At 53.7% G+C, this 57671-nt stretch carries 48 protein-coding genes (2 of these 48 only partly in view); 38 read left to right on the top strand and 10 right to left on the bottom strand.

All coding sequences use genetic code 11. From position 1 onward, the window contains the following. From araD to M0651_RS12740, 3 genes are all read left to right on the top strand, one after another. Positions 1-584, top strand: the 3' portion of a protein-coding gene (gene araD / locus M0651_RS12730) for an L-ribulose-5-phosphate 4-epimerase (RefSeq protein ID WP_248552110.1). Its footprint begins 112 nt before the window's first position; 584 of the gene's 696 nt are visible here — the last part of the coding sequence; its start codon lies off the left edge, out of view; the stop codon is at positions 582-584. Between the two features lie 21 nt (positions 585-605). After that, entirely contained in the window at positions 606-2276 is a 1671-nt protein-coding gene (locus M0651_RS12735) for a ribulokinase (protein WP_248552180.1), read from the top strand. 160 nt (positions 2277-2436) lie between these two features. Next, on the top strand, positions 2437-3570 hold the full coding sequence (locus tag M0651_RS12740) for a sn-glycerol-1-phosphate dehydrogenase (protein WP_248552111.1): 1134 nt from the start codon (positions 2437-2439) through the stop codon (positions 3568-3570). A 190-nt stretch (positions 3571-3760) separates the two neighbouring features. Here M0651_RS12740 and M0651_RS12745 read toward each other — a convergent pair whose 3' ends face one another. Beyond that, the gene (locus M0651_RS12745) at positions 3761-4615 is read right to left on the bottom strand and encodes a LysR family transcriptional regulator (protein ID WP_248552112.1); all 855 of its coding nucleotides are present in this window, start codon (positions 4613-4615) and stop codon (positions 3761-3763) included. Between the two features lie 227 nt (positions 4616-4842). Here M0651_RS12745 and M0651_RS12750 point away from each other — a divergent pair, with 227 nt between their 5' ends. Then, complete coding sequence (locus tag M0651_RS12750) at positions 4843-5580, top strand: SDR family NAD(P)-dependent oxidoreductase (RefSeq protein ID WP_248552113.1); 738 nt, start codon at positions 4843-4845, stop codon at positions 5578-5580. Positions 5581-5646: 66 nt separating this feature from the next. Here the strand turns inward: M0651_RS12750 and M0651_RS12755 are convergent, their stop codons facing one another. Then, positions 5647-6564: an ArsR/SmtB family transcription factor gene (locus M0651_RS12755; protein WP_248552114.1), complete on the bottom strand. Its 918-nt coding sequence runs from the start codon at positions 6562-6564 to the stop codon at positions 5647-5649. Positions 6565-6941: 377 nt separating this feature from the next. On the opposite strand from M0651_RS12755, the gene arfA reads away from it, so the two are divergent. From arfA to M0651_RS12790, 7 genes are all read left to right on the top strand, one after another. After that, positions 6942-8462, top strand: coding sequence for an arabinosylfuranosidase ArfA (gene arfA, locus M0651_RS12760; RefSeq protein WP_248552115.1), 1521 nt, complete (start codon positions 6942-6944; stop codon positions 8460-8462). Between the two features lie 178 nt (positions 8463-8640). Further along, entirely contained in the window at positions 8641-9972 is a 1332-nt protein-coding gene (locus M0651_RS12765; protein WP_248552116.1) for an ABC transporter substrate-binding protein, read from the top strand. 71 nt (positions 9973-10043) lie between these two features. Then, positions 10044-10943 carry a carbohydrate ABC transporter permease gene (locus M0651_RS12770; RefSeq protein WP_248552117.1) on the top strand — a complete coding sequence of 300 codons (900 nt, stop codon included), beginning with the start codon at positions 10044-10046 and terminating at the stop codon, positions 10941-10943. Next, positions 10940-11782 carry a carbohydrate ABC transporter permease gene (locus tag M0651_RS12775; RefSeq protein WP_248552118.1) on the top strand — a complete coding sequence of 281 codons (843 nt, stop codon included), beginning with the start codon at positions 10940-10942 and terminating at the stop codon, positions 11780-11782. Before M0651_RS12770 ends, M0651_RS12775 begins: the two co-directional genes overlap by 4 nt. Positions 11783-11850: 68 nt before the next feature. After that, the gene (locus tag M0651_RS12780; protein WP_248552119.1) at positions 11851-12837 is read left to right on the top strand and encodes a glycoside hydrolase family 43 protein; all 987 of its coding nucleotides are present in this window, start codon (positions 11851-11853) and stop codon (positions 12835-12837) included. A 222-nt stretch (positions 12838-13059) separates the two neighbouring features. Next, the gene (locus M0651_RS12785) at positions 13060-14604 is read left to right on the top strand and encodes a response regulator transcription factor (RefSeq protein ID WP_248552120.1); all 1545 of its coding nucleotides are present in this window, start codon (positions 13060-13062) and stop codon (positions 14602-14604) included. A gap of 430 nt (positions 14605-15034) precedes the next feature. Further along, complete coding sequence (locus M0651_RS12790) at positions 15035-17902, top strand: glycoside hydrolase family 3 protein (RefSeq protein WP_248552121.1); 2868 nt, start codon at positions 15035-15037, stop codon at positions 17900-17902. Between the two features lie 110 nt (positions 17903-18012). Here M0651_RS12790 and M0651_RS12795 read toward each other — a convergent pair whose 3' ends face one another. After that, positions 18013-18918, bottom strand: coding sequence for a helix-turn-helix transcriptional regulator (locus M0651_RS12795; protein WP_248552122.1), 906 nt, complete (start codon positions 18916-18918; stop codon positions 18013-18015). A 131-nt stretch (positions 18919-19049) separates the two neighbouring features. Between M0651_RS12795 and yicI the strand changes: the two genes are divergently transcribed. The 6 genes from yicI (at position 19050) to M0651_RS12825 (ending at position 29739) form a co-directional block, all read left to right on the top strand. Further along, a complete protein-coding gene (gene yicI, locus M0651_RS12800) occupies positions 19050-21368 on the top strand; it encodes an alpha-xylosidase (RefSeq protein ID WP_248552123.1) in 2319 nt (772 codons plus the stop codon). A 148-nt stretch (positions 21369-21516) separates the two neighbouring features. Beyond that, positions 21517-23292, top strand: a complete 1776-nt coding sequence (locus M0651_RS12805; RefSeq protein ID WP_248552124.1) for a sensor histidine kinase — start codon at positions 21517-21519, stop codon at positions 23290-23292. A 101-nt stretch (positions 23293-23393) separates the two neighbouring features. Beyond that, positions 23394-24374: an ABC transporter permease gene (locus M0651_RS12810; RefSeq protein WP_248552125.1), complete on the top strand. Its 981-nt coding sequence runs from the start codon at positions 23394-23396 to the stop codon at positions 24372-24374. Positions 24375-24390: 16 nt separating this feature from the next. After that, positions 24391-25296, top strand: coding sequence for a carbohydrate ABC transporter permease (locus tag M0651_RS12815; protein WP_248552126.1), 906 nt, complete (start codon positions 24391-24393; stop codon positions 25294-25296). 205 nt (positions 25297-25501) lie between these two features. Continuing rightward, positions 25502-27229, top strand: a complete 1728-nt coding sequence (locus M0651_RS12820) for an ABC transporter substrate-binding protein (RefSeq protein WP_248552127.1) — start codon at positions 25502-25504, stop codon at positions 27227-27229. A gap of 95 nt (positions 27230-27324) precedes the next feature. Continuing rightward, positions 27325-29739: a glycoside hydrolase family 95 protein gene (locus tag M0651_RS12825; RefSeq protein ID WP_248552128.1), complete on the top strand. Its 2415-nt coding sequence runs from the start codon at positions 27325-27327 to the stop codon at positions 29737-29739. Between the two features lie 18 nt (positions 29740-29757). On the opposite strand, the gene M0651_RS12830 is transcribed toward M0651_RS12825, so the two are convergent. Beyond that, complete coding sequence (locus M0651_RS12830) at positions 29758-30591, bottom strand: AraC family transcriptional regulator (protein WP_248552129.1); 834 nt, start codon at positions 30589-30591, stop codon at positions 29758-29760. A gap of 127 nt (positions 30592-30718) precedes the next feature. On the opposite strand from M0651_RS12830, the gene M0651_RS12835 reads away from it, so the two are divergent. Then, on the top strand, positions 30719-32749 hold the full coding sequence (locus M0651_RS12835) for a beta-galactosidase (protein ID WP_248552130.1): 2031 nt from the start codon (positions 30719-30721) through the stop codon (positions 32747-32749). A 274-nt stretch (positions 32750-33023) separates the two neighbouring features. Here M0651_RS12835 and M0651_RS12840 read toward each other — a convergent pair whose 3' ends face one another. Then, the gene (locus tag M0651_RS12840; RefSeq protein ID WP_248552131.1) at positions 33024-34097 is read right to left on the bottom strand and encodes a M42 family metallopeptidase; all 1074 of its coding nucleotides are present in this window, start codon (positions 34095-34097) and stop codon (positions 33024-33026) included. Positions 34098-34511: 414 nt separating this feature from the next. Between M0651_RS12840 and spoVAC the strand changes: the two genes are divergently transcribed. From spoVAC to M0651_RS12920, 16 genes are all read left to right on the top strand, one after another. Beyond that, complete coding sequence (gene spoVAC / locus M0651_RS12845; RefSeq protein ID WP_248552132.1) at positions 34512-35018, top strand: stage V sporulation protein AC; 507 nt, start codon at positions 34512-34514, stop codon at positions 35016-35018. Between the two features lie 3 nt (positions 35019-35021). Beyond that, positions 35022-36044 carry a stage V sporulation protein AD gene (gene spoVAD / locus M0651_RS12850; protein WP_248552133.1) on the top strand — a complete coding sequence of 341 codons (1023 nt, stop codon included), beginning with the start codon at positions 35022-35024 and terminating at the stop codon, positions 36042-36044. After that, positions 36041-36391, top strand: a complete 351-nt coding sequence (gene spoVAE / locus M0651_RS12855; RefSeq protein ID WP_248552134.1) for a stage V sporulation protein AE — start codon at positions 36041-36043, stop codon at positions 36389-36391. Before spoVAD ends, spoVAE begins: the two co-directional genes overlap by 4 nt. Before the next feature lie 105 nt (positions 36392-36496). Further along, complete coding sequence (locus M0651_RS12860) at positions 36497-37453, top strand: AAA family ATPase (protein ID WP_248552135.1); 957 nt, start codon at positions 36497-36499, stop codon at positions 37451-37453. A 3-nt stretch (positions 37454-37456) separates the two neighbouring features. After that, the gene (locus M0651_RS12865; RefSeq protein WP_248552136.1) at positions 37457-38731 is read left to right on the top strand and encodes a DUF58 domain-containing protein; all 1275 of its coding nucleotides are present in this window, start codon (positions 37457-37459) and stop codon (positions 38729-38731) included. Next, a complete protein-coding gene (locus tag M0651_RS12870; RefSeq protein ID WP_248552137.1) occupies positions 38728-40986 on the top strand; it encodes a DUF4129 domain-containing transglutaminase family protein in 2259 nt (752 codons plus the stop codon). Before M0651_RS12865 ends, M0651_RS12870 begins: the two co-directional genes overlap by 4 nt. A 179-nt stretch (positions 40987-41165) precedes the next feature. Continuing rightward, the gene (locus M0651_RS12875) at positions 41166-41693 is read left to right on the top strand and encodes a YqeG family HAD IIIA-type phosphatase (RefSeq protein ID WP_248552138.1); all 528 of its coding nucleotides are present in this window, start codon (positions 41166-41168) and stop codon (positions 41691-41693) included. Continuing rightward, positions 41690-42817, top strand: a complete 1128-nt coding sequence (gene yqeH, locus M0651_RS12880) for a ribosome biogenesis GTPase YqeH (protein WP_248552139.1) — start codon at positions 41690-41692, stop codon at positions 42815-42817. The genes M0651_RS12875 and yqeH overlap by 4 nt, the downstream gene beginning before the upstream one ends. Before the next feature lie 265 nt (positions 42818-43082). Then, positions 43083-43982, top strand: coding sequence for a shikimate dehydrogenase (gene aroE / locus M0651_RS12885; RefSeq protein ID WP_248552140.1), 900 nt, complete (start codon positions 43083-43085; stop codon positions 43980-43982). Between the two features lie 44 nt (positions 43983-44026). After that, positions 44027-44317, top strand: a complete 291-nt coding sequence (yhbY, locus tag M0651_RS12890; protein ID WP_248552141.1) for a ribosome assembly RNA-binding protein YhbY — start codon at positions 44027-44029, stop codon at positions 44315-44317. A gap of 18 nt (positions 44318-44335) precedes the next feature. Next, a complete protein-coding gene (locus tag M0651_RS12895; RefSeq protein ID WP_248552142.1) occupies positions 44336-44938 on the top strand; it encodes a nicotinate-nucleotide adenylyltransferase in 603 nt (200 codons plus the stop codon). Next, entirely contained in the window at positions 44913-45509 is a 597-nt protein-coding gene (gene yqeK, locus M0651_RS12900; protein WP_248552143.1) for a bis(5'-nucleosyl)-tetraphosphatase (symmetrical) YqeK, read from the top strand. Before M0651_RS12895 ends, yqeK begins: the two co-directional genes overlap by 26 nt. Next, positions 45510-45857 carry a ribosome silencing factor gene (gene rsfS, locus M0651_RS12905; RefSeq protein WP_248552145.1) on the top strand — a complete coding sequence of 116 codons (348 nt, stop codon included), beginning with the start codon at positions 45510-45512 and terminating at the stop codon, positions 45855-45857. After that, positions 45854-46771, top strand: a complete 918-nt coding sequence (locus M0651_RS12910; protein ID WP_248552146.1) for a CvfB family protein — start codon at positions 45854-45856, stop codon at positions 46769-46771. Before rsfS ends, M0651_RS12910 begins: the two co-directional genes overlap by 4 nt. Before the next feature lie 43 nt (positions 46772-46814). Beyond that, entirely contained in the window at positions 46815-47588 is a 774-nt protein-coding gene (locus M0651_RS12915) for a class I SAM-dependent DNA methyltransferase (RefSeq protein ID WP_248552147.1), read from the top strand. A 95-nt stretch (positions 47589-47683) separates the two neighbouring features. Then, positions 47684-48334: an SGNH/GDSL hydrolase family protein gene (locus M0651_RS12920; RefSeq protein ID WP_248552148.1), complete on the top strand. Its 651-nt coding sequence runs from the start codon at positions 47684-47686 to the stop codon at positions 48332-48334. Positions 48335-48385: 51 nt separating this feature from the next. Here the strand turns inward: M0651_RS12920 and M0651_RS12925 are convergent, their stop codons facing one another. Continuing rightward, positions 48386-48715, bottom strand: a complete 330-nt coding sequence (locus tag M0651_RS12925; protein WP_248552149.1) for a helix-turn-helix domain-containing protein — start codon at positions 48713-48715, stop codon at positions 48386-48388. A gap of 229 nt (positions 48716-48944) precedes the next feature. Here M0651_RS12925 and M0651_RS12930 point away from each other — a divergent pair, with 229 nt between their 5' ends. The 3 genes from M0651_RS12930 (at position 48945) to M0651_RS12940 (ending at position 53991) form a co-directional block, all read left to right on the top strand. Then, the gene (locus M0651_RS12930; protein ID WP_248552150.1) at positions 48945-50327 is read left to right on the top strand and encodes a helix-turn-helix domain-containing protein; all 1383 of its coding nucleotides are present in this window, start codon (positions 48945-48947) and stop codon (positions 50325-50327) included. A 292-nt stretch (positions 50328-50619) separates the two neighbouring features. After that, entirely contained in the window at positions 50620-52329 is a 1710-nt protein-coding gene (gene rnjA / locus M0651_RS12935) for a ribonuclease J1 (RefSeq protein ID WP_282577888.1), read from the top strand. A gap of 681 nt (positions 52330-53010) precedes the next feature. Further along, the gene (locus tag M0651_RS12940) at positions 53011-53991 is read left to right on the top strand and encodes a sugar kinase (protein WP_248552152.1); all 981 of its coding nucleotides are present in this window, start codon (positions 53011-53013) and stop codon (positions 53989-53991) included. A 130-nt stretch (positions 53992-54121) separates the two neighbouring features. Here M0651_RS12940 and M0651_RS12945 read toward each other — a convergent pair whose 3' ends face one another. Beyond that, complete coding sequence (locus tag M0651_RS12945) at positions 54122-54670, bottom strand: methylated-DNA--[protein]-cysteine S-methyltransferase (protein ID WP_248552154.1); 549 nt, start codon at positions 54668-54670, stop codon at positions 54122-54124. A 54-nt stretch (positions 54671-54724) separates the two neighbouring features. Beyond that, positions 54725-55306, bottom strand: coding sequence for a bifunctional transcriptional activator/DNA repair enzyme AdaA (locus M0651_RS12950; protein WP_248552155.1), 582 nt, complete (start codon positions 55304-55306; stop codon positions 54725-54727). A gap of 220 nt (positions 55307-55526) precedes the next feature. On the opposite strand from M0651_RS12950, the gene M0651_RS12955 reads away from it, so the two are divergent. Then, positions 55527-56405, top strand: coding sequence for a DNA-3-methyladenine glycosylase 2 (locus M0651_RS12955; RefSeq protein WP_308195504.1), 879 nt, complete (start codon positions 55527-55529; stop codon positions 56403-56405). Between the two features lie 68 nt (positions 56406-56473). On the opposite strand, the gene kduD is transcribed toward M0651_RS12955, so the two are convergent. Both kduD and M0651_RS12965 read right to left on the bottom strand, forming a co-directional pair. After that, complete coding sequence (gene kduD / locus M0651_RS12960; protein ID WP_248552156.1) at positions 56474-57226, bottom strand: 2-dehydro-3-deoxy-D-gluconate 5-dehydrogenase KduD; 753 nt, start codon at positions 57224-57226, stop codon at positions 56474-56476. A gap of 31 nt (positions 57227-57257) precedes the next feature. Further along, a protein-coding gene (locus M0651_RS12965; protein WP_248552158.1) for a DeoR/GlpR family DNA-binding transcription regulator crosses the window boundary here: on the bottom strand, positions 57258-57671 show its 3' portion. Its footprint extends 348 nt past the window's final position; 414 of the gene's 762 nt are visible here — the last part of the coding sequence; the start codon falls outside the window, past its right edge; the stop codon is at positions 57258-57260.

A 57671-nucleotide genomic window follows, 5' to 3' on the forward strand; every position in this document is an offset into this window, starting at 1 on the left:
TGTTCGTCATCAAACCAAGCGGCGTGCCGTATGAGGAATTAAAGCCGGAGCATATGGTCGTGGTCGATCTGGAAGGCAATGTAGTGGAGGGGAACCTGCGACCCTCCTCCGATACGCCAACGCATCAGGTACTCTACCGTGAATTCCCCGAAATCGGCGGGGTCGTGCACACGCATTCCCCTTGGGGAACCAGTTGGGCCCAGGCGGGGCGGGCGCTGCCGGCGTACGGAACGACGCATGCCGATTACTTCTACGGAGAGATCCCGGTAACGCGACCGATGACGCGAGAAGAGATTGAAGGCGCTTACGAGCTGGAGACAGGCAATGTCATCCTGGAGCGGTTTGCCGAGCTAGGCCTTGATCCGAACCAGGTGCCTGGGGTGCTCGTTCATTCGCACGCTCCATTTGTATGGGGCAAGGATGCTCATAACGCCGTCCATAACGCGGTGGTGTTGGAAGAGGTGGCGAAGATCGCCGCCCGTATGCTGCAGATCAACCCGGATACGCAGGCGATGGATCAGACACTGTTGGATCGGCATTTTTTGCGGAAGCACGGAGCGAACGCCTATTACGGGCAGAAATAACGGGGAGGGATAACTATGAGCATGGGAAAAAAATACACGATCGGCGTCGACTACGGCACCCAGTCCGGACGCGCGGTGCTGGTCGATTTGTCGGACGGCCTGGAGGTCGCTGACCATGTCACGCCGTATCCGCATCATGTCATCGACGAGCGGCTGCCCGGTTCCGGGATCAAGCTCGAGCATGATTGGGCGTTGCAGCATCCCGGCGACTATATTGAGGTGCTGCGGCGTTCCGTGCCTGCCGTGCTGAAGGAATCGGGAATTGATCCGGCGGATGTGATCGGGATCGGGATCGATTTTACCGCCTGTACGATGCTCCCGGTGGACGCCCAAGGTCAGCCGCTTAGCTTCGATCCGGAGCTGACCGATAACCCACATAGCTGGGTGAAGTTATGGAAGCACCATGCGGCGCAGCCGGAAGCCGACAAGATCAACGCGATTGCCGCTGAGCGGGGAGAGGCGTTTTTGCCGCGGTATGGGGGGAAGATTTCCTCCGAATGGATGATGGCCAAGGTATGGCAAATTCTCGATGAAGCGCCGGAGATTTACGAGAAGACGGATCTGTTTCTGGAAGCGACCGATTGGGTCATTGCGCAAATGACCGGCAACATCGTCCGCAACAGTTGTACGGCGGGTTATAAAGCAATTTGGCATAAGCAGGACGGATACCCGAGCAAGGCATATTTTAAGGCGTTGGATCCTCGGCTGGAGGATTTGACGGATACGAAGCTGCGCGGTGACGTAATTCCGCTGGGGACGAACGCAGGCGGACTTCTGCCGGAGATGGCCGAGATGATGGGACTGACGCCGGGCATCGCGGTAGCGGTGGGCAATGTGGACGCGCATGCGGCCGTGCCGGCTGTCGGCGTTGTTACGCCGGGCAAGCTGGTCATGGCGATGGGAACCTCGATTTGCCACATGCTGCTGGGGACGGAAGAGAAACAGGTGGAAGGCATGTGCGGCGTGGTTGAGGATGGAATCATTCCGGGTTTGTATGGTTATGAAGCCGGGCAGTCGGCCGTGGGCGATATTTTTGAGTGGTACGTCGAAGAAGCGTTGCCGGCGTACGTGAAGGAGGCCGCGGAGAAGGAAGGCCTGAACGTGCACCAGTGGCTGGAGCGGGAAGCCGCCGCGTACCAACCGGGACAAACCGGCTTGCTCGCGTTGGATTGGTGGAACGGTAACCGGTCTGTGCTGGTGGATACGGATTTGACCGGTCTCATTTTGGGAATGACGTTGCTCACCAAGCCGCAAGAGATTTACCGAGCTCTGTTGGAATCAACGGCTTTTGGCACGAGAAAAATTGTGGATGCTTTTGACCAAAACGGCGTGCGGGTTGACGCGTTGTATGCCTGCGGGGGATTGCCGCAGAAAAACCGCCTGTTAATGCAGATCTATGCGGATGTGACGAACCGCGAGATTTTTGTGGCGGATTCCAAGCAGACGCCGGCCCTTGGCGCGGCGATGTTTGCGGCCGTTGCAGCGGGTGCTGAGGCTGGCGGGTACGATTCGATCCTGGACGCGGCAGAGAAGATGGCCCGTGTCAAGGAGGAAACGTTCAAGCCGATCCCGGCGCATGTGGAAGTGTACGAGAAGCTGTATCAGGAGTACAGCCAGCTGCATGACTATTTTGGCCGCGGGGAGAACGATGTGATGAAGCGGCTGAAGCGGATTAAACAGGCGGCGGAGTAGGAGTGGTGGATGGGCGAACCGATGGGCTGGCGGGTAGTTTACTGATGGCTCGAAGGCTTCGCCCGTCGCCCTATTGCGAAAGACTGCGGGAAGTTACAGGAACTAGTAGGTGTTTTCAAATAGCTGCAGGAGTCGATGGATGGCCCAAGGAGGGGATACCATGCTGCAAGATAGGGTATTGGAGCAGTTGAAGGTGATTGAACTAGAACGGGGTGCGATCCAGAAGATCGCTCCTTATTTGCGGGAACAGGGTTATGAGCATGTCTTGCTGGTGGCAGACGATCACACGTATGCGGCGGCGGGGGAGCAACTGAGCGGTTTGCTGGTGGCCGAGGGCATCGAAACGCGCGTCTGCCTGATTCAGCCTGACGCACAGGGCGATGTCGTCGCTGACGAGATCGCGCTTGTCCAACTGCTGCTGGAGATCCGCCCGGAGGAGACGGACGCGCTAATCGCGGTGGGCTCCGGGACGATTCACGACATCGTCCGCTTTGCCGCCCACAAGACCGGCAAGCCGTTCGTGTCGGTGCCGACGGCACCGTCCGTGGACGGCTTCACCTCCGCGGGTGCGCCGCTCATTATTCGCGGGGTCAAGAAGACGGTGCCGGCCGTGCCGCCGGTAGCGATCTTCGCCGACCTCGACGTTCTGATGGCGGCCCCGCAGCGGCTGGTCGCCGCGGGCTTTGGCGATATGCTCGGCAAGTACACCAGCCTGTTCGACTGGAGATTCTCCCGTCTGACGGCGGGGGAACCTTATGACGAACAGGCGGCGGCGATCACCGAGCGCGCGCTCTTGAGCTGCGTGACGCACGCCGATGCGATTGGCGCGCGCACGGAAGAAGGGATCCGCGCCTTGATGACGGCGCTGATCGAATCGGGCATCGCCATGCTGCTGTTCGGGCAGTCGCACCCGGCCTCGGGCGCCGAGCACCATCTCTCCCATTACTGGGAGATGGAATACCTGCGCCTGGGCCGGCGGGCGCTGCTGCACGGCGCCAAAGTCGGCGTTGCCTGCGCCGAGATCGCCCGCGCGTACCACGCCGCGGGCGAAGGGGCCTTCCCGGGCGCCGATCCGGCGGCGCTCCGGGAGCACGGGGAGCAGGTCCGCGCCTGGCTGCGGGTCCTGCCCGGCGAAGCCGAGCTCCGCGGCCTGCTGCGCAAGGCCGGCGGGCCGGCAACCCTCGCCGAGCTGGGCGTCGGCGAGGAGCTGTTCGCGCGCAGCCTGCGCGAAGCCCACTGCGTGCGCGACCGCCGCACGTTGCTGCGGGCGCTGAACGAGGCGGAGCAGGCCTAGCGCGCGAACCGTGACGCGGCCGGGCTGCCGCGGCCGCGGCAAATGAGCCGGCTGGACCTCCCTATTACGGAGGTCCAGCCGGCTTTTGCGCGAAATAGCGGTAATCCATCACCTTATTCCGGTGAAAACGGGCGTTCCGTCGGAAATAAGGCCATTTTTTACCGCTATTCATCTCCTCGGCCGGACGAAGTTATGAAACGCCCAATAAATCAATTAAAGCGCGGAGCGCGCTGGTTGGTTGGGCGTTTTTGCGGTAGATGAGTTCGGTCTGCATGTGACGCATCGCTTCAGGAACCTCATGGATCGCCACGGCGCCGTCCTGCGCCTGCTTCTCGGCGACGATTCGCGGCACCAGCGAGATGCCGAGGCCGGCCGATACGCCGCCAAGGATGGCTTCCAGCGTGCCAAACTCCATTTGTCCTACGTAAGTTCGGCCGCGAGACTGCTGCATCTCCTCCAGCATTTCACGGTAGGTGCAGCCGCGGCTGTAGACCAGACTTGGCTTCGTCAGGGCTTCGTCCAGATTGTCAATGCTCGGCGGAGAGATGACGACCACCTCCTCGTTGAATACGGGAATGGAGGCCAACTCGTCATGGAGGTACCGGAAATTGCCGAAGGCAACGTCCAGATCATATTGCAGCACCTTCTCTGCCAGTCGATTGGAGAGATCGGTCGTCAGCGTCAATTCCACCTTCGGATACATTTCGTAGTACTCACTCAGCAGCTTGGGCAAGCGCACGGCCGCGGTTGTTTGCGTCGAGCCGATTAGCAGCGGGCCGGCAGGCTCGCCGGAGTAGGAGAGCGCCGCCGTTGCTTCGTCCAGCAGGCCGATGATTTTGTCGGCGTAATCTAGCAGCATTTTGCCGCTGGAGGTCAAGGTCATCCCGCGGTTATGTCGGTAAAACAACCCCGTCCCCAGCTCCGATTCGAGCTGTTTAATGCGGGCGGTCACATTGGACTGGACATAACCCAGTCGGTCGGCGGCTTTCGTGATGGAGCCGTCCCGGGCGATGGCTTGAAAAATACGCAAATCTGCGCTTTCCATAGCAGAGGTCCTCCTTTGCTGTAGGTATCATCTGTAGTGATATCAAGTATCTTTACCAATCATTATACATAATCACAAACCTCCCTTACAATACAGACATGAATGACCTCGTGGGAGGAAGAGCTGCATGAGTAATTACAAATATACAGGTTTGCTGCTGTTAAGAACCTTCTTGATGGGGACGGCTTATCCCTCCATGGGGGTCTGATAAAGGAGGAGATGTAAACATGAGTTACCTGAACAAGGTTGTTCTGGTTACCGGAGGAGGCACGGGGATCGGCCGGGCTACGGCCATACTGCTGGCTGAACGCGGGGCCATCGTCGCGGTCAACTATTCCCGTTCGGCGAGGGAGGCCGAGGAGACCGTACAGGCTATTCAGCAATTCGGCGGTCGGGCCGTAGCCATGCAGGCTGATGTCGCCCGAAATACCGAGGTCGTCGCCATGGTCGAGCAAATCGTAAAGCGATTTGGGACGATCGATTTCCTCGTCAATAACGCGAGCATCACCCGATATATCGCCATGGACGATCTGGAGGCGGTCACGGAAGAGGCGTGGGACGATCTGTTCGCAGTCAACGTGAAAGGAATGTTCAACTGCGCGCGAGCGGCCGCGCCATATTTAAAGGCTGGCAAGGGAGCTATCGTCAACGTCGGCAGCATCGCCGGGATTACGGGGAAAGGTTCTTCGCTTCCGTATGCCGTATCGAAGGCTGCCGTCCATGGTTTGACGAAATCGCTGGCCCATGCCTTGGCGCCGGACATTCGCGTCACTGGCGTAGCCCCCGGGGCGGTAGACACGCGTTGGTGGGCTGGTAAAGAGGAGCAGATGCACGCGCTCATTCGTCATCTGCCCTTGGACCGAATCTCCACACCGGAGGAAATTGCCGCACTCATCGCCGCTGTCCTGGAGCAGCCCTCCCTGACCGGGCAAATCCTTACGATCGACAACGGGCAAACGATGTAGAACATGTATCTCATAAAAAAGCAGCTCTTCAAGCCTCCATCCGGCCTGAAAAAGCTGCTTCTTTTGTTATTCCTCTCTCACATCATACAGTACTCGGGCCAGCAGATCCTGGCTGTAGTTGCCGAAGTTCCTACCGAAGATGGTCAACCCTCGTTTGTTAAGCGGCTTGTCGGTGACGGCGATACGGAACGTCAACTCGCTCTTGTAATCAAGGTTGATCTGTTCCAGAGTAACGTCAGAGATCCGGCATCCGTCGATAAAGCTGCCCTCATTGTTGATCCGGATCAGTTTGAGCATCCCGTATTGGTTCAGATGCGGCGGCCACCAATCCGGGTTAAACGTGCCGCGTGCGTCGCCAAAATCTCCCGGACTCGTCCAGTAGCCGATTTCGACGCCGTTCAAATAGAAATAGATGTCGGACGGGTAATTATCGCAATATCCGGGGGCCTCCGAGCCTAGCTCCATCGAAAATTGAATTTCCCGGAACGTCTGATTTGGCTTGAGGTAGTTCGGAATGCGGTATTCCAGGAAGCCCTCGGACAACCAGATGATCTCCGAATCGATCCGCTGCGGATCGGCGAAGTAACGGGGGTCGTCGAAGTCGCCGATGATGCTGTCCTTCGTCGCGAGCCCGCAAGTGGGTGCAACCTGGTAATTACTGTAGTGACCCACCTGGATCTCCACTTCATATAAATTGTCGACATCCTTGCTCCGCAGGTCAACCATCAACTTGTCTTTGTTCAAATAACAAATCTTCTGAATGCCGTGTTTGCCGACCGAGGTATTGATTTCGATCAGGCCGCTTTCCTCCAGCTTCTTGATGTGCATCGTAATAGCCCCGTTGCTTAAGCCCAGCTTGGTGGCCAGGTCGTTCAGGTTTAAGGCTTGGTTCTTGGCCAGCAATTCGAGGATTTGAATCCTGATCTCCGAGCTTAACGCTTTAAAAATGTCGATCCCGCTCATCAAATCCTTAATATAGATCATCGGATAATCGAACCTTCTTCCAATAGAATAATGGATTGTTTTATTTTAGATTATTATAAACTAACTCGGTCGCTTAATAAAGCATCAAATCAAAAAATGTAAATACGGTTCAAAAAATAGTTTAATTTTGTAATAAATGCGCGATTTATTTCAATACAAACTAAACCAAATTTCATAACTTTATTGAAATTTCAGGTCATTTTTCAGCGTTTTCACGGAAACAAGGATCTTTTATTTCATTAATTTTATAAAAACATAAAACAGTTTATATAAATATATTTACAACCTTATTCTCGTATGTTATTTTATACCTGTAAACGGATTCATTCAAGGAAATTCGAAATAGTTTAGCAATTATTAAACGGAAGGTGGTCAACATGTCATCAGCTGCACTGCGAGCTACGATGGTCGTAGACAAAGCTTTTAAGATTGCCGAAGTGGATCGACGGATTTATGGCTCCTTCATTGAACATCTGGGTCGAGCCGTTTACGGGGGGATCTATGAACCCTCGCATCCGGCAGCCGACAAGCTGGGATTCCGAAACGATGTGAAGGAGCTGGTCAAACAGCTGAATGTACCGATCATCCGGTATCCCGGCGGGAATTTCGTATCCGGATACAACTGGGAGGACGGGGTAGGCCCGGTCGAAGCGAGACCCAAACGTCTGGAGCTCGCCTGGAGAACCGTCGAGCCCAACGAGGTTGGGACAAATGAATTTGCCGGCTGGGCTAAGGAAGTTGGTTCGGAAGTGATGATGGCGGTGAACCTCGGCACTCGAGGTGTCGACGCCGCCCGTAATTTGCTGGAATACTGCAACCATCCGGGCGGCAGCTATTGGAGTGATTTGCGCCGCAGTCACGGTTACGACGAGCCGCACAAGATCAAAACCTGGTGTCTGGGCAACGAGATGGACGGTCCTTGGCAGATCGGTCAGAAGACGCCGCAGGAATACGGCCGGCTTGCCTACGAGACGGCAAAAGCGATGCGTTTAGTCGATCCCGATATCGAGCTTGTGTCCTGCGGGAGCTCCAGCTCCTCGATGCCGTCCTTTCCCGAATGGGAATCGGTGACGCTGGATCATACCTATGAGGTTGCCGACTACATATCACTGCACCAATACTACGGTAACCGGGATAACGACTCCGCGAATTTCCTCGCCCGTTCGATGGATATGGACCATTTCATCCGAACGGTGATCGCAACCTGCGATTATGTCAAAGCGAAGAAACGCAGTAAGAAAACGATGTACCTCAGCTTCGACGAGTGGAACGTATGGTATCATTCCAACGACGTTGATGCCCAAATTGAGCCATGGGGAGTAGCTCCTCCGCAGCTTGAGGATGTCTATAACTTCGAGGACGCCTTGCTGGTCGGAAGCATGTTGATCACATTCCTGCGCCATGCCGATCGGGTGAAGATGGCCTGCATGGCACAATTGGTTAATGTCATCGCTCCGATCATGACTGAGAACGGCGGGCGGTCTTGGAAGCAAACGATTTTCTACCCCTATATGCATACCTCAGTCTTCGGACGGGGGGTCTCGCTGCAACCGGTTGTCCACTCTCCGGTATATGATGCCAAGGATTATACTGATGTCCCTTATTTGGACAGCGCTGTCGTGTATAACGAAGCGGATGAGACACTGACGATCTTTGCCGTGAACCGTCATCTGGAGGAAGCCCTTGAACTGGACTGCGATATCCGCGGGTTTGAAGGTTACCGTTTGATCGAGCATCTCGTTCTGGAACACGAGGATTTAAAAGCTGTGAATACGGCGGATCGGGAGGAAGTTAAACCCCATTCCGGAGGAAATGCAGCCTGCGATGGCGGTTATGTTAAAGCTCGATTAGCCAAAGCTTCTTGGAACGTGATCCGCTTAGGTAAGCCGTCAAACTGACGAATCGCTCTCCTAAAGAGAAGCCGATTTATCTCCCAATTGAACGATGACAACATGAGCTATACACAACAGGCGAGCGCTTCTTAGGGTCATCGAGTGACCAACGGGTTGACTAGAAGTGAGAGAAACAGACTGTAGATGGAGTGTGTAGATTTTATTTTGTCAGGGAGGGTCAAGGATGAAGAAAAAAGGATTTATCGTGCTCTTGATTTTAACGATGGCCACATGGTTATGGGGCTGCGGCAAAGCGTCAACGACAGCCGGAGGCGAGACCTCCGTGTTAGACGGCGGAGCTGGGGAAAGTGCGACAGAGCTTTCGTATTGGACCTTCGTAGAACTGCATGGACAGCATTTTGAGAAGATGTTAGAGAAATGGAACGCTGCGAATCCAGATCGGCAAATTAAGCTGAACGTCACCGTGATGCCTTACGACGATATGCACAACAAATTATCGATTGCCGTACAGACGGGCGTTGGCGCGCCGGATATTGCCGATATCGAGCTGGGCAAATTCCCGGACTTCTTAGCAGGGACGCCGCAGCTGGTCGAATTGAACGACGTGATCGATCCGTACCGGGACACGATCGTCAAATCGAGAATTGATCTTTACAGCAAGGACGGCAAAAATTACGGCATACCGACTCACGTCGGCGCATCGGTCGCTTTCTACAACACGGAAATCTTGGAAGCGGCTGGGGTAGACTACAAGACCATCGTAACATGGGATGATTTCAAAAAAGCGGGAATTCAGGTTTATGAAAAAACCGGGAAATACATGGGGACCGCCGATACGAGCGCAACCTGGCAAGCTTCCCAACTGCTGGCGCAGCAAGGGACGGACTTTACGGACGACGCCGGGAATCCGGTTGTCAATTCCGAAGCGATGGTGAAGGCACTCACCCTGCTGAAGGATCTGCAGGACAACAATGTTATCGCCACGATTGCCGGCGGGCAGCCAGATACCGAGGAAGCGTACGGGGAGTTTAACGCGGGGAACTATGCGACCGCTTTCATGCCGCTGTGGCAAATGTCGAGATACACGAACTACATGAAGGACCTGTCCGGTAAGATCGCTATCGCGCCGATCCCGGTTATCGAGAAAGGCATGCCGCGTTCGGTCGGCGGCGGCGGTACCGGGACGGTCGTGACCAAAACGGCGAAAGACATTGAGCTCGCCAAGGATTTCCTGGCTTTTGCCAAATTGTCGGAGGATGCCAACATTGAGATCTGGAACACGCTAGGCTTTGATCCGGTTAACATGGGCGTTTGGGAAATGAAGGATGTCACCCATAACCCGGATAACCAGTTTGTTCAATATTTCGCGAATAACCCCTTTGACGTGTTGGCCGACATCAAGGAAGAAATTCAATTGATCAAATCGACTTCGGCGTCACCGACGATCAATAATGTACTTTGTACGGTCACGCTGAACGAAATTTTTGAAGACGGCAAAAATATTAAGCAAGCCTTGGACGATGCGCAAGCGCAAATCGAGCAGGAATTGAAGTAATCACAAATCTGCAGAAATAAACAGCGAGCTACTCCATCCGGAGTAGCTCGGTTTAAAAAAGGGGTAGGGCGATGGTCAAAAAATTCCTTTACTCACAAAAGGTGGCTCCTTACGTATTTATTTTTCCGTTTGTGCTCGTGTTCCTTATCTTCTGGGTGTATCCGCTGGCCAGCTCCTTCGGGATGAGTTTCCAGAAGGTCACCTTGGGGCAGGAAGCGGCGTGGATCGGAATGGACAATTACGAGAAATTAATGGGCGACGGCATTTTCCTTAAAGCGGTTGTGAACAGCGCCATCTACATGGTCTTAACATTAGTGATCCTGATTCCGTTTCCGATGCTGTTTGCCGTATTGATCAACAACAAGTTCATGTGGGCCAGGGAGTTTTTCAAATCCTCGTTTTTCTTCCCGGCCTTGACCTCGGTCGTGGTGGCGGGGACCATTTTCCGACTGATGTTCGGGGAAATGGAAGGTTCGTTGATCAATAGTTTCCTTGGGTTGTTTGGCGTGGAGCCGATCAAATTCCTGAAGGGTCAAACCACCGGTTTTATTGCCTTATTGGCTTTGGCGACCTGGAGATGGACCGGGGTGAACATGCTTTATTTCTTATCTGGGCTTAAGAATATCCCCGACGAATATTACGAGGCCGCTTCGATTGACGGTGCCTCTCCTTTTCAGCGATTTATGAAGATCACCATGCCGCTGTTGAAGCCAACGACCATTTATGTATTAACGATTAGCATTTATGCCGGCCTGGCGATGTTCATCGAGAGCATGATGCTCTGGAACGGCAACAATTCTCCGAAGAACATCGGGCTGACGATCGTCGGCTATTTGTACCGCCAAGGAATCGAGAAGAACAACTTGGGGTATGCGGCTGCCGTCGGTATCGTGCTTCTCGTCATTACGATGGTCATTAACCTGACACAGCTGGCCCTTACCGGCATGTTTAAGAAGGAGGAGGAAGCATGACGAATTCAACCCGCGGCTTGCCGATCAAAATCGTCCTGTTTGTGTTTTTTGCCTTCTTGTGCGTGCTGATTCTCCTGCCGTTTTACGCCGTGACGCTGGCTTCATTTAAGCCAGGTGAGGATTTAATTCGGTACGGGCTCAATTTACGGTTTGATCTACCTGCTATGAGCTTTGATAACTTTGTTTACCTGTTTACAGGTAATCATTCTTATTTTATGTGGTTTTTTAATTCATTGCTGTTAACTGTCCTGCAAGTGGTATTGACCCTATTGGTCAGCGCTACGGTGGCGTATGGATTTTCGGCTTATGAGTTTAAGGGGAAAAACGTCCTGTTCGTTTGCGTGCTGCTAATCATGATGGTTCCGTTCGAGATCCTGCTGCTGCCGCTGTATACCTTAACGTACGATATCGGGCTGATGAACTCCTATTCGGCCATCATTCTACCGGGGATTGCCAGCGCGGCGACGATCTTCTTCTTCAGACAATATCTGAGGGGAATTCCCCGGGAAATTATCGCCGCCGGCCGCGTTGACGGAGCAAGCGAGTACGGGATCTACGTGCGGATTATCTTGCCGGTGATGAAGCCTTCTTTTGCCGCAATGGCGATCCTCAACGGTATGAATAGCTGGAACAACTTCCTGTGGCCGTTTATGGTCTTGAGCGACGCGAACAAATATACGTTGCCGATCGGTCTCAAAACATTGCTGACCCCTTACGGCAATAACTATGATTTGCTAATCGTGGGTTCGTTTTTCTCCATCATTCCGATCTTCATTTTGTTTATTGGTTTTCAGAAATACTTTATCGACGGGATGACGGCAGGAGCGGTCAAAGGATAGAACGGAAATAACGCCTGAGAAGAAGGCCGGAACAGAACTAAATCACAGAGGGAGAAGGAGAAACCGAGATGAGTCACAAGCAGGAGTACATGAATCCGATCGTGGAGCAGCGGGCAGATCCATGGGTTTACAAGCATCAAGACGGGTATTATTACTTTACCGCTTCGGTTCCCGAATACGACCGGATCGAAGTCCGTCGGTCAAAGACACTGCAAGGATTGGGCGATGCCAAGCCGGCCGTGGCCTGGCGCAAATATGAATCTGGCCCGCTGAGCGCCAACATCTGGGCGCCGGAAATCCATTTTATCGATGGAAAATGGTATATCTATTTTGCCGCAGCGCGGACGACCGAAACGAATGATGGTTTGTTTGATCATCGAATGTACGTACTGGATAACGCTTCTGCCAATCCGCTCGAAGGCGAATGGGAAGAGAAAGGGCAGGTCCGCACGCGCTGGGAGTCGTTCGCGCTGGATGCAACGACGTTCGAGCATCAGGGAGAACGTTATTACGTTTGGGCACAGAAGGACCCGAAGATCGAAGGTAACTCTAATCTCTATATCTCCCGGATGAGTAATCCATGGACTTTAACCGGAGAGCAGGTGATGATCTCCACGCCGGAATACGATTGGGAAACGATCGGCTTCAAAGTAAACGAAGGACCTGCGGTGCTGAAACGAAACGGGCGTATTTTCATCAGCTATTCGGCCAGTGCCACGAACCATCATTATTGTATGGGTTTGCTCTCCGCCGATGCATCTGCGAATTTGCTCGACTCCGGATCCTGGACGAAATCGCCGGTCCCGGTGTTCGCCACCAATGAGTCTGCCGGACAGTTCGGACCGGGTCATAATAGTTTTACCGTCTCGGAAGACGGGCAGGACGTATTGGTCTATCATGCCCGTAATTACAAAGAGATCATCGGCGATCCGCTGTACGACCCGAACCGTCATACGCGGGCACAATTTCTGGAATGGAACGAAGACGGTACGCCGAATTTCGGTGTGCCGGTACCGGACTCATCCCCTGCGGGGAAAATAGGCCGAGACGGTTGAACCCGTGACTAGCCGCGGGTTTGCACGGTTCAGGCAGGCTGCTCTGCACTCATCAAAGGATGGGGTGGGGCAGTTTTTTGTTTCTATGCATCAAAATAGTGCAATAAATCAACAGAATAATGTTTGTGAATTAAGCAAAAATTGAAATATAATAAATTGTAAACGCTTTATTACTCTTACTAGCTGGAAGAACGAAATTTTTTCCGGTCGGAGGAATGCCTAATGATTAAAGTGCTTATTGTTGACGACGAACCCAAGCTCAGAGAAGGCCTACGTACGTTCATCGATTGGGAAGCTTGTGGCTACGAAGTTGTGGATACGGCGGCGAACGGGAACGAAGCACTGGATAAATATCAGCGATACCGTCCTGACCTGGTGGTGGCCGACATTCGTATGCCGGGGATGGACGGGCTGCAATTGATTGAAAAGCTCCGTATGCAGGACCCGCTCCTGCATATTTTGATTCTTAGCGGGTATGCGGATTTTAGTTACGCCAAGAAGGCGATGACTCAGCGGGCGGATGGTTATTTGCTTAAGCCGGTGGATGAGGATGAACTGAAGGATTATCTATGGAAAATCAAGCTGACGATTGATGAGGAGAAGGCTTCCCAGCAGTGGAAGCATGTCACGACGGAGTGGAACCGTGAGTCCCTGATTCAGTCCGTGCTGACCGGTGAAGAAGACGATGATCCTGCCCCGCTATGCGAGCGAGCTGGTGAGGTTGGCATCAGTGGCAAGGTGTTTCAAGTCCTGCTACTTACGGCGAAAATCGAAGGGGACACCGATGCCCAAAGCAATGCGCTCGTCCGTAAAGCGCTGGTTCGTTTGTTTGAGGAACCCGGCCGGGGTTGGGTGTTCGCGATTCATGCGAAGCTGGGAGTTCTGATCAAGGAGCCGCTTCTATCGGTTGAACTCGGAGGCATTTACCGCGAGCTGGCGGCTGAACTGGCCGGCACGGGGATCCGTTTCTCCGTGGCGCTAGGCGAGAAGGTCGGTTGCTTGACGGAGATTCGGGGATCCTATCGGACGGCGTGCGAGCTCGTTCGGCATCATTTTTGTCTGGATCAGGGAACGATCTTGACTCCGGAAGACTTGCGGTCCGGAATGGCTGCGGAGCCAGGGCATTCGACCGAAGAACTGGGTGAACAGCTCTTTTACGCGGTAGACATCGGCAATCGGGATGTCGTGAAGTCTTTACTTCGCCAACTAGGCGAAGCTTATATGTCCGAAGGCGCGATGGAGAATGAAATCAAGAACCGTTACGTAGAGCTGTTGACGACGATCTACAGCAAGGCACTGAAGCAGTCGCCTGAGCTGCAAAGCCGCGGGAAGGAGTTCTCCGACGGTTTCTCCAAGATACAAAAAGCCTATTCAATTATGGAATTAAATGGGCAGGCGGAGGGCCTGCTGCAGCAGATTATGAATCAGCTTGGCGAAGACGGGAAACACCGCGAAGTCAAAATTATGCTAGACCTCATTCATCGGAATTACAGCGATAACCTTAAATTGGAGACGTTGTCCGGCATTTTTAACTATAACAGCGCTTATCTAGGTAAGTTGTTCAAGAATACGACAGGCGAATATTTCAATACGTATCTTGATAAAGTGCGGATTGAGAAAGCGAAAAGTTACCTGGAAGAAGGCTTGAAGGTGTACCAAGTGGCCGAAAAGGTCGGATACACGAACGTGGATTACTTTCATAGCAAATTCCGCAAGTACGTCGGCACATCTCCTTCTGCTTACCGAAAGCAGTCCAACCATGCTTGAATCTTCTCCGGGGGGGTGGGGGGATGTATGCCATCCGCTCTCTTGTGACGATTATCCCGTTGCATCAGGGAGTGGAGAAAGAGAAACTGAAATGCTTCCCTTCTTGTTCGCCTTAGCAGCCCGTATGTTCCAGCAGTTGATTAAGCCGCTGCTGGAATGTACGGGTTTGTTGGCGTGCGGTTAGCTGGCGGTATGTGATCGAACCCTATTCCTGAATGAAAGGGATAATCGCCGAGGGAAGGGGGCGGAGTACCCTGTGGGGTTGCGCCGCCGATGCGATATTTTTATATGAAAACATCGCTAATCTTCCGTGTATCGCAACCAAAAGCGGCGGGCTATGATAAGATTGGCGAACCCACGCAGGAACAAGCAGGACTTAATTATTAAGCGCTTACAACGAAATTATAGAGGATGGAAGCGAGGTAATCGTATGACGAACAAAACGTACCCATATCCCTATCAAAACCCTGAATTGCCGCTGGCGAAGCGGGTGGATGACTTGATCTCCCGATTCACCCTGGAGGAGAAAGTCGAGCTGATGTGCCAGTTTCAAACCGAAGTGCCACGGCTCGGCGTCAAACCATACAAACACGGCACGGAAGGCGCGCATGGCGTAGCTTGGCTGGGAGAAGCGACGTCTTTTCCACAAAATACAGGTCTGGCCTGTACCTGGAATCCTGAGTTAATGCGTCAAATCGGTTCTGTGATCGGGGATGAGGCGCGTGTGTATTTTCAACGGAACCCGGCAGTAAACGGCTTAACGATCTGGGCGCCGACCGTTGATATGGAGCGCGACCCGCGCTGGGGCCGGACGGAGGAGGCCTATGGCGAAGATCCCCACCTCACGGGAGCGTTGACGACCGAGTTGGTGAAAGGGCTGCAAGGGGACCACCCGTTTTATTACAAGGCCGTAGCTACGTTGAAGCATTTCTACGGGAACAACAATGAAGTTGACCGGGGCAGCGATTCGGTGAGCATTGATCCTCGGAATAAGCGAGAGTATTACTTGAAAGCGTTTGAGCGTACATTCCGGGAAGGCCGGGCTGGTTCGATGATGACGGCTTACAACGGGATTAACGGTACGCCATGTAACCTCAACAACGAAGTAAACGACATCGTCAAAGGCGAATGGGAGATGGACGGATTTGTCGTTGGCGATGCCGGCGATGTGATAGGGACGGTGATGGATCACCGCTACGTGGAATCTTACGCAGAAGCGGTGGCTGGAAGCATTAAAGCGGGCATCGACAGTATGACGGATGATCAGCCGATCATGTTCCAGGCGCTGCGGGATGCGCTGGAGCAAGGCTTGCTCGCCGAGTCGGACCTGGACCACGCGCTTCGCAACGCCTTCCGCGTTCGATTCCGTCTAGGCGAATTCGATCCGGAGGAGCGGAACCCGTACAGCCGTGTACCGGAGCACAAATTGTGCGCACCGGAGCATGCGGCTCTATCGTTGACCGCCGCCCGCGAATCGATCGTGCTTCTAAAGAATGAAGGCTTGCTGCCCTTGCCGCATACTTTAGGTTCGTTGGCCGTTGTCGGGCCGCTGGCCGATGAAGCGATTACGGACTGGTACAGCGGCACGCCGCCTTACCGCGTAACTCCGCTGCAGGGCTTGAAGGAGAAAATGGGCGAGCGTCCCGTATTCTTTGGAACGGGTCTGGATCGGATTCGCTTGCGCTCCGCAGCGACCGGCAAATATGTCCGGATCATGTCCGGTGAAGGAGCCGTATCGGCTCTGGCGGCAACCGGCGAAAACGCGGCCGATGCGGCGGTATTCGAACGGGGCGATTGGGGCTGGGGTTCGAGCACATTGCGTTCGGTGGATACCGGCAAGTTTGTAACCGAGACCGATTCGGGGTTGCTGACAGCGACGGCAAACGAAGCCGGCGGCTGGTTCGTGAAGGAAGTGTTCGACTTTAGCGTGGCTTCAAGCGGCAAGGTCGAGATGAAGGCGTGGAACGGACGGCCTATCGTTCTGAACGAGCGCGGCGGGCTGATCGCAGTTGGCGAGAACGTTTTTGATAATGCCATTAAGGTCGATAGCCGCTTGCCAGGGGAACAGTGGATTGTGGAAATCGTAGAGAATGGGATGGAGAAGGCTGTGAATGCGGCCAAATCGGCGGAGACGGCGATTGTTGTCGTGGGCAACAACCCGTTCATTAATGCGAAGGAAACGATTGACCGCGCTGACATTGTGCTGCCTCCGACGCAGCAAGCGCTGATTCAAGCGATACGCGCAGCGAATCCGAATACAGTGGTCGTCATTGTCGGCAGCTATCCGTTTGCAGTCAATTGGGAGAACGAGCATGTGCCGTCGATTTTGTTTACCTCCCACGCTGCCCAAGAGCTGGGCCATGCCGTGACCGACGTGCTGTTCGGCGACTATAATCCGGCGGGACGCCTTAATATGACCTGGTACCAATCGGTGAACCAGCTACCGGAATTGAAGGATTACGACATTATTAAGGGCAAACGGACTTATCAATATTTTGACGGAAAGGTCCTATACCCATTTGGACATGGGCTTAGTTATACGACGTTTGAGTATAGCGGACTTACGCTGGATCGGACGAAGGTAAACCAAGACGGCCAGGTTCAAATTTCGTTTGATGTGCATAATGCCGGTAAAATGGCCGGGGATGAAGTGCCGCAGCTTTATGTGCGAATCGGGCAGTCTCGAGTGCCGCGCCCGCTGAAAACGTTGAAGGGCTTTACTCGCCTACATCTTCAGCCGGGAGAAACGAAGCAAGTTACGTTTACGCTGAAGGCGGAAGAGTTGGCCTTCTGGGATGTGACCCGGGATCGCTATTGTGTGGAGTCGGGAGAATATACGATGATGGTTGGACCTTCCTCGGAGGTCATAGCCCTCACGGCTACGCTTCAAGTGGAAGGCGTAACTATACCGCCGCGTTCACTGCGTGAACCGGTGCGTGCGGTGAACTATGACGATTACGAGCAGGTCTTCCTGGATGAATGCCGTGAAGGCGGTGAAAGCATCCGGTTAAAGTCCGAGCGAGGATGGATTGCTTTCCGCGATGTCGAGTTAAACGAAGGAACATTTCGCTTTGAAGCGCGGGTATCGGGGAACTTGAAGGGCGGCGAAATCGCCGTGGCGCTCGATTCCCCGGACGGCGAGGCTGTAGTAAGCTGCAAGCTCTTGCCTACCGGCGGGCGTCAAGCCTGGACGACGGTAACTGCTGAAGCCGCGACAGGTTTGTCGGGCCGGCATGATGTATACCTGCATTTGCAAGGAGAAGTGCAAATCAGCTGGTTCCGACTGTATGACATTTGATCACGTACCTTGCTACCGGATTTCCTCCGTTCTTTTGAGCCAAACTATAACAAAACGAAAAATTAGCTGGAAATAGCTCCAGCTAATTTTTCGTAATGATGGGGTGGGCGCTAAACCCCTACCGGCGCCAGCAACCGCTTGCGGAATTCCGAAGGTGAGCAGTTCATCGTCTTGCGGAAGACACGGATAAAGTAGCTGATGTTGTCAAAACCGACTTCCAGCGCGATATCGGAGATTTTGCGCTCCGGCTCGCGGAGCAGCTCGGCGGCCTGGCGGATCCGGTACGAATTGATGTAGTCCATCGGCGTCTGCCGGGTCATCGACTTGAAGAAGCGGCAGAATTGGCCTTCGCTCATCGGGATCAGTGCCGCCAGCTCCGCTAACCGGATCGGATGGCCGTAATTCTGCTGGATATGCTGAATGACCTTTTTCAGCCGGTCGATCTTGGACGATTCGCTGCGGCTGTTGCCAATGGAGCGATTAACAGCCCGGCCCGTTGCGGCGGTCTCCGCCAGCATCAAGTAAAGATGTCCTTTGACGGCGCCTTCAAAGCCGGGTGATTCGGTGCTGCAGTTGCGCATCATGGCTACGATATGCTCCAGCAAGGCGAGGCTTGCCGCTTCCTCACGCCGAATATGACGGGGGAACGTCGCCTTTCGTTCTTGCAGCGGCAGCACAAGGTTCTCCTGAACCGCGTCATAATGGGCGCTGGCCAGAAGTTGCGTATCGAAGACGAGGGTGAAGAATGCGCAGCCCTGTTCGCCGTGCGCATGCGCGGCATGAATATCGCCGCCGTCGATAAACACCGCTTCCCCGGCTCGTACCGAGAAGTAATCGGTATCGACTTGAAACAGCGTTTCTCCTTCGAGACAGTAGAAGAACTCCGCCTCGTCATGCCAATGGCAGTCGATGACGTGTTCTCCAGGGCCGTAGCGGTACCAATAAGTGCCGAACGGCAGCCGTTCATTGCCGTGACTTTTGCTCTCCTTCAGGGAGCGGCGAAGCGCTTGATCCATTTTTTCACCTCGTCAAAATAGTGTTATATTTTCACTTGATAGTGTTAGTTTAGATTTCACAATATCAGTATAATGCAAGTATAGAACGTTTTCATCCGAAAAACAATGTGACGAAAGGCGGGTTTTCCTATATGAAGTTTACTGATGGCAACTGGCTGATTCGCGACGAATTTACGCTCTCCACCGCGGTGCAGGCCTATGATTTCCAGGTTCAAGACCATACCTTGATCGCCTCCGCATCGACAACACCGATCCGCGGCCGCGGCGACATGATTAATACGACATTACTGACAATGCAGTTCCACTCCCCACTACCAGGTGTGATTGGCGTAAAGCTGATCCATTTCGCCGGGACGGTCGACCATGGTCCGCATTTTGAATTGGCGAAGGGCGGCGAGCATGCCGAAATCACCGAAAACGAACAATACGCTGAGCTGAAGAGCGGCAGCCTGAGCGTCCGCATTAATAAGGGCCCGCAATGGTCCGTCGATTTCTATCGCGGCAGCGAGCGGATTACCGGCAGCGGTTTCAAATCGATGGCGCACATAACCGAAACAGGCGGAAACACCTATATGCGTGAAGAGCTAGACCTGCGCGTCGGCGAATGGGTATACGGCCTAGGTGAACGTTTCACCTCGTTCCTCAAGAACGGACAAATCGTCGATATCTGGAACAAGGACGGCGGTACAAGTTCCGAGCAGTCCTACAAGAACATTCCTTTTTACGTCACCAATAAAGGGTATGGCGTATTGGTTAACGACCCAGGTGCGGTTTCATTTGAAGTCGCATCAGAAAAGGTGAAAAAAGTGCAATTCAGCGTTCCCGGAGAATCGCTGGAATATTTCGTGATCGATGGTCCGGAGCCGAAGGACGTGCTGAACAAATATACCGATTTGACCGGCAAACCATCGCTGCCGCCGGCCTGGAGTTTTGGTCTGTGGCTGACGACCTCTTTTACGACCGATTATGATGAAGCTACGGTGAATTCCTTCGTGGACGGCATGGCCGAACGCGACTTACCGCTGCACGTGTTCCACTTCGACTGCTTCTGGATGCGCGAATTCCACTGGACGGATTTTAAATGGGACGAGAGCGTATTCCCGGATCCGGTAGGTATGCTGAAACGCCTGAAGGAAAAAGGCCTGAAAATCTGCGTATGGATTAACCCGTATATCGGCCAACGCTCCCGTTTGTTTGAAGAAGGCAAGAAAAACGGTTATCTGGTGAAAAAAGCGAACGGCGATGTTTGGCAGTGGAACTTATGGCAGCCGGGTATGGCGCTCGTAGATTTCACGAATCCGGAAGCTTGCGAATGGTTTGCGGGATACTTGCGCGAATTGGTCGACATGGGCGTCGATTGCTTCAAAACCGACTTCGGCGAACGGATTCCGACGGATGTCGTGTACCACGACGGCTCCGATCCTGTGAAAATGCACAACTACTACACGTATCTGTACAATAAAGTTGTCTTTGAAGTGCTCGAAGAGAAGCTGGGCAAAAATGAAGCCGCCTTGTTCGCCCGTTCCGCAACTGTTGGCGGGCAGAAGTTCCCGGTCCATTGGGGCGGCGATTGCTACGCCGATTATGAATCGATGGCGGAAAGCCTTCGCGGCGGCTTGTCGCTCGGTCTCGCCGGCTTCGGCTTCTGGAGCCACGATATCGGCGGGTTCGAGAATACAGCGCCGGTGCATGTGTTCAAACGCTGGCTGGCCTTCGGTTTGCTGTCAAGCCATAGCCGCTTGCATGGAAGCAGCTCGTACCGCGTACCTTGGGCTTACGACGACGAAGCCGTGGACGTAACCCGGTTCTTCACCAAGCTGAAATGCCGGTTGATGCCGTATATGTTCGACATCGCGGTGCAAGCGACGCAACAGGGGGTACCGACGATGCGGGCGATGTTCCTCGAATTCCCGCAGGATCCGGCTTGCGATACGCTAGACCGTCAATATATGCTGGGTGACTCGCTGCTTGTCGCGCCGGTATTCAGCGAACAGGGCGACGTTTCTTATTACCTGCCGGAAGGCCAATGGACCCACTTGCTGTCCGGACAGACGGTAGAAGGCGGCAAATGGCGCAAAGAGAAATATGATTTCTTCAGTCTGCCGCTGTTCGTTCGCCCGAACTCGATTCTGGCGACGGGCGCAAATGATGTTCGTCCGGATTATGATTATGCGGACAGCGTGGAACTGGGCATGTACGCCATCGAGGATGGAGCAACGGTATCCCGTACGGTTCGTAATGCGAAAGGCGATGCCGAGCTTAACGTTACGGTCGTTCGCAGCGGAAAACTCGTGAAAGTGACGGCCGAAGGCGCCGGCAAATCGTTCTTCGTCACGTTGCATAGCATGGGCGAAGCGGCCGCGGTGCAAGGCGCGGTACTTGCAAGTAACGGCGCGGTGGAAGTGGCTTCCTTCAGCGGCAAAACCGAACTGCAAATCACCTTGAAATAATTGGTCCTGGACCATAACCATATCGGCTGGGTAATTTAATATGTGACAGGCATCCCTGGCGCAAGAAACAAGCGTCCAGGGAATGCCGAAATATCCCCTTTTCCCCTTAAAGAAGGGGATATTTCCATTTATGTGAGAGGTGATCCGATTGATAAGTAAACTGATTCGCATCACCAATAACCTGAGACTGAAGCATAAGCTGCTCATTTCCTATATCGTCGTGGTCATGATTCCCGTCCTGATCGTCGGGGTAGCTGTAACCGCTTACTTCCGCGATCAAGCGATGGAGCGGGCGATCGCGCAAACTACGAACAACGTTGAGAAGGTGAAGACGCGGACCGCCACGATGCTCCGCGTACCTACTGATATCTCCGATTATTTTATGCTAGATAACAAGCTGGAGAAGATGGTAAACACCCGTTATCCCAGTGTGCTGGAGCTGACCAAGGCCTACCTTGAGTATAAAGATTTCCGCAATTATGACAGGACCTATCGCGAGGTTTCGGGGATCCGTTTTTATTACGACAACCCAACCTTAATCAACAACTTGGAATTAGTCCCGGTGAACGAGGAGATCGCGGGCATGTACTGGTATAAGCAGGCGATGAAGAGCAAAGATATCGGGTGGTTCTACATCAACGACAATCAGGAAGTCCCGGTGAAGCGGCTAAGCCTGGTTCGGCAAATTTCCTTTGAAGGTACTAGGAAGAGCGGGGTACTCATGGTCATCATGAACCAAGAGGAACTCAACCGGATGCTGCAACAGGAGCCTTTTGAGACGATGATCACCGATGATTTGGGTTATGTTGTCGCCGCTAAGAATCCGTCGTACGTCGGCAAGACACTGGAAGACCTTGATTACGGCATCGATTTACGGACGCAGCAAAAAGGGACATTTAAAGTAACGATCCAAGGCGTTCCGTCCTATCTCGTGATCGACACCTTGACGCCGGAATCCAGCATGAACGGATTGAAGTTCATTTCCGTGTTTGCGACAGAGCCGATTGTTAAGGACGCGAATACCGTAAGCCTAATGGGACTTTTTATTATTATCCTCGTATTGCTGATCGCACTGATCTTCGTGTATATTGTTTCATTCCTGACCACGAAGCGAATGCTGCGGCTGAGCCGCCATTTGAATCGTCTGGCTCTGGGGGATTTCCATGTTGTGTCGCGAATCGACGGCAACGACGAAATCGGACAGCTGTCACGGCAGTTTAACTATATGGTGGACAGCATCCGCCGGCTCATGGATCAGGTTGTGGAGAAAACCGAACAAAACAATGCGCTGGAGCTGGCTCAGCGGGAGATCAAGCTAAAGATGATGGCCAGCCAGATTAATCCGCATTTTCTGTTCAATGCGCTGGAGTCCATCCGGATGAATGCCCATATGAAGGGAGATAAGGAGATCGCCAACGTGGTCCGGCTGCTCGGCAAGATGATGCGCAAGAACCTGGAAGTCGGGCGGGAGAGCATTCCGCTGAAGGAAGAATTGGAAATGGTTCGCTCTTATCTGGAGATCCAGAAGTTTCGTTATGAGGAACGGTTAAGTTATACCCTATCGATTGATCCAGAAGCCAATATCATTCGGGTACCACCGCTGATCATTCAGCCGCTGGTGGAGAATGCCGTCGTCCACGGGGTAGAGGATAAGGAAGAGGGCGTGCATGTCGAAGTGAACATCGAAAGGGACGAGGACCGGGTTCGGGTTACGGTGCGTGATAATGGGATGGGCATGACGCCGGAACGCCTTCGTGAGGTGACGAGCTTTATATCGGGCACTAAAGAGCCGGAGCAGAAGCGGATCGGACTGCGCAACGTCCATCAAAGACTGGTCTTGTCCTATGGGGAAGAGCATGGCTTGTGCATCGTCAGTGAATACGGAATCGGCACAGAATTTACCTTTACGATTCCGTTGGAGTGAATCTCTAATTTTTATATGGTTTTGTTCGAAATCTCTCGGGTATTTCGCAGGCCCCCCTTGCCTTATCATAAAGCTATAGCAGACAAGGGGGGAGAAAAGAGATGGAAACGCTGTCAACTCAGCCTGAAACCAGAAATGTAAGCGCAACCCCTACGCCGCCGAAGAAGCGGAAGAACGGTATCTGGCGGAGCATCTTAAAGCAAAAGTACTTGTACTTAATGTCCATACCATTCGTCATCTGGTTGTTTGTATTCAACTATTTGCCGGTTTGGGGATGGACGATGGCTTTCCAAAAATATAAGCCGGCGAAATCCTTTTCCGAGCAGGAATGGGTAGGATTTAAGAACTTCGTGGACCTGTTCCAGGATGAACGGTTCTACCTGGTACTCCGCAATACGCTGGCCATGAGCTTAATGGGCCTGATCGCAGGATTCGTGGTCCCGATTACCTTTGCGGTGCTCCTGAACGAGCTGCGCGGCAAATACTTCAAGCGGACGGTGCAAACGGTCTCCTACCTGCCGCACTTTGTTTCCTGGGTTGTCGTGGGGGGGATCATTACAAAAATGCTCTCGATCGACGGCGGGATCGTCAACGAGGTTTTGATATCCCTGCACATCATCAACGAGCCGATTCAATTCATGGCCCAAGGGAAATGGTTTTGGGGGATTGTAACCGCTTCCGATGTCTGGAAAGAAACCGGCTGGAACGCCATCATTTATTTAGCGGCCATCACCGGTATCGATAAAGAGCTTTACGAGGCGGCTAAGGTCGATGGGGCCGGACGCTTCCGGCAAATCTGGAATATTACGCTTCCGGGTATTCGGACGACGATTTCGGTGCTGCTGATCATGTCGATCGGTCATTTGATCAGCATCGGGTTTGAAAAACAGTTCCAGCTCAGCAACTCGCTGCTTACCGACTATTCCGAAGTGCTGGACATGTATGCGCTGAACTACGGGATCAATATCAGCCGCTTCTCGTACGGCACGGCGATCAGTATGTTCACTTCCGTGGTCAGCATTATCCTGCTGCTCACCGCCAACGGGATCATGAAGAAAACAACCAAAGAAAGCATCATGTAAGGAGGGGGAGACGACGATGGCAAGTTCAAGCAAAGCCTTTAACGACACGCGAGGCGATAAAATCTTCAATATCTGCAATATCATTCTCATGAGCGTTATTTTGATCATCACGTTGTACCCTTTCCTGAACGTGCTGGCGATCTCCTTAAACGATTCCACGGACACGGTTCGAGGCGGGATTTACCTCTGGCCGCGGGAATTCACCTGGGAGAACTATAAGACGATCTTCAACTACTCCAGCCTGATTACGGGCTTCAAGATTACTATTTTCCGGACGGTACTCGGAACATTGCTCGGGTTGATCAGCGCCTCGATGCTGGCTTATACGCTAAGTCGGCCCGATTTCAAATCCCGGAAGTTCGTGTCCACGTTCCTGGCGCTCACGATGTACTTCACCGGCGGTTTGGTTCCAACTTACATGCTGATGCGCCATATGGATTTGATCGGCACGTTCTGGATTTACATCCTGCCGGGGATTGTCAGCGCGTATAACGTTTTCATCATCCGTTCCTTTATCGACGGATTGCCGTATGCGCTGCAGGAATCCGCCAAGCTGGACGGGGCCAACGACTTTAAGATTTATTACAAAGTCATCCTGCCGCTCTGCAAGCCCGTTCTGGCGACGATCTCCTTGTTCCTGGCGGTAGGCCAGTGGAACGCCTGGTTCGACACCTATCTTTATAACGGGAACAAAGCGCATTTGACCACCTTGCAATACGAGCTGATGAAAATCCTGCAGAGCACGAACCAAGGCGCAAGAATGGTCAATGCCAACGATATGGCCAATCAGATGGCCCAGGTATCGCCGGAGTCCATCAAAATGGCGATCACGATCGTCGTAACGGTACCGATTTTGCTAGTTTATCCTTTCTTGCAGCGCTATTTCGTAGACGGGATGACGCTGGGCGCCGTAAAAGCTTAACGACGGTGGCGCCTTCGACTTCGCTCCGCCGTGGATGATGAGGCGGCGGGGCGGCCTTAATCGGATGTCAATTTTTTAACAGCCAATGATGAAAGCCCTTTCTCGCTCCGGAACGCCGGGCGGAAGGGAAGCAGGTCTCGGTATCAGCAGGCGAAGCCTGTTATACAATATACGTTTTATCAAGACTACGAGGGGGAAAGTAGAAATGAAATGGAGAAGCCCTAAAGCTTTTGCAGCCATTTTGCTCGCGAGTACGATGTTGGTAGCGGGTTGCGGAAGTAACGGAAACAATGCAGCCAATAACGGAAATGCAGGCAACACCGGAAACGCAGGCACTAATGCAGAAGCGGGAGCAGATACAAGCCCAATTACCTTTACCTTCTTCGGCGCTGACGCTAGCCCGAACTGGAACAACATGCAGGACGATGTGGGCAAAGTCATTACCGAGAAGACCGGCGTTACCATCGAAGCCGAGTTTGACGTAGGCGCCGGCGGCGGCGAGAATAAAATTGCCCTGATGGCGGCGAGCGGCGATGTGCCGGATCTGATTTTTGCGAAAGGCGAACTGAGCAAGCTGGTCGATGCCGGACTGATTGTTGACATGGCCCCATTGATTGAAGAGCATGCTCCTAACCTGAAGAAAATTTTTAGCGAAAACATGAACCGTCTGAAATATAGCAACGATGATCAAGCAATCTATTCGCTGTTTACAAACGGCGGCGTGGACCAACAATATTTTGACGCCGGCGGCGGATTTGAAATTCAACAACGCGTCCTGAAGGAGCTCGGTTATCCGAAAGTTCGCACCGTACAGGACTTTGAGAACGTGCTGAAGCAATACGTGGAGAAGAACCCAACGACGGACGGCCAGCCGACGATTCCGCTCACGCTGAGCGCGGACGACTGGAGAATCATGATTACGGTAACGAACCCGGCGTTCTTGGCTACCGGCGCTCCGGACGATGGCGAATACTACGTCAATCCGGAAACCTACGAAGCTCAATTGCACTACAAACGCCCGGAAGAGAAAGAATACTTCCGTTGGTTGAACCACATGTATAACGAAGGTCTGTTGGACAAAGATACTTTCGTTCAAAAAGAAGATCAATACAAAGCGAAAATCGCCAGCGGCCGCGTGCTCGGTCTGATCGACCAGGAGTGGGGTTATCAGGATGCTGAGAATGCTCTGAAAACCGCAGGCAAAGAAGAATACACTTACGCGCACTTCCCGGTTACTTTGTCGGAAGAATATGAAGATCATTCCTTCCAGCAAGCGGGTGTTGACGGGTATGGCATCAGCATCACGACGGCATGTGAAGATCCGGTTCGCGCCATCAAATTCCTTGACTGGTTGTCTTCCGACGAAGGTCAGGTCTTGAGAAACTGGGGGATCGAAGGCAAGCATTATACCGTTGAAAATGGTCAACGTGTAGTACCGGCCGACATTCAGGATCGCAAAGTGAATGACACCACGAACTTTACGAAGGAATCCGGCATCAGCCAATATCGCATCTTCGGTGCCAACTATGGCGACGGCGTAAAAGATCCTTCGGGCAACTACTACACCACGAACTTCCCAGAGCAAATCGTGGCAGGCTACACCGAAGCCGAAAAAGAAACGTTGAAGGCTTACAACGCAACAACTTGGAAAGACCTGTTCCCTGGCGAAGACGCATTCCCTGCGAAGGATTGGGGCGCATTGTACAACATGCCTGTTCCTACAGATGGAGATTACCAAGTGATCTTCCAAAAAACGCAGGATATCGTTCGCAAACGGATTCCGGAAGCCGTTCTGGCGAAAGAAGCTGATTTCGACAAAGTGTATGACGCTTTCCTTGCCGAGCTGGATAAAGCCGGCGCCAAAGAAATGGAAGCCGAATATACCGAACTCGTTAAGAAGAGAGTCGAGTTGTTTACCGGCAAGAAATTGTAATCGTCGTATCTCATCGTACGATCTAAATAAGGTGGTGAAAAGGCCCGTGATTTCTTCGGGCCTTTTTGCGCCAATTGAAGGAGATTTCAGGAGGAGTGAGAAAGCTGACCTATTCAGATCAAACAGAATGGAAGTTGTGGTATGATCGGCCCGCTTCCCGCTGGGAGGAAGCTCTTCCCGTCGGAAACGGGCGGATTGGCGGGATGGTTTATGGCGGAATTCGCGAGGAGCGAATCGCGTTAAATGAGGATACGTTATGGTCGGGATTCCCCCGGGATCCGCAGAATTACGATGCGCTGCGTCATCTTGGACCGGCACGTGAGTTGATTTTTGCCGGCAAATATAAGGATGCCGAGAGACTGGTCGACGCGAAAATGTTGGGTCGGCGAACGGAATCCTACCAACCGCTTGGAAACCTGCTGTTGGAGCAGGGAGAAGGAACGGCGGAACAGAGGAACACGACATGCCCGGATAGGGCTGCTAATACCTTCCAGAGAGAATTGAACTTGGCGACGGGAATCGCTGCAACGTCTTATCAAATAGGGGAGGCGCCGTATCTGCGCGAGGTGTTCGTCAGCGCGGCGGATCAGGTCATGGTCCTCCGAGTAACCGCATTAGGGAGCGAGCTCGTGGATCTGGTTGCTTCGCTGGATTCGTTGCTGCCGTATCAAGTCGGAGGTGGTCCAGCGGGAACGGGGCGTATCGTCATGACAGGCCGGGCCCCTAGCCACGTAGCTGACAATTATCGCAAAGACCATCCGCAGTCAGTCTTATACGAAGAGGGGTTAGGCCTCTCCTTTGAGGTACAGCTGTTGGCGTTGCCGGAGGGCGGCGGTACGGCAGAGGTGGACGCATCGGGCAGGCTGACGGTTCACGGAGCGCGGGCGGTGACGTTTCTGCTGGCGGCGGCGACGGATTTCGCCGGCTATGACAAGACGCCGGGAAGCGGCGGGGTGGATCCGGCGGAGCGGTGCCGGATTACGCTGAGCGCCGCAGCGGAGCTCGGTTACGAGCGGCTGCGCGAGCGCCATGTGGCGGACCATCGCCGACTGTTCGATCGCGTTGAGCTGCGCCTAGGCAGCCCTTCTGCGACGGCAGAGCGGGCGGCCCGGCCAACGGACGAGCGGCTGGAGGCCTACCGCAGCGGGGGCGCGGACCTTGGGCTCGAGGCATTATATTTCCATTACGGCCGGTATTTGTTGATGGCCAGCTCTCGGCCAGGGACGGAAGCCGCTCATTTGCAGGGCATCTGGAACCCACATGTCCAGCCGCCGTGGAACTGCGGATATACGACCAACATCAATACGCAAATGAATTATTGGCATGCAGAGGTCGCGGGTCTGGCCGAGTGCCATGAGCCGTTATTCGAGTTGATCCGCGATCTTAGCGTTACCGGTGCCCGAACGGCGCGGATTCATTACGGAGCCCGGGGCTGGGTCGCCCATCACAACGTGGATTTATGGCGCCAGTCGACTCCGTCGGATGGCGAGGCCAGCTGGGCATTCTGGCCGCTGGGCGGAGTTTGGCTGTGCCGGCATTTATGGGAGCATTACGCGTTTGCACCTGACGAGCAGTTCTTGAGAGAGACCGCGTATCCGTTGATGAAAGGCGCCGCTGAATTTTGCCAAGATTGGCTCGTTCCCGGACCCGACGGGCGGCTCGTGACGGTGCCTTCGACCTCGCCGGAGAATAAGTTCCTGACGCCGGATGGCGGCGAACCCTGCAGCGTGTCCGCCGGCAGTACGATGGACCTGTTCCTGATCCGCGAGCTGCTTACGTATACGATTCGGGCAGCGGAGATCCTTGGCCTCGATGAAGATTGGCGAGAGGAACTGACGGGGATATTGGCACGAATGGCCGAACCGCAAATCGGCACGGACGGTCGGTTGCAAGAGTGGATCGAGCCGTTTGCAGAAGCTGAACCGGGACACCGGCATGTGTCTCATCTCATTGGCTTCTACCCAGGGGATGCGATCACCGTACGGCAGACGCCGGAAATGGCGGAAGCTGTCCGGTGTACGCTGGAGGAACGCATCCAGAACGGGGGAGGCCATACCGGCTGGAGCTGCGCATGGTTAATCAACCTGTACGCCCGGCTGGGCGATGGGGAGACGGCGCACCGGTTCGTGGAAACGCTGTTGTCGCGCTCCACGTATCCGAACCTGTTCGACGATCATCCGCCGTTCCAGATCGACGGCAACTTTGGCGGGGCCGCTGGCATCGCCGAGATGCTGCTGCAAAGCCATATGGACGGCATCGATTTGCTGCCCGCCCTGCCCGCGGCGTGGACAAGCGGTCAGGTGAGCGGCCTTCGGGCGCGCGGCGGGTTCACCGTCGACCTGGCGTGGGAGGCAGGCCGCTTGACGCCGGCCAAGGTTAGGTCCACGGTTGGCGGGTGGTGCACGCTTCGCGGCTTGGAAGGTTTGGAGGTCCGACTGCCGGACGGCCGCACCGCGCAAGAAGGCGATCGCTTCCTAACGGAAGCCGGAGTGACGTATATCGTGGGCTAAGGAGTCAATCCAAACTGACTAATGCAGCCGGCGGAATTGCTGGGGGGTCATCCCCGTATGCTTGCGAAAGGTGGCGACGAAATGGCTGGCATCGCGGAAGCCGGTTTTGCCGGCGATGGCGGCTACGGTGACGCCGGGTTCGCTGGCTAGATGCTCCTTCGCTTTATGGATGCGCATGTGGGTGAGATAGCTGTAGGGCGCGATGCCAAACGTTTGCTGGAACAATTTGCTGAGATGCCGGCCCGACATCTCTACCACTTCCGCCAAAGTGTCCAGTCCGATATCGGGATTGCCGTATTCCTGCTCCATCCAGGCGAGCAGCGGACCTAACTTCTCCATATTGCGAGGGACAGCGCTGCTGCTCACCTGGCCAAATTGGCTCAGGACGGCGAGGAAACGGTACACCTCTGTCGAGGTTTCCAGGCCAAACAAGTCCTGGATCCTGTCCAGCTTGTTCAACAATTGACCGAGCAGCGGGGTGAGGGGAGCCTCGGCTTCCCAGCGAAACAAGGCGGCTTCCCGGATTCCAAACGCGGCCAGGATTGAACCGGCAGCCGCTCCGCCAAAGGTGAGGTAATATGTCTCCCAATTCGAGCTCCGCTTAGCTTCGTAAGCGTGCGGCATATCGGGTGGAAGCAGTATACCGCTGCCCGGTGGCAGCGGAACCGTTCCGCTGCCGAAGGTCAATTCCCCCTCGCCCTCAGCGGTTTGCAGCCAATGGTAATAGGGATAGCCGTCCGGGCGGGCGATTTTTTCCTGATTCGGATTATAGCCTACGCTTTCCAAGAGTAACGGAAGATCCGGGGTCGCGGCCGGAGAGAATACAAAACGGGTAAACGCCCGTGAACTCATCGTAATGAATGCCTCCTAACTTGAACCATATTATTATATTACAAATCGAAAATATTATATATAAAGCGGATAAATTTCACCTTACAATAGACTTAGAAGTTATATATTGCTAAAGGATGTGGGTATGGTGATCAACGATAAACTGCCGAAAATCTGGTACGGCGGCGACTACAATCCCGAGCAGTGGGGACCGGACATTTGGAAAGAGGACGAACGGATGTTCAAGCTGGCCGGCATCGACGTTGCTACAGTTAACGTTTTTTCCTGGGCGCTGAATCAACCGAGCGAAGAAACCTATGATTTCACACAATTGGATGAAACGATCGACCGCTTGTACAAGAGCGGCGTTCACGTCTGTCTCGCAACCAGCACGGGGGCGCACCCGGCATGGATGGCTCACAAATATCCGGATGTGCTGCGCGTTGACGTGCAGGGACGGAAACGCCGGTTTGGCGGACGTCATAACTCCTGCCCGAACTCGCCGACCTATCGCAAATATTCCACTCGACTGGCTGGTAAGCTCGCCGAACATTACAAGGATCACCCCGGCCTGCTGATCTGGCATGTCTCCAATGAATACGGCGGGTATTGCTATTGCGACAATTGCGCTTCGGCCTTCCGCGTTTGGCTGCGGGAACGCTACAAAACCCTGGATGAGCTTAACCGGGTTTGGAACACGCGGTTCTGGGGCCATACGTTTTATGATTGGGAAGAAATTGTGGTTCCGAACGAGCTGAGCGAAGAGTGGGGCGGAAATCGTACCAACTTCCAAGGGATTTCGCTCGATTACCGGCGCTTTCAGTCTGAATCGCTGCTGGAATGCTACAAGCTGGAGTATGAGGAAATCAAAAAGCATACTCCAAACCTCCCCGTGACGACCAATCTAATGGGGCTTTATCCGGAACTGGATTATTTCGAATGGGCCAAGTATATGGATATCGTCTCCTGGGACAACTATCCGTCGCTGGATACGCCGGTCAGCCATACGGCGATGACTCACGACCTGATGCGCGGACTCAAGAGCGGCTCTCCGTTTATGCTGATGGAGCAGACGCCCAGTCAGCAAAACTGGCAGCCGTACAACTCGCTCAAGCGCCCTGGCGTAATGCGGCTGTGGAGCTATCAAGCGGTCGCCCGCGGCGCTGACACGGTGTTGTTCTTCCAACTGCGCCGCTCGATTGGGGCGTGTGAGAAATACCATGGGGCCGTAATTGAGCACGTCGGACATGAGCACACCCGGGTATTCCGGGAAGTGGCGGAGCTTGGCCGGGAGCTGGAGCAGCTTGGCGATACGCTGCTGGATGCGCGGACCGAAGCCAAGGTTGGCATCGTATATGATTGGGAGAACCGCTGGGCGATCGAGCTCTCGAGCGGCCCAACTGTAGCATTGAATTACGCGAACGAGGTCCACAAGTATTATGACGCGCTGTTCCAAATGCACGTGGAGAGCGACATGGTGTCGGTGGAGGAGGATCTCAGCAAATATGAAATCGTGATTGCGCCGGTGATGTATATGGTGAAGCCGGGATTCGCGAAAAAAGTGGAGGAGTTTGTGGCCGCCGGCGGGACGTTCATCACCACCTTCTTCAGCGGCATCGTGAATGAAAATGATCTGGTGACAACTGGCGGTTATCCGGGTGAGCTGCGTTCCGTGCTGGGCATCTGGGCGGAGGAGATCGACGCTTTGCTGCCGGGCCGTACGAACCAAATCGTGATGAAAGAAGGCTGGGGCGCGTTGTCAGGCCAATACGAATGCGGACTATTGTGCGACTTAATCCACACTGAAGGCGCTGAAGTGTTGGCGGAATACGGCTCGGATTTTTACAAGGGCATGCCGGTTGTAACAGCCAACTCGTTTGGCAAAGGCCGTGCTTATTATGTAGCGAGCAGCCCGGATGCAACCTTCCTGCAAGGGTTCTTGAAGAACCTGTGTGAGGAAAAAGGGATCAAGCCGCTGCTGGACGCTCCAGCCGGCGTGGAAGTGGCCCGCCGCGTCAAGGACGGCAAAGCCTTCCTGTTCCTGCTCAACCATAACGAAGGAGCCGCCGAGGTGGAGATTGGCTCCGGCAGCATGAAGGAGCTGTTAGCGAAAACCGAGGTGTCCGGCACGATCACGGTACCTGGCCGAGGGGTCGTCATCTTGGAAGGCCGGAATTAAAGTCATCAAAAAAACCGCAAGGCCCAGGCCTTGCGGTTTTTTGCGCTGCTCCCTCAGAAATGTTGTAGAAACTGCAACAAACAAGATGGGATATGCGGTTTTCAAAGCGAAATGTTGCATATTGGACAACATTTTCAGGTAATTGCGTCATCTGCGAGCGGAAATGTTGTATGTTTTACAACATGTTGACCTAAGACAAACACTTGGTGGATCAAATCCTGCACTTTCTGCACATTTCACTCACCACATCAAAAAAAGCTTACTTTCACGGCGCTTAGCTGTTCTCCAAGATCGTGTTCAAGGTCGTGCGGTCCAGCCCGCGCACGAGGCGGATCAGCAGCTCCTTAGCCGCTTCGTAATCATCCGTATGGATGATTGAGGATGACGTATGGATGTAGCGGGAGCAAATGCCGATAACGCTCGATGGCACACCGGTACCGCTGAGATGTACTTGACCGGCGTCCGTGCCGCCCGGTGACACAAAGTATTGATATTTAATCTTATGCGTGTCCGCCGTATCGCGAATATATTCGACCAATCCGCGGTGGGTGATCATCGTCGGATCGAGGATACGCAGCAACGCGCCGTCGCCCAACCGGCCAAACGCCTTCTTATCGCCGGTCATGTCGTTAGCGGCGCTGGCGTCCAAGGCGAGGAAAATGTCCGGTTTGATCAGATTGGCCGCCGTCCGCGCACCCCGCAAGCCGACTTCTTCCTGCACGTTCGCACCGGCATATACGATGTTCGGCAGCTTCTCACCATGCAGCGCCTCCATCAGCTCGATCGCCAAACCTACGCCATAGCGGTTATCCCAGGCTTTCGCCATGATCTTCTTCGGATTCACGAGCGGGGTGAACTCGCAAATCGGCACGATCTGCTGGCCGATCCGCACCCCTGCGGCTTCTGCTTCCTCGCGGCTGTCCGCGCCGATGTCCAGATACATCGTCTTGATGTCCACCGGCTTGTTGCGCTGCGACTCGTCTAACAGGTGCGTTGGGATCGATCCGACAACGCCAGTGATCCGGCCGCCAGGCGTAATAATTTGCAGGCGTTGTGCCAATACGGCCTGGCTCCACCAACCGCCGAGGGGTTGAAACGTAACCATGCCGTTATCGCTGATCCCGGTTGTCATGAAACCAACCTCGTCAAAATGTCCGGCGACCATTACCCGAGGCCCTTGCTCGTCACCGCGCAATACCCCAAACAATCCGCCAAGATTATCTTGTACGAACTCCTGGGTATAGGCCGACATTTTGCCTTTGACGAGAGCGCGCAATTCTCGTTCAAATCCAGGCGCCGCCGGAAATTCCGTCAACTCCTTAAATAGCTCGCGCGTTTTTTGATTCATCGTAGTCTCTCCTTTTTCTATATTCGCAAGTGAACATTCCATCTTAGTATGAACTACCTTTTTTCGATTGTCCATGCGGTTATTGCGCTTAAGGCAAACCCATACGGTACCCGGCTTCCCCAAGCGGCATATACTGCACCAAGCAGCAGTCTGATGGGCGAATGAGGGAGGCTCAGCTTAATGGAAATATATGCTAAAGATTGGCTTATAATTTGTCTTCTATTCATCCTGCTGGTCATCATTCTTCAGTATCTGTGAAAGGACTGAAGTACCCCCTGACGCAAACCCGCCGGAATTCGATCCAGCGGGTTTTTTCATGCCGTTCGCCATGGATGATTTTCCAAACATAACAAGCGGTCGGATGACAAATAATGAGTATACCGTGCAAGTTAGGAAAATAAGGAGGAATGCCGTTTGCCTGCAAAAGCGAAAAACAAGCCGGGAGCCCGGGTCAAGCTGAACCACCTGCTCCTGACGGAGCAAGACTACAAGCAGGTTGCCGACCAACATAAACCCAAAACGAACGTCTGGGGCAATTGCCTGAAGGCGTTTCTGGTCGGCGGGCTCATCTGTTTGATCGGCCAATGTATCCAGCAGCTGTTCATGACCTTTGCCGGTATGACGGCACGGGAGGCCGCCAGTCCTACGGTTGCCGTGTTGATCTTCACCTCTGTCGTGCTCACTTCGATGGGCGTCTACGATAAAATCGCCCAATGGGCGGGGGCCGGTACAGCCGTACCGGTGACAGGGTTTGCCAACTCGATGTGCTCCTCGGCGATCGAATCCCGGGCGGAGGGACTTGTTCTCGGCGTTGGCGCTAATATGTTCAGGCTGGCAGGGTCGGTGATTGTATTCGGTGTCGTTGCCGCCTTCCTTGTGGGCGTGATCCATGTCATCTTCGGCCTGGGGGGAGTGCATTAATCCATGCTGATCGGCGCACAAACCTGGGAATTTCGCTCCAAACCGGCGATCATCGGGGCGGCGACAGTCGTCGGACCTGAAGAAGGGGAGGGGCCGTTGTCCCACACGTTTGATTTCGTCTATGACAATCTGGAGATTGACGAGAAAACGTGGGAAAAAGCCGAACGCAAGCTGCTGGAACATGCATCCGCGTTAGCTTTGGTCCATGCCGGCATCAACCGGGAAGACCTGTCCTTCTTCATCGGTGGGGATTTGATGAATCAAATTATCACCGCGACGTTTGCAGCCCGCACGATTGCCGCTCCGTATCTCGGCGTGTTTGGCGCCTGCTCAACCTCGATGGAGAGTCTGGCACTCGCCGCTTTTCTGGCCGACGCCGGGGGAGCGCGTTATGTGTTGGCCGGTACGGCCAGTCATAACTGTACCGTGGAGAAGCAGTTCCGCTATCCGACCGAATACGGTTCTCAGAAACCGGCGACGGCCCAGTATACGATCACAGGAGCGGGTTGCGCGGTCGTATCGACGGAAGGCTCCGGCCCCCGCATCACCCATGCCTCCATCGGCCGGATCCAGGATCTCGGCGTCAAAGATCCGTTCAACATGGGGGCGGCGATGGCCCCGGCTGCGGCGGATACGCTGGTCTCTCATTTCCGTGACACAGGTCGTAAACCTGAGGATTACGATTTGATCGTCACCGGAGACTTGGCATCGGTGGGACATGCTATCGTCAAGGATCTCCTTGATAAAGATGGTGTCCCGATGGACAAAACGGATTTTAACGACTGCGGGCTCATGATCTACGATCGGGATAAACAACCTTATGTTAATGCCGGGGGCAGCGGTTGCGGCTGTTCCGCAGTCGTCACCTACGGCCATATTTTGCGAAAATTAAAGAACCGGGAACTAAACCGGGTGCTGATCGTTGCCACGGGTGCCCTCTTGTCACCGCTGTCTTACCAGCAAGGTGAGAGCATTCCCTGCATCGCTCACGCGGTCGCCCTGGAACAGGAGGATAACGGAAGATGATATTTGTATGGGCGTTTTTGGTTGGCGGGTTGATTTGCGTGATCGGCCAATTGATGATGGATGTGCTGAAATTGACCCCGGCGCATACGATGAGCTCGCTGGTTGTTGCCGGTGCGGTGATGGATGCGATCGGATGGTACGATCCGCTGGTGAAGTTCGCCGGGGCAGGGGCCTCCGTGCCGATTACGAGCTTCGGTAATTCGCTGGTTCACGGGGCGCTGACTGAATTGCAGCGGGACGGATGGATCGGTGTTATCACCGGGATTTTCGACGTCACCAGTGCAGGGATTTCCGCGGCGATCATCTTTTCCTTTCTCGCCGCCTTGGTCGTACGACCAAAAGGTTAGTTTTTGAAATAAATATTGCTTTTTACGGGCTAATCTGTGTACTCCCTATCTATCTTCATGTAAAATAGGTAGATATATACAGGTCTTATTTGGGAGGGAAAATGCGTGCCCGTACATGAGCAATCGATGCAAACTTTGAACGCCGTAAAGAACAACCTGGAGTCGTGTATTTTAGGAAAATCGTTTGAGATCAAACTGCTGCTCTCGGCACTGTTGGCCGGCGGCCATGTATTAATCGAAGACGTACCCGGTACAGGCAAGACGCAGCTTGTGAAGGCGCTGGCCAGATCGATGAGCGGCGATTACCGGCGTATTCAATGTAACCCGGACATTTTGCCCAGCGATATTACGGGGGTTTCGGTTTTTCATCCCCATGAAGAACGATTCGTATTCCGGCCGGGTCCGGTCATGACCCATATTTTGTTGGCGGATGAAATCAACCGGGCCACCACAAAAACGCAATCCGCTTTGCTGGAGGTCATGGAGGAGCGAAGTGTAACCGCCGACGGCGTAACCTACCCGCTTCCCCATCCCTTTATGCTCTGCGCAACGCAGAATCCGATCGATTTCGAGGGAACTTATCTGTTGCCTGAGGCCCAGTTGGACCGCTTTATGATGAAGATTGGCATCGGCTACCCCGACGCCGCTACGGAGAAAGCGATGCTTCGCTCCCATAGCCAGGGTCAGCCCGCTGATCAATTGGAACCGGTTACAACCATGGAAGGGATTGCTCCCATCCAGCGCGAGGTACAGAATGTACATATCAGCGAACCGTTGGCTGATTATTTGCTGGAGATCGTCCGCCGAACGCGGGAGCATGAAGATGTTCTGCTGGGAGCTTCCCCGCGGGCTTCGCTGGCCTTTATGGCTGCGACCAAAGCGTTTGCTTTCTTGGAGGAGCGCGATTACGTGCTTCCAGACGATATCAAGACGCTGGCGCCGTTCGTGCTGGAGCATCGGATCTTGCTGCGTCCGGAGTCTCGTCTGGGGCATCGGAACGTCGGCGAAGTACTGCAGCAAATTGTCCGGCAGGTCCATGTACCGGTCGCCGTGGGACGGTAACCGATGCGTGCGCTGGTCGAAGGCGTTAAATTAGGCCTCAGTTCCCGCAAATTCTGGAGAGTCGCGTCCGTCTGGCTGATCTGCCTGCTGTACGTCTTGTTTCAAGGCGGGAAAACCTCGCTCATGTTGTTTATGATGGTTTCGGTGCTGGGCTTTTATTGGGCGATCGGCGGCCTTGGCGGCGTGAAACGTATCCGAGGTTCAAGAACGTTGTCCCTTTCCGGTGAACGAGGAGGATTGCTCCAAGCCGGGGAGCAGGTATTAGTTAAGCTGCAACTGCAGCTTCCGGCGTTCCTGCCTCTTCCTTACATCGTCGTCCGGGAAACGCTGCGGCGTCACAACGGGGATACCTGGGCATTTGAGGATAGCGTGGTGCCTTATTTTAGCTCCAGGTCCGAGCTAGTATATAAGACGCCGCCGCTGGAGCGCGGCAAATACGCGTTTACCGGTACGAACTGCAGTGCCGAGGATATTTTTGGCCTGGTGGAGCATACCAGTGTCTTTCAGACCGGCGGGGAGTTTCGAATCCTTCCGCGGACGGTGTTCATCCCGCATTGGGAGCTGTACAGCCGGAATTCGCGGCTGGCCGGTCCGGAGACGGCCGTTGCCCTGTCGCGCCGGGAATCGACCCAGATTAACGGGGTACGCGATTATGTGTACGGGGACCGAATTTCCCGCATTCACTGGAGTGCCACCGCGAAGACAGGCACCTGGAAATCCAAGGAGTTTGAACACGAATCGCTGCCGAAAATGCTTCTGGTATTGGATGCCCATGCCAGCGGATATCTCCGTCCTGCGCAATTTGAATTAGCCGTCTCCACGGCCGCTTCACTGCTGGAATACGGGGCTAGAGAACGGATTAGCATGGGTCTCTGCACTTTGGGGAAGACCCTCCGAAACTTCCCGCCGGCGGAAAGCTACCTGGAACGGCAGCAAATGCTGCACCAACTCGTTGATATCAACGCGGACGGTTTCGGCAACTATAAGGATCGCTTAGAAGCACAACAGGAATTGTTTCAGCCGGGAGCATTTTTTATCCTCATCAGCCCGCTGGCGGATGATAAGGTGCTCGCCATGCTAAGGTTGGCCAAATCTCGGCAGATGATCCCTTATCACATCCAGATTGGGGATGAATCCCCGACGGCAGGCGCACCGAATGCTTACCGAGCCGGTAAGCGCTCCGCTTGGCAAGGAACCTTGCAGGAACGTGGGCTACGCGGCGTTTATGTTTCCTCCCTCCGCGAGCTTCCTGCGGCGATGGGAGGTGCGAAGCTGTGAAACTAGCTGCAAGCTCTCAGCTCCCGAAGGCTTATCGGACGCTGACGTTGCTTTGGGTGGTCATTATTTCCATGCAATGGGTCGACTTTACGGAGCCGCTCTGGTTTTCAGTGACGACGACCTTGGTGACCGTAACAATTATTATGATGGCCTTAGTGGAATGGCTGTTGCCGGTGCAGGCAGGATGGAAATGGACGATAAAGATTATCGTACTCCTGACCGTATGGCGTTTTATATTGACCAGTTATGGCGTGTACGTCCCGATAGGTCCGTTTTATCCGGATCAACTCCGCGGGATGGCGTTGACCTTTACGCCATATATTTGGTTTTCACTTGTAGCTTGGGCGTTGCTGGAGGTCGTGTTGCGGTTGATCGTGAACCGCCCGAGAATCCTGTTGTTTATAGCATTTCACCTGATTGCTTTTGCGATTTTGGACTCTTTTACACGTTATTATTTATGGAAGAACGTAGCCTGGATTGTCTTCGCCGGCCTCGGTTGGCTGGTTAGCGCCCATTTTTACGAATACCGCAAGAAGTATCCTCAGGGTTGGCAACGTCTACGACAGAGCCCGATCAAGATTGCTGTGAATATTGGCATCGTGTTTGCCTGTGTACTGCTGATCGGTGTCAGTATGCCTTCGGTCTCGCCGACGTTAACTGATCCGTATACCGCCTGGATTAAACGAAGCGGGGGAGGAGGCGGCGGACCCTCCGCGCTGTCCGGCGCCCTTGGGGATGGCCCGTCAGCGGTCAAGGAGGAGGTTGTCTCCGGTTACAGCCGGGACGACAAAACGCTTGGCGATGGCTTCGAATTCAGCTACAGCCCAGTGATGTCCATTGATACGCCGGTGAGGTCTTATTGGCGGGGAGAAACCCGGCGTATCTATTCCGGTAAGGGATGGGCCGATCTTGAGCAAGAAGGCCGTGATACTGAACGCTATCGCGGCGCACCTAACGCTGACCCGCTTGTTCACGAGCAGCCGGGCAAGGTGGAGACGATGCGGGTCGAGCAAACGGTGACGATGAATACGGATAAAGTGTACCCCGTACTGTTTGGCGGATACGCTATCGAAAGTGTCGAGCTGCTTGACGACCGGCAGCAGTCGGATATGCGCTGGACCGTTAAACAAGCGGAGCTGTTCTGGAACGGTTACCGTGATCCCGGTGATTTGCCGGATTACCCTCGGAAATACAAGGTGGTAGCCAATATCCCATTGATTCCGCTCGAGGAGCTGGAACAGGCCAGTTACGAAACGTTATTTCCGGAAGGTGCGCCAGAGGAATATTTGCAGCTGCCGAGCAGTTTACCGCAACGGGTCAAAGATTTAGCCGAAGAGATTACCGCGGAAGGCGAGACACCCTATGCGAAAATGGATCTCCTGCAGCAATACCTCCGGCAGAATTACGAATATACCAACAAACCGGATTTAGCCCGCAAGCGCAGCGATGACTTCGTGGACAGCTTCTTGTTCGAGATTCGGCAGGGATATTGTGATTATTACTCTACCGCGATGGTCGTCATGGCCCGTTCGCTGGGCATTCCAGCTCGGTGGGTTAAAGGTTATGCCCCCGGCAGCCAGCCAAGCGACGATATGATGATGCGAAGTCCGGAGCTGGGCCGAGCATACAATGTGAGCAATGCCGACGCCCACTCCTGGACGGAGCTGTATTTCGGCGATTACGGCTGGATTCCGTTCGAGGCGACGCCAGGTTTTGTTTCACCGATCATGGAAGCACCGGAGGAGAGCGAAGGGGCCTTCGCGCTGGATACGGACACTGATACGGAGGTATCGGCAGCCGACGATAGCTTCTTCTCCCAACTGGATCCGATCGTTATGCAGCGGATTTTCGTTACAGCCGTAATTGTGCTGCTGTTATGGACGCTGTATCAGCTGCGCTCGGAGCTTTATTTCCTTTGGTTAAGGCTGCGATTGGGCCGGCCGCTGACGCCGGGGGAAAAGGCGATCTATGAGACGCTGCGGCTAGTTAGACGATTGCGCCACAGAGGCTTCGTCCGCGGTGACCAAGAAACGTTGCGGGAAGCGTTCGGACGGTGGAAGCTCGAGCGTCCGCAGCTTGCTGAGGCGCTAGATCCGCTGCTGCTCATTTATGAGCAGGCGAATTACGGCCGGAACCCTGCCGCTGCGGATTGGCGTGCGGCACGGGAATTATCCCGACGAGTTGTCAAATTAGCCGGCGGGAACGGCTGGAAGCAAGCTTTACCGGTCAGCGGCAAGCGGTACCTCGGAGGGTAATCGGCTGAATTACCGCTTCAGACAGCATTTCTCGGCAGAACTGCTGAGAATGAGATTCTAGCAAATAGGCTCCATTGACGCCCCTGCGCTTGCGCGGGAGGCGTTTTCTTTTTTAAAATAGAAGCATGATGGGGGAAGAATATGGTATAGTTTGTCGTATGAAACCGAGGTGAACGTATTTGTTTGAGAAGTTTATGCCGAATCTACGCGTGGACAGCGTATTCGATATCGATCTGGAAGGACTCTATGCCAAAGGCTACCGCGGCATCATCACCGATCTGGACAACACGCTGGTCGGTGCCAAAGCGCCGCTCGCCACTCCCGAACTGATCGGTTGGTTTGAGAAAGTGAAGAAATACGGGTTTAAACTCGTGATTGTGTCAAACAATAATTTGGACAGGGTGTCAGTATTCGCAAACCCTTTGAATATTGAGTTTGTGCACGCAGCCAGAAAACCGTCCGGCGCGGCTTTTCACCGAGCCATGGAAATGATGGACCTTGGGCCGCAGGAGACGATCGTTGTGGGTGACCAAATGATGACCGATGTGTTTGGCGGTAACCGGCAGGGGCTCTATACGGTGCTCGTGCTCCCGATTGCCGTTCAGGACGAAGGGATGGGCACGAAGATCAACCGCCGACTGGAGCGCATCGTGAAGCGGCGGCTGGGCAAGGTTGGATTATGGCTCGAGGAGGACAAGAAGCGATGATGGAAGTACAGAATGCAGAAGGCGCTCTTCGCTGCAGCGGATGCGGCGTTTTGCTGCAAACTGAAGAACCCAGCAAGCCGGGATTTGTTCCCGAACAAGCTTTTACGAAGGAACCGGTGATTTGCCAGCGCTGTTTCCGGATTAAGAATTACAATGAATCTTCATCGGTTACAGTGGAGCAAGACGAGTTCTTGCGCCTGCTGTCGCAGATCGGAGGCAAGGAAGCGTTGGTCATCCATATTGTTGACCTGTTCGATTTCCAAGGCAGCGTGATATCCGGGCTTCAGCGGTTTGTCGGGAACAATCCAGTGTTGCTGGCGGTGAATAAAACCGACCTGCTGCCCAAGGTCACGAACTGGAACAAGGTTCGGAACTGGGTACAGAAGGAAGCGAAGGACCTGGGGCTGAAGATTGAAGATGTTGTCCTGTGCAGCGCTAAGCAAAACAGCGGCTTCGACCGGTTGCTTGAAGCGGTGGCGGCACGACGCGGTGATCGTGACGTATACGTTGTCGGCGCAACCAATGTTGGCAAATCGACGTTGATCAACCGGTTGATTCGCGATTACAGCGATCTGGAGCAGGAATTAACCGTTTCGCGTTATCCGGGGACCACGCTGGATATGGTGCACATTCCGCTGGATGACGGCCGGGCGATCATCGATACGCCGGGGATTATGTATCCATCTCGATACAGCGAACTGGTAGCCCCGTCCGATTTGGGCGTTATTATGCCGGACAAAGCACTCAAGCCGGCGGTTTACCAGTTGAACGAGGGACAGTCGCTCTTTTTTGGCAGCTTTGGCCGGTTTGATTTCATTCAAGGGGATCGCCAATCATTCACTTGCTTTGTCAGCGGCCGGGTGCCGATTCATCGCACGAAGCTGGAACGGGCGGACGAGTTGTTCGCCGAGCATGCCGGGGTGATGCTCGCGCCGCCAAGCAAGGAGCATCTTGAGGCTTTGCCCGAGTGGACACGCCACGAGTTCCGGATTCCGAAGGGCAGCCGAAGCGACCTGTTTATTTCCGGCCTGGGTTGGATCAAGATCAATAATGACTTTGGCGCGGTCGTTGCGGCGCATGTGCCCAAAGGCGTGAAGGTGCTCGTCCGGCCTTCGTTGATTTAATTGGTGATTGGTGATAGACGCTCCTTACCTTCAATAAGAATAAAAAACAGCGTTATTTTCTGCTATACGTGTATTTTAGATAGAATAGCGTTACTATTTCACTCTATTTGGGGAGAAGAGTGTCCGAATGGCCGGTTTTCGAGGAATTAAGGTGATTTATTACCGCTATTTTCCTGTGAATAGCTTGATTAGGGGGAATAGCGTTACTCTTTAACCTTATTTTATGGAGATTTTTCACGGAACAACGCAAAGCGGAGGAGAACCGATGGGAGAGCAAGCGAATCACGAGAAACGGGAAAAAGCACGGGCGCGGGAAGACAGTCGCACCGGGCAGCCGCTGCTGCTCGGCGTCATCGGCGATCCGATCCAGCATTCCAAATCACCGGTCATGCATACGGCTGCGCTTGAGGCCTGCGGGCTTGCAGGCGCTTATCTGCCGTTCCACGTCAAGGGAAATCGGCTGGAGGAGGCGATCCGGGGCATCCGCGCGCTGGGGTTCCGGGGCATCAATGTCACGGTCCCGCATAAAGTGGAAGTGATGAACTACTTGGACCGGATTGACGAGGGAGCCCGGTTGATCGGAGCGGTGAACACCATCGTCAACGACGACGGTGTGCTCACCGGGTACAACACCGATGGAATCGGTTTTATTCGCTCCTTAAAAGAGGAAGCGGCTCCAGATCTGAGAGGCAAACGAGTGCTGGTGTTGGGCTCCGGCGGCGCTGCGCGCGGGATCGTATATGCGCTGCTGCAGGAGGGGCCGGGCCTAGTGACTATCGCCAATCGTACCACTGAGAAAGCGCGTGAGCTGGCCAACGAATGGGCGCATCTCGGGCGCTTGACCGGCTGCGGGATGGAAGAGTTGGATGCAATTTTGGCGGAAGTCGACCTCATCATCAACACAACCTCCGTTGGCATGCATCCGCATGTCGGGGACTGTCCGCTGGATTCGCGGCAGATTCCGGAGGGGATTGTCGTTAGTGATCTGATCTACAATCCGCTCAAGACAGAGCTCTTACAGCAGGCTGAGGTGAGAGGATGCACAATCCATAGCGGACTTGGGATGTTCATCTACCAGGGAGCTTACGCGTTCGAGCATTGGACTGGCCGGTCCGCTCCGGTTGAAGCGATGCGGGCGGCGGTTTTAAAGAGCATGCATCAATAAAGGAAGTTGTCGCATAATTGAATATTAAGGGGTCATGAAACGAAATGTTAACGGGAAAACAAAAACGTCATCTGCGCAGTATGGCGCATGGGCTGCAGCCGATTTTTCAAGTAGGCAAAGGCGGCACGAACGAGCATATGATTAAACAAATCTCGGAAGCGTTGGAGCGTCGGGAGCTGATCAAAATCTCCGTGCTGAATAATAATCTGGACGATCCTCAGGAAATCGCCGAGGAGCTGGCGAATGGCGCCGGCGCCGAACTGGTTCAACTGATCGGCCGGACGATTATCTTGTATAAAGAGTCCCGCGAATACAAACAAATCGAACTTCCATAGGTTCGGAGGAAACGCAAAATGAGAAAAATTGGCATTATGGGCGGGGCGTTTGATCCAATTCACCTCGGCCATCTCCTGGCGGCGGAGGCCGCCAGAGAACAATACCATCTGGAAGAGGTCTGGTTCATGCCCTCCCATATCCCTCCGCATAAGCATCAGGCCGGTGTCAGCGGCCAGCAGCGGCTGGAGATGGTAGAGGCGGCGATCGCCAGCCATCCGGCTTTCAAACCGCTCGACATTGAGCTGCGCCGCGGCGGGGTATCCTATACCGTGGATACTATCCGGGAGATTCGTTCATTGCATCCCAATCTGGAGTTCTATTTCATTATCGGGGCCGATATGGTCAACTATCTCCCGAAATGGGAAGGGATTGAGGATTTGGCCGGGATGCTCTCGTTTATTGGACTGCAGCGCCCCGGGAGCTTCCTGGAGCTGGATGCATTGCCTCCATTTATCCAGGAAGCGGTGCAGCTAGCAGAAATGCCGCTCGTCGATATTTCCTCGAGCTTGATCCGCAGCCGCTTATCCGCAGGACGTTCGATCCGGTATATGGTTCCGGACGCCGTGTATGAATATATGACAAGGAGCGGATTGTATGGGTTACAGCCGTTACAACCGTGAAGAGTTGATCGCCGCCGTGTCGGCGGGGATGCCGTCTAAGCGCTGGAAGCATGTCGAAGGCGTGATGGAAAGCGCGGTCCTTCTGGCCGAACGGTACGGAGCCGATCCGGTCAAAGCCGATTTGGCCGCCCTACTGCATGATTTGGCCAAGTTTTGGCCCATTGAAGAGCAGGAGGCGGTCATCCGCGATAACGGCTTGAATACCGAATTGCTTCGGCATGACAAGCAGCTGCTACATGCCGAGGTTGGGGCTTTTATCTCCCAACGGGATTACGGCGTGGAGGATGAGGAGGTGCTGGACGCGATCCGCTACCACACCTCGGGCCGGGAGAGGATGACCCTGCTGGACAAAATCGTCTGCCTGGCCGATTATATCGAGCCGGGACGGGAGTTCCCCGGTGTGGAGAAGATTCGTGAGCTGGCGGAGACGAGTCTGGAAGATGCGCTGATTGCCGGATTCGACTCGACGATCTCTTTTTTACTGGAGAAGGGGAAACCGATCTTTCCGCTGACATTATTGGCGCGCAATGATTTGATAGTAAACCGAACAAAACCAAGGGAGGCTGAGTGAATGGCGGTAAATTCGAACGAATTATTAAACATGGCGGTGAAAGCCGCAGATGATAAAAAAGCGATGAATATCGTAGCGCTGGATTTGAAGGGGATTTCCTTGATTGCGGATTATTTCGTGATCTGCCACGGGAACTCGGATACGCAGGTGCAGGCGATCGCGACGGAAATCCGAAAAAGAGCGCACGAGGCCGGAGCGAACGTTCGCGGCATTGAAGGCATGGATTCCGCCCGCTGGGTGCTGATGGATCTAGGTGACGTGGTCGTTCATGTATTCCATCGCGATGAGCGCGAATATTACAATATTGAGCGGCTTTGGTCGGATGCCAAAGTTGTGGAGACGGTATGAGTCTGGTCGCAGGGACAATTGTTTCATTACCCATTGATCGCGAAGTGTCGCCATACGGTTATTTCCTTAGTGCGGGAGGGCAGGACGTATTACTCCACTACTCTGAGCTGACCCGTCAGGTTAAGCCGGGGGAAACGGTTGAAGTGTTCCTGTTCTTCGATACGGAGGATCGTCTGGCGGCCACGATGAAAAAACCGCACCTGACGCTTGGCGAGCTGGCGTTGCTTGAGGTGGCGGACGTCCATCCCCGGCTGGGCTGCTTCCTGGAGATGGGGCTGGGCCGTCAATTACTGCTGCCGATCCGTGAGCTGCCCGAGTTCAAAGAACTGCATCCGCAGGTTGGCGATCAGGTGTACGTTATCATGGAGCACGACAAGCAGGGACGGCTCAAAGCGAAGCTGGCGGGTGAGCAAGAGCTCGCTCCACATGCCTTCCACGCGCCGGAATCCTGGAAAAACCAATGGTTGGACGCTATCGTCTACAAGCCGCTGCAAATGGGGACGTTTGTTGTCGTTCAGGGCGGCGTGTTGGGGTTTGGCGCGATCGGCATGATCCACACCTCGGAACGCAGCCGTCTGCTGCGGCTAGGTGAACGTATGCAGGTTCGCGTGTCCCATATTCGCGAGGACGGGCGTGTGAACCTGGCGATGGCGCCGCGTAAGGAAATCGGCATGGGCCAGGACGCGGAGCGCATACTCGCGTATTTGGAGAGCCGCCCAGGCGGAGGCATGCCGTATTCCGACGCGACGCCGCCGGACTTGATTAAGCAGCGATTTGCGATCAGCAAATCCGCGTTTAAGCGGGCGATCGGCAAGCTGATGAAGGAAGGCAAGGTGGTCCAGAAGGAAAACTGGACCTATTTGGTCGAGTCGCCGGCAGCCGGCGGAGACGATTCCAAACAGACGGAAGCTTAAGTAGCAAGCAGCATCTAGACAGAAAGCGGTGACGTGCAGACCCATGGCATCATATCGGAAATTTGCTTACGTGTATGACGAATTGATGGAAGACATGCCTTATCCGGACTGGATCCAGTTTGCCCGCACAGCTTGGGAGCGGCATGGGATGCCTCGGACGGTCGTCGATCTCGGCTGCGGTACCGGAAGCATCACGATCCCGCTGGTGAATGCCGGGTTTGAGGTGACGGGTATCGACTTGTCTGCGGACATGCTGGCGGTGGCCCGCCGCAAAATGGAAGCAACGCCCCAGGGCGCCCGTTTGTTCCGCGAGGGCAGCGTGCGCTGGGTGCAGCAGGATATGACGGAATGGACCGTGCCCGAGCCGGTTGATGCCGTCATTTCTTTTTGCGATTGCCTGAACTATCTGCTGGAAGAGGACGATATCGTTCGCACCTTCCGACGTACATACGAAGCACTGAAGCCCGGGGGAACCTTCCTGTTCGACGTGCATCATCCCAACACCTTGATTCGATATGAGGAGGAGCAACCGTTTATTTGGGATGAGCTCAGTGTGTCCTATATCTGGACGTGTGAACGGGATGCCTTTCGCAATGAGATCGAGCATCATCTGTCGATCTTCGCCCGTGAAGAGGAGCAGGGACCGGGGCTGTACCGTCGGTTCGAAGAAACACATACCCAGCGGGCCTACGACCCGGCATGGATGAGAAGCGAGCTGCTGCGCTGCGGATTCCGCGAGGTGACCATCTACGCCGATTTCGAGTGGGTAGAAGCGGTGGATGATGCGGCCCGTCTGTTTTTTGTGGCGGTGAAGTGATAGGGTTCCTATTTTTGCACTAATTTCTTCATGGAGGTTCGCTGTCTTCCAAAGTTATAATGGGAAACAGAGTCCATGGAAAGTGGGGAAAACACATGAAGAAGCCATGCACGGTATTATTCCAAGGGGATTCCATCACGGATGGAAACCGGGGACGAGACAAGGATCTGAATCATATTCTGGGGCATAGCTACGCTTATATCATCGGTGCTAAGCTGGGCAACGATTTCGCGCATTTGAAGCCTACCTTTATCAATCGGGGCGTGAGCGGCGACCGGGTTTCTGATCTGTACGCCAGATGGAATGAGGATGCAATCAGCCTGAAGCCAGATGTCATCAGCCTGCTGGTTGGCGTTAACGACGCTTGGCGGCAAATGAGCGGTGAACCTAGCGGGGCGACGGATCGCTTCGAGCGGGCGTACCGTCATTTGCTGGAGGAGACGAAGGAAGTATTGCCAAACACCAAGCTGGTGTTATGCGAGCCATTTATCTTGAACACCGGTGCTACGGCGGAAAAATGGACTGAGTGGAAGCGTCTGGTTGGCCGGTACCAAGATACTGTACGCCAATTGGCTGAGGAGTTTGGTGCGGTGTTTGTACCTTTGCAAGAGGCTTTTGATGCGGCGACCGAGAAGGCGGATGCGTCATACTGGCTCTGGGATGGCGTCCATCCGACGGCGGCGGGTCATGATTTGATCGCCAAACGCTGGTTGGAAGTTGTGGAGCGCAGCGGATTGTGGGATTAAAATGACATAAATAAAGGGTTTAAAGCGGAGGAATCCCGTTTTAAACCCTTTTTATTTGGATCGGAACATTTCCTTCAGTACACGGTAAGCACGCGCCTGTTCCTCCGCAGGTTGCTCCTGCAGCAGCTGTACGATTTGCCAAATCCACGTCTGGTCCCGGAGTTCGTCGTACCCCGGATTCCGAAATAACGCATACACGCTGATCTGCAGCGCGTCCGCGATTTTATGCAGCGTTTCGAGCTGCACGTTTTGTTCCCCGCGTTCCAATCGCCCGATATAAGAGCCATACGTTTCCGTCGATTCGGCCAGTTGTTCCTGAGTAAGCCCCTTGAGTTTTCGATAGTACCTGACATTCTTGCCGACTTGCTTAGCTACTTCCATAGAGGCCACCTCTCGTAATAAGTTTAGTCCAAGCGGAGGGGTGAACTGCAGAGCATTAAAAGTTGCATATCGTCTATTAAAGAACTTATAAGTTTCATATTGCATATTATTGACATAAAAGGACAAACATATTACATTAGAGACAGGAATATTTAACCATTGCTCAAAAAGTGTGGAGATTTATATCTGAACTTTTTAGGTGGATCTGAATTGAAACGAGGTGGTTTGAGTGACTTCGACAACCACGATTCTCGCAAAAGTTTCCGAATACATGAAAGAGAAGAGTCTAACTTTGAGCCAATTTGCAAGGGATTCGGATATTAATCCCGGAACATTTAGTTCGATATTGAAAGGCGTGCGTTTACTTACCGTCGATCAATTAGACCGAATTACGGAGTTAATGGACCTCCCCAAAGGACATTATTATGAGGCTTATATCAAAGAGCATCTCCAAGAGATCAACCCTGACTGGCGCCGAGTGTATCCGCTGCTTAACAGCTGCGCCGAACTTCGAAAACTAGACAGTATTCGCAAAGTCGTTGCGTTACTCCTGGACAACTTACTGTACGCACCGCTGTTGTTCGAACTGGCCGAGGAGTTGTTTGCGAAAAGGATGCACGAAGCGGCGGAGGTTTTATATGAAAACGTTGCCCTGAGCGAACGAAGGCAACATTCCGAGCGGTTAGCTTTATGCCACTACAGGTTGTTTACGATTCGTCAAAGAACCAATCATGAACTAAATTATCAATCCGCTATTCAGTTCGAGCCCTTTGTGGAACGATTGGATGAGATGGATCAATTGGATGCATTAAAGGATTTGGCCCATAGCTATCGTGCCTTGCGTCACTGGGATAAGGTGGATAAAATAGCAAGCATGTTAGAGACTAAGGCTAGTATCCTATACTTTAAAAGAGAGATAAATCCTACTAAGAAGCCCAGCCGTCCTTTATTTACTTATTTAGCATCCTCCTATCTATTTCACGGAACGGTTTGTGAAGTAAGGGGAGAGTATGACCGAGCACTTTATTATATTGATCTATATGCTGATTTAAATTGGGTGAAGGAAACAGACAATGAAGTGCAGTATTGGAAAACGTTGTTTTCGGATTGGGCACGAGCGAATACTTTTGTGACTAGATTAGGTTCCGGGGATATCAGCATACTACTTGAGTATGTGTCGTATCTTGAATCTCAAAAGGTAGAAATTCATGTTGGAATGCTAAATATCGTTGAGGCAGCAAATAGATTCGGATTTAATATTGATGCGTTGCTCACGCGCCTTGATCCCGACATTAAAAACATTTCAGACGATATTAAAGCTGCTGGAGTATATTCTAGTCAATTTGTTTCTGAGCGTTCCGCTCGATTATTTCATGAGCTAGCTGTTTATTACATTAATAAAAGTGAGTTCCCGATAGCTTTTCACTATTTAGAGGGCAGTTTAACGATTTCATTAAATATCAATCAGAAGTCATGTATAATTAAATGCGTAGGTCTTTATGAAATATATAGGGAACATCTAGATGAAAAGTCACTACTTAAGTTTCAAAAATTAATTAAAGAGGTGTATGAGCATGAGAAAAAAAGTTATCTGCATCCTGTTAGCGTTTAGTTTTTTTTCATTGCCCCTCTCGTCATTACTAAATCTTCCAGAGCCAAGCTTTCGTACCTTTAGCGAACATCATGGGGGTTAACTAGAGTATCGTGTTATAATTTTCAGTTTCACTAAAGATCGACTTGGTGTAGAGTCGATCTTTTTTTCTTTCTCACCAAAAAGTCTACCCTCTACCTAATCTCTTATTTCAATACCATTCTGTAAAAATTAAATAGTTATTGTGCCGATAATTCAGTATAATTCTCTTATACCCTATTGAACGAACCCTTCAGAGAGGATTATCTACCTAATGAATGTAGCAGCAACTAAACCAGTAAAGACGAATCGACGTTCGAAGTCGTCTCCTCCGCCTGTACGGATTTTCTCGCTTGGCGGGATCGGGGAGATCGGCAAAAATATGTACGGCATCGAATTTAGAGATGAGATCATTCTAATTGACGCGGGGCTTAAATTCCCGGATTCCCGCTTGACGGGCATTGATTGTATCATTCCGGATATTCGTTATTTAATTGACAACAAACATAAAATGAAAGGCTTGTTCCTCACCCATGGTCACGAGGATCATATCGGCGCGATTCCGTACGTGCTTCGCCAACTGCAACTGCCGATTTACGGCGGCCCGTTGACCATTGGGTTGGTTAAAGCCAAGCTAGAGGAGCATCGGCTGCTCGGACAAGCGGAGCTGCACGTGTTCCAAGAGAACGATCGGTTCGCGTTTAAACATTTGGCCGTGCATTTCTTCCGGACCACGCACAGTATCCCGGATGCCTTCGGTATCGTCGTCGATACCCCATACGGGTCGATCGTGCATACGGGAGATTTCAAATTCGATTTCACGCCGGAGGACCGTCCAGCCGATCTATTTAAAATGGCCAGCGTTGGCGGTGAAGGTGTATTGGCGCTGCTCGCCGACAGCACGAACAGTGAGAAGGAGGGCTTTACTCCTTCTGAACGTCGGGTCGGCGACGCAATCTTGGATTCGTTCCGCGGCTGTCATGGGCGGATCTTGTTCGCTACCTTCGCCTCCAATGTACATCGGCTGCAGCAAGTCGTGGAAGCGGCGACTCTCGTGAACCGCAAAATTGCCGTCATCGGCCGCAGCATGGAGAAAGTGTTCGCCATTGGCCAGGATCTGGGATATATCCGCGTACCGGAAGGGATGCTGATCGATGTGAAGCACATTGATCGTTACCCCGAGGAGCAGGTGCTCATCGTCTGCACCGGCAGCCAAGGCGAACCCAACGCGGCGCTGAGCCGGATCGCATCAGGCGCACATCGGAGTGTGCAGGTTTATCCAGGCGATACGGTCATTTATTCGTCCTCGCCGATTCCCGGCAACGCACAGAACATCAACCGCAGTATCGACTTGCTGCTGCGGGCAGGCGCGAACGTCATTTACGGCTCGATTTTCGATATCCATACATCTGGACACGGGTGCCGGGAGGACCTGAAGCTGATGCTCAGCTTTATCCGTCCGAAGTATTTCATCCCGATTCACGGCGAATACCGGATGCTGCTCAGTCATCGCAACTTAGCGCTGCAAACGGGCATTCCTGAAGATCATGTATTTGTCATGAACATCGGGGACACGTTATCGGTGTACCGGAACCGGGCCAAACGGGGGCGGACCATCCCTTCCGGGCAAGTGCTTATCAGCAACGGGGAGATGCGTCCGACCTCAGAAGACGCGCTGCTGGTTGAACGAATGGAACTGGCTCAGGAAGGCATCGTCATCGTCGTGATGACGGTCGACCGCAATACGCGGCAAATCCTGGCCGGACCGGATATCGTCTCGCGCGGCTTCGTTTACATGCAGGACGCCAGGCCGTTGCTGCGCCGGGCCGAAGCGATGCTGAAGCGGAGCCTGAACCGGCTTGGCGAGAAGGAGTCTTACGATCAAAACGCTTGGCTGCGGGCGACACAGCAGCAGCTGCGGCGATATTTTGTCAAAGAAGTGGGCCGAACCCCGCATATTATGCCGTCCATTCTAGAAGTCTAGCGGCGGTAGGGAGCTTTCCGAGAAATGGGGAGGCTCCTCTTTTTATTTGACCACCTGTTCATATCTCCGTATAATGTTTAAAAATATAGGAGATTCCGAAGGAGGGAGATCCTATGACGAATGAACTCACGATTCGTTCCGTGATCAGCCGCCAGCTGGAAAGGAAAGGATATTCCTTGCACAGTTTTTCCCACCTATCCTATCTCCCGATGATTTTTGCTATTGGCGAGGAGCTCTATGAAGAAGGAAGGCGCGGAGCGGCGAGGCTATTCTACCAGTCGGTTTGCGAATACGAGAAATATCAGCATTCCGAACGTTTGGCGATCAGATCGAAGCATTGTATCGTCCGAACAGCTGAAGGAGTACGAAATGTTGATGGGGGAGGTGTTGAAAAGTGCGGAAATGGATCTTGGCACTCACGTTGATCATTAGTTTCGGCACAGGGGGGCTCGGCAGCAGCATCAGTCATGACGGTCATCTCACAGCCTATGAGAATGGGGTTGGGGGTTAGGTTGGTGCGAGAGATGGGGCACTTCCGATCGTTGAACAAGCCGGTTCATCCGGGGCAACCCGAAGGGTGGATTGGCTTTTTTTCATATTATGCCTATTATTATAGTTTTCCTAGAACGGACATGAGATAATGAGAACAAACTGAATCCAAGAGAAGGTGTGAATCTGAAAATGAATTCATTCAGTGAATCTCGACCGAAACCGGGAAGCCCGGAAGTCGTCACGTTCGGCGAAAGTATGGCCTTGTTGATCGCGGAAGGGGGCAAAGGGCTGGAATATGCAAGCGCTCTCTCGCCATCGTTTGGGGGTGCGGAATCCAACGTGGCAATCGGATTGGCCCGTCTGGGGCAAACCTCGGGATGGTGCGGCCGCCTTGGGGACGATCCGTTTGGCCGACGTATTTTGAAGGTGATCCGTGGCGAAGGTGTCGATGTGAGCCGCGTCCGGTTGACGGACGAAGCGCCTACGGGCATGATGGTCCGGGAGAACGTGGCAGGCAAAAGCTCGGTCTATTATTACCGCAAGCTGTCCGCGGCCAGCTTGATGCGTCCTGAGCATCTGGACGAGTCGTATATCGCTGGGGCCAAGGTGCTGCACTTAACTGGCATTACGCCGGCGCTTAGCTCTTCCTGCGTGGAAACCGCCCATGCGGCGATAGATATCGCCAAGCGGCATGGGGTGAAGGTCAGCTTCGATCCCAATTTGCGCTTGAAGTTATGGAGCATCGAAGACGCGCGCAAGGTATTATTGCCGCTTGCGATGAAAGCGGATTATTTCCTGCCGGGGCTCGATGAATTGAAGTTGATATACGAGACCGAATCGGTGGATACGATTATCGGGAAGCTGCAGGAGCTGTCAGCGATCAGCATTATCAAAGGCGGAGACGACTGCACCTTCGTGCTGGAACAAGGCCAGCTGACCTCTGTCCCTTATTTCAAGGTAGAGCAGGTCATCGATACGGTGGGAGCGGGCGACGGATTTTGCGCCGGATTTCTGGCTGGTGTGGTGCGCGGATACAACATGGTTGAGGCCGTTCGCCTAGGTAATCTGGTCGGGGCCCAGGTCATTCAGGCCGTTGGGGATTGGGAAGGACTGCCAAGCGCGGCGGAGATCGATCGTTTGCTGTCCGGTAAAGGGCATGTGGAGCGATAAAGGCTCTAACCAAGTCTTCCGACGGAGATGAATCTTGCTTAGAATGTTAACGTGATCATTTTTTTTGCCTTTGCTACATTTCCATCACGCCAAAGCCGCCGGAGCAAAGTCTCGGCGGCTTGGTTGTTTCTTAGGAACGCTCGGCCGTGCGATACCCAATCGCGGCTGCATGTTCCAAATCAAGCAGCCGGGTCTTCATCTCCAGGCCGCCGCGGTAGCCGGTGAGCGCGCCGTTTTGGCCGATTACTCGATGGCAGGGAACGGTGATCAACAGTGGGTTGGCTCCGATCGCCGTACCAACGGCGCGGACGGAGGATGGTTTTCGGATGGCCTCGGCGATATCTGTGTAAGAACGGGTTTGCCCGAAGGGAATGTCGCAAAGCGCCTCCCATACCGCGAGTTGAAACGCCGTCCCCTGTAAATCGAAGGGGAGAGTGAAACGTTCGCGTTTGGCCGCTAAATACTCCGTCAGTTGAGCGGCATAGGGTGCCAGGTGCTGCTCGTCCTGCACAAGCGGACTCCCTGGGAAGCGGCGGCCGGCCCATGCGGCTAGTTCTTCGAAGGGTCGACCGAAAGAGCCGACGTATGCCAGACCATTGCCGGTGGCAGCGATGTACAGGGGCCATTGGCTATCGTTGAGCCGTGACCAGTATAAGGATTGGGGTTGGTTAGTTTTCATAGTTAATACACCTCCAGGCGTGATCGATTATACCGTGAACACCGATAATTTTCGCTAGGTTGGCGATCCCGCCTGCGCATTCCGATATTCGTTGGGTGTGACGCCGGTCGTTTTTTTGAACAAGGTGATGAAGTACGCCGGGCTGCCGATTCCCACCTCGAGGGCGATGTCTGCAACCGTGCGTCGCGTATGGAGCAGCGCGCGCTTGGCCGCTTCGATTCTGCGCCGCTGGATGTACTCAACTGGCGTCATTTGCATGACGCGTTTAAAAGTGCGTTGCAGATGGTACGGACTGCCGTGGCACATGTCGGCCAGAAGTTCCAACGTAAGCTTCTCGTCATAATGGTGGTCGATGTAGTCGGCGATTTGTCCCACCCATTCCCGGTCCGGCAGCGGTTGTCCATCGGGTTTGCAGCGCTTGCAAGGGCGGAAACGAGCGGCCTTGGCTTGCTCGGCGCTGGCGAATATCCGGACATTTTCCCGTTTGGGCGGCTTCGATTTGCATGAGGGCCGGCAGAAGATCCCCGTGCTGGCGACCGCGTAGAAAAAACGGCCGTCCTGCGAGGCGTCGTTTTGGATGATCGCCTGCCATTCGGTTTCACTGGCGGTTGGATAATCCCCGCTGGTCATCGTCATGGGTGACCTCACCTCCTGCCTTAGTATACCTTTGCAAAGGCTGCCTCGTCATGTTTTTCGAATGGAAAAGCAAGATAACGAAATGGATTCGGAGGCGAATCGTGTTAAAACTATAGGAGTAAAGCGTTGTTTAGAGCGAGGAGGAAGTGTCATCGGTCAGGTAGATTCAGGAAAGCCGAATGCGGCGTGGGAAGATCAGGGGGCTATATTAAGGCTGCCGGTGCCCGAGGAATTCAGTTTTGCCGAAAATGTGAAGTACTTGTCGCGGTCGTCCAATGAATGCTTGTCACGGATTGGCAACCAGCGGCTGTACAAGGCCGTTTCGCTCGAATCCGGAGCGATCCCCGTGATGGAAATCAGCGCGGAGGGGAGCAAGGCTTTGAAGGTTCGATTCCTTGGCGGCACGGCTCCAATCCGGAAGCGGGATCGCGAAGAGGTCGCCCGTTACGTAAGGGACTGGTTCGATTTGGATACCGATTTACGTCCGTTTTATGAGATGGCGCGAAGGGATGCATTGCTTCAGGGAACGGTGGATTCGTTCTACGGACTACGCAATATCGGCATTCCCGATTTGTTCGAAGCTTTAGCGTGGGGGATCATTGGCCAGCAGATCAACCTGGCCTTTGCCTACACGCTGAAGCGGCGGCTTGTGGAGCAGTTCGGCCGGCATGTCGACTGCGAAGGAGAACGGTACTTTGTATTTCCATCCGCCCGGGACATCGCCGGTTTGACCGTCCAGGATTTGGAGGGGATCCGCATGACCCGGAACAAATCCGAGTATTTGCTTGGCACGGCCCAATTGATTGCCTCGGGAGAACTGACGAAGGAGGGGCTGCGGGCGTCGGGCGAGGTGAAAGCAGCGGAGAAGCAGCTCGTCGGCATCCGCGGCATCGGTCCGTGGACGGCCAATTACGTACTGATGCGTTGCCTACGAATGCCGGATGCCTTTCCGGTTGACGATGTAGGTTTACAGAATGCGGTCAAGCATGTGCTTGGGATGGACCGGAAACCGGCCGCAAAAGAGCTCTTGGCCTGGGCGGAAGGTTGGAAACCATGGCTGTCCTACGCGACCTTCTACTTATGGAGAGTGTTGTATTAACAAAATCGGAAACAGGCAGCCGCCGTTGGAAATATTCGGAGCTGCCTGCTGGGGATATCGATACTAAATTATCTTGCCATCCATCCGCCGTCAACGCAAAGGATATGGCCATTCAAATAGTCGGAGGCGGCGGAGGCGAGGAACACCGCCGGGCCCTTCACGTCTTCCGGCGTTCCCCAACGGCCGGCGGGAATCCGGTCCGTGATCGAAGCTTTGCGGTTCTCGTCGGCCCGAATCGGCGCAGTGTTGTCCGTTGCCATGTAGCCGGGAGCGATCCCATTCACCTGCAAGCCGGAGGAAGCCCATTCGTTGGCGAATGCCTTGGTGAGTCCTGCAACCCCATGTTTGCTGGCCGTATAGCCAGGTACGTTGATTCCGCCTTGGTAAGATAACATCGAGCAGATGTTGATCATTTTGCCGCTGCCCCGTTCGATCATATGGCGTCCGGCGATTTGCGATAATAGAAATACCGTATTTAAGTTAATGTTGATGACGTCGAGCCAATCCTTCTCACTGTGGTCCTTGGCGGGCGTTCGACGAATGATCCCGGCGTTGTTTACTAGAATATCGACCGCTCCCGTAAGCTTCAGCGCCTCGTCGAAGGTCTCCAGCAGTTTGTTGTGATCGCTGAGGTCTACCACGATTTCTGAAGCTTTACGGCCCAAGGCCATGATCATGTGTACTGTCTCCGCACTGCTGCTCAGCGAGGCACAAACAACGTTGGCACCGGCTTCCGCTAATCCGACGGCAATACCCTGGCCGAGTCCGCCTGCTGCCCCGGTGACGAGGGCCGTTTTGCCTGTTAGATCAAATCGATTCATAAGTATACGCTCCTCCTATAAATACCGTTTGTTATTCGTCTTTCCATTCGATCGTTACGCCGGCGCGCTCATACGGCTGTGCCGTTTCAGCAGGGAGGCCGCGATCCGTGATAATACGCGAGATTTCGCTGAGCGAAGCGAAGGTGCGGAGCGCCGTCTGCCCAAACTTCTGATGGTTCATGACCGCGATCGCTTCCCGGGATGTTTCGATCAAAGCCCGTTTGAAATCGATCAAATCCCCGGTATAAATCGACAGCCCATGTTCTGGGTGGATGCCGGTCGCTGAGATAAAGGCCTTCTGGATATTTAACTGACGCACGTAGGCTGCCGACTCCGGACCGGCCAGCATATTGCGGACGCGGTAGCCCCCCGGCACGACGAGACGAATCTGGTCTTTGGCGGCCAACTCGCTGATAATGTACACGTCGTTGGTGATAACGGTCAG

The sequence above is a fragment of the Paenibacillus mellifer genome (assembly GCF_023195895.1).
In the GTDB taxonomy this organism is placed as follows: domain Bacteria; phylum Bacillota; class Bacilli; order Paenibacillales; family Paenibacillaceae; genus Fontibacillus; species Fontibacillus mellifer.

Coding starts and splice junctions, on each gene's coding strand:
- M0651_RS12745 (WP_248552112.1), bottom strand. CDS start 4,615: ATGGAAAGCGCAGATTTGCGTATTTTTCAAGCCATCGCCCGGGACGGC.
- M0651_RS12910 (WP_248552146.1), top strand. CDS start 45,854: ATGAGTCTGGTCGCAGGGACAATTGTTTCATTACCCATTGATCGCGAA.
- aroE (WP_248552140.1), top strand. CDS start 43,083: ATGGGAGAGCAAGCGAATCACGAGAAACGGGAAAAAGCACGGGCGCGG.
- M0651_RS12740 (WP_248552111.1), top strand. CDS start 2,437: ATGCTGCAAGATAGGGTATTGGAGCAGTTGAAGGTGATTGAACTAGAA.
- M0651_RS12765 (WP_248552116.1), top strand. CDS start 8,641: ATGAAGAAAAAAGGATTTATCGTGCTCTTGATTTTAACGATGGCCACA.
- arfA (WP_248552115.1), top strand. CDS start 6,942: ATGTCATCAGCTGCACTGCGAGCTACGATGGTCGTAGACAAAGCTTTT.
- M0651_RS12950 (WP_248552155.1), bottom strand. CDS start 55,306: ATGACGATGACCAGCGGGGATTATCCAACCGCCAGTGAAACCGAATGG.
- M0651_RS12790 (WP_248552121.1), top strand. CDS start 15,035: ATGACGAACAAAACGTACCCATATCCCTATCAAAACCCTGAATTGCCG.
- M0651_RS12785 (WP_248552120.1), top strand. CDS start 13,060: ATGATTAAAGTGCTTATTGTTGACGACGAACCCAAGCTCAGAGAAGGC.
- M0651_RS12735 (WP_248552180.1), top strand. CDS start 606: ATGGGAAAAAAATACACGATCGGCGTCGACTACGGCACCCAGTCCGGA.
- M0651_RS12815 (WP_248552126.1), top strand. CDS start 24,391: ATGGCAAGTTCAAGCAAAGCCTTTAACGACACGCGAGGCGATAAAATC.
- M0651_RS12945 (WP_248552154.1), bottom strand. CDS start 54,670: ATGAAAACTAACCAACCCCAATCCTTATACTGGTCACGGCTCAACGAT.
- rsfS (WP_248552145.1), top strand. CDS start 45,510: ATGGCGGTAAATTCGAACGAATTATTAAACATGGCGGTGAAAGCCGCA.
- M0651_RS12925 (WP_248552149.1), bottom strand. CDS start 48,715: ATGGAAGTAGCTAAGCAAGTCGGCAAGAATGTCAGGTACTATCGAAAA.
- M0651_RS12840 (WP_248552131.1), bottom strand. CDS start 34,097: ATGAATCAAAAAACGCGCGAGCTATTTAAGGAGTTGACGGAATTTCCG.
- M0651_RS12940 (WP_248552152.1), top strand. CDS start 53,011: ATGAATTCATTCAGTGAATCTCGACCGAAACCGGGAAGCCCGGAAGTC.
- kduD (WP_248552156.1), bottom strand. CDS start 57,226: ATGAATCGATTTGATCTAACAGGCAAAACGGCCCTCGTCACCGGGGCA.
- M0651_RS12915 (WP_248552147.1), top strand. CDS start 46,815: ATGGCATCATATCGGAAATTTGCTTACGTGTATGACGAATTGATGGAA.
- yhbY (WP_248552141.1), top strand. CDS start 44,027: ATGTTAACGGGAAAACAAAAACGTCATCTGCGCAGTATGGCGCATGGG.
- M0651_RS12775 (WP_248552118.1), top strand. CDS start 10,940: ATGACGAATTCAACCCGCGGCTTGCCGATCAAAATCGTCCTGTTTGTG.
- M0651_RS12920 (WP_248552148.1), top strand. CDS start 47,684: ATGAAGAAGCCATGCACGGTATTATTCCAAGGGGATTCCATCACGGAT.
- yqeK (WP_248552143.1), top strand. CDS start 44,913: ATGGGTTACAGCCGTTACAACCGTGAAGAGTTGATCGCCGCCGTGTCG.
- M0651_RS12810 (WP_248552125.1), top strand. CDS start 23,394: ATGGAAACGCTGTCAACTCAGCCTGAAACCAGAAATGTAAGCGCAACC.
- M0651_RS12755 (WP_248552114.1), bottom strand. CDS start 6,564: ATGATCTATATTAAGGATTTGATGAGCGGGATCGACATTTTTAAAGCG.
- rnjA (WP_282577888.1), top strand. CDS start 50,620: ATGAATGTAGCAGCAACTAAACCAGTAAAGACGAATCGACGTTCGAAG.
- M0651_RS12895 (WP_248552142.1), top strand. CDS start 44,336: ATGAGAAAAATTGGCATTATGGGCGGGGCGTTTGATCCAATTCACCTC.
- M0651_RS12865 (WP_248552136.1), top strand. CDS start 37,457: ATGCGTGCGCTGGTCGAAGGCGTTAAATTAGGCCTCAGTTCCCGCAAA.
- M0651_RS12820 (WP_248552127.1), top strand. CDS start 25,502: ATGAAATGGAGAAGCCCTAAAGCTTTTGCAGCCATTTTGCTCGCGAGT.
- M0651_RS12830 (WP_248552129.1), bottom strand. CDS start 30,591: ATGAGTTCACGGGCGTTTACCCGTTTTGTATTCTCTCCGGCCGCGACC.
- yicI (WP_248552123.1), top strand. CDS start 19,050: ATGAAGTTTACTGATGGCAACTGGCTGATTCGCGACGAATTTACGCTC.
- yqeH (WP_248552139.1), top strand. CDS start 41,690: ATGATGGAAGTACAGAATGCAGAAGGCGCTCTTCGCTGCAGCGGATGC.
- M0651_RS12770 (WP_248552117.1), top strand. CDS start 10,044: ATGGTCAAAAAATTCCTTTACTCACAAAAGGTGGCTCCTTACGTATTT.
- M0651_RS12780 (WP_248552119.1), top strand. CDS start 11,851: ATGAGTCACAAGCAGGAGTACATGAATCCGATCGTGGAGCAGCGGGCA.
- spoVAD (WP_248552133.1), top strand. CDS start 35,022: ATGCTGATCGGCGCACAAACCTGGGAATTTCGCTCCAAACCGGCGATC.
- M0651_RS12750 (WP_248552113.1), top strand. CDS start 4,843: ATGAGTTACCTGAACAAGGTTGTTCTGGTTACCGGAGGAGGCACGGGG.
- M0651_RS12795 (WP_248552122.1), bottom strand. CDS start 18,918: ATGGATCAAGCGCTTCGCCGCTCCCTGAAGGAGAGCAAAAGTCACGGC.
- spoVAE (WP_248552134.1), top strand. CDS start 36,041: ATGATATTTGTATGGGCGTTTTTGGTTGGCGGGTTGATTTGCGTGATC.